54 protein-coding genes (2 of these 54 only partly in view) are annotated in these 57,010 nt (G+C 66.5%); 19 read left to right on the top strand and 35 right to left on the bottom strand.

All coding sequences use genetic code 11. The features are described 5' to 3' along the window. Together iolD and ACT86A_RS02300 are read right to left on the bottom strand one after the other, a co-directional pair. On the bottom strand, positions 1–658 hold the 5' end (the start) of the coding sequence (iolD, locus tag ACT86A_RS02305) for a 3D-(3,5/4)-trihydroxycyclohexane-1,2-dione acylhydrolase (decyclizing) (protein WP_445090270.1). The gene continues 1,184 nt to the left of window position 1, outside the view; 658 of the gene's 1,842 nt are visible here — the first part of the coding sequence; its start codon is at positions 656–658; its stop codon lies off the left edge, out of view. A gap of 327 nt (positions 659–985) precedes the next feature. Beyond that, positions 986–1,882, bottom strand: a complete 897-nt coding sequence (locus ACT86A_RS02300; protein ID WP_445090269.1) for a TIM barrel protein — start codon at positions 1,880–1,882, stop codon at positions 986–988. 344 nt (positions 1,883–2,226) lie between these two features. Here ACT86A_RS02300 and ACT86A_RS02295 point away from each other — a divergent pair, with 344 nt between their 5' ends. Beyond that, positions 2,227–3,246, top strand: a complete 1,020-nt coding sequence (locus ACT86A_RS02295; RefSeq protein WP_445090268.1) for a Gfo/Idh/MocA family protein — start codon at positions 2,227–2,229, stop codon at positions 3,244–3,246. Between the two features lie 115 nt (positions 3,247–3,361). Here ACT86A_RS02295 and ACT86A_RS02290 read toward each other — a convergent pair whose 3' ends face one another. From ACT86A_RS02290 to ACT86A_RS02260, 7 genes are all read right to left on the bottom strand, one after another. Beyond that, positions 3,362–3,640, bottom strand: a complete 279-nt coding sequence (locus ACT86A_RS02290) for a hypothetical protein (protein ID WP_445090267.1) — start codon at positions 3,638–3,640, stop codon at positions 3,362–3,364. A 31-nt stretch (positions 3,641–3,671) separates the two neighbouring features. Next, the gene (locus tag ACT86A_RS02285) at positions 3,672–3,995 is read right to left on the bottom strand and encodes a hypothetical protein (protein ID WP_445090266.1); all 324 of its coding nucleotides are present in this window, start codon (positions 3,993–3,995) and stop codon (positions 3,672–3,674) included. A gap of 131 nt (positions 3,996–4,126) precedes the next feature. After that, on the bottom strand, positions 4,127–4,447 hold the full coding sequence (locus tag ACT86A_RS02280; RefSeq protein WP_445090265.1) for a hypothetical protein: 321 nt from the start codon (positions 4,445–4,447) through the stop codon (positions 4,127–4,129). 777 nt (positions 4,448–5,224) lie between these two features. After that, complete coding sequence (locus tag ACT86A_RS02275; protein WP_445090264.1) at positions 5,225–6,055, bottom strand: protein NO VEIN domain-containing protein; 831 nt, start codon at positions 6,053–6,055, stop codon at positions 5,225–5,227. 104 nt (positions 6,056–6,159) lie between these two features. Further along, complete coding sequence (locus tag ACT86A_RS02270) at positions 6,160–8,040, bottom strand: DEAD/DEAH box helicase (protein ID WP_445090263.1); 1,881 nt, start codon at positions 8,038–8,040, stop codon at positions 6,160–6,162. Next, entirely contained in the window at positions 8,037–9,356 is a 1,320-nt protein-coding gene (locus tag ACT86A_RS02265) for a ParB N-terminal domain-containing protein (protein WP_445090262.1), read from the bottom strand. The genes ACT86A_RS02270 and ACT86A_RS02265 overlap by 4 nt, the downstream gene beginning before the upstream one ends. Before the next feature lie 2 nt (positions 9,357–9,358). Then, a complete protein-coding gene (locus ACT86A_RS02260; protein ID WP_445090261.1) occupies positions 9,359–10,195 on the bottom strand; it encodes a hypothetical protein in 837 nt (278 codons plus the stop codon). Positions 10,196–11,224: 1,029 nt separating this feature from the next. On the opposite strand from ACT86A_RS02260, the gene ACT86A_RS02255 reads away from it, so the two are divergent. Genes ACT86A_RS02255 through ACT86A_RS02245 form a run of 3 tightly spaced genes read left to right on the top strand, consistent with a single transcriptional unit; the run spans position 11,225 to position 13,871 of the window. Then, entirely contained in the window at positions 11,225–12,478 is a 1,254-nt protein-coding gene (locus tag ACT86A_RS02255; protein WP_445090260.1) for a DNA cytosine methyltransferase, read from the top strand. Further along, complete coding sequence (locus ACT86A_RS02250) at positions 12,475–13,440, top strand: DUF4928 family protein (protein WP_445090259.1); 966 nt, start codon at positions 12,475–12,477, stop codon at positions 13,438–13,440. The genes ACT86A_RS02255 and ACT86A_RS02250 overlap by 4 nt, the downstream gene beginning before the upstream one ends. Further along, a complete protein-coding gene (locus tag ACT86A_RS02245; protein WP_445090258.1) occupies positions 13,440–13,871 on the top strand; it encodes a very short patch repair endonuclease in 432 nt (143 codons plus the stop codon). Before ACT86A_RS02250 ends, ACT86A_RS02245 begins: the two co-directional genes overlap by 1 nt. 48 nt (positions 13,872–13,919) lie before the next feature. Here the strand turns inward: ACT86A_RS02245 and ACT86A_RS02240 are convergent, their stop codons facing one another. Both ACT86A_RS02240 and ACT86A_RS02235 read right to left on the bottom strand, forming a co-directional pair. Next, on the bottom strand, positions 13,920–14,090 hold the full coding sequence (locus ACT86A_RS02240) for an IS3 family transposase (protein ID WP_445090325.1): 171 nt from the start codon (positions 14,088–14,090) through the stop codon (positions 13,920–13,922). Between the two features lie 15 nt (positions 14,091–14,105). After that, positions 14,106–14,324, bottom strand: coding sequence for a winged helix-turn-helix domain-containing protein (locus ACT86A_RS02235; protein WP_445090257.1), 219 nt, complete (start codon positions 14,322–14,324; stop codon positions 14,106–14,108). Between ACT86A_RS02235 and ACT86A_RS02230 the strand changes: the two genes are divergently transcribed. Next, entirely contained in the window at positions 14,218–15,306 is a 1,089-nt protein-coding gene (locus ACT86A_RS02230) for an NsdA family TPR-like regulatory protein (RefSeq protein WP_508104358.1), read from the top strand. The two genes, ACT86A_RS02235 and ACT86A_RS02230, sit on opposite strands and share 107 nt — an antisense overlap. Here ACT86A_RS02230 and ACT86A_RS02225 read toward each other — a convergent pair. Next, on the bottom strand, positions 15,290–15,826 hold the full coding sequence (locus tag ACT86A_RS02225) for an NUDIX domain-containing protein (protein WP_445090255.1): 537 nt from the start codon (positions 15,824–15,826) through the stop codon (positions 15,290–15,292). The two genes, ACT86A_RS02230 and ACT86A_RS02225, sit on opposite strands and share 17 nt — an antisense overlap. 196 nt (positions 15,827–16,022) lie before the next feature. Here ACT86A_RS02225 and ACT86A_RS02220 point away from each other — a divergent pair, with 196 nt between their 5' ends. Further along, positions 16,023–16,985 carry an ADP-ribosylglycohydrolase family protein gene (locus tag ACT86A_RS02220; protein ID WP_445090254.1) on the top strand — a complete coding sequence of 321 codons (963 nt, stop codon included), beginning with the start codon at positions 16,023–16,025 and terminating at the stop codon, positions 16,983–16,985. 178 nt (positions 16,986–17,163) lie between these two features. Here ACT86A_RS02220 and ACT86A_RS02215 read toward each other — a convergent pair whose 3' ends face one another. Then, positions 17,164–18,666 carry a hypothetical protein gene (locus tag ACT86A_RS02215; RefSeq protein ID WP_445090253.1) on the bottom strand — a complete coding sequence of 501 codons (1,503 nt, stop codon included), beginning with the start codon at positions 18,664–18,666 and terminating at the stop codon, positions 17,164–17,166. A gap of 748 nt (positions 18,667–19,414) precedes the next feature. Between ACT86A_RS02215 and ACT86A_RS02210 the strand changes: the two genes are divergently transcribed. The 3 genes from ACT86A_RS02210 to ACT86A_RS02200 all read left to right on the top strand — a co-directional run bounded on the left by ACT86A_RS02210 (position 19,415) and on the right by ACT86A_RS02200 (position 21,328). Next, positions 19,415–20,014 carry a helix-turn-helix transcriptional regulator gene (locus ACT86A_RS02210; RefSeq protein ID WP_445090252.1) on the top strand — a complete coding sequence of 200 codons (600 nt, stop codon included), beginning with the start codon at positions 19,415–19,417 and terminating at the stop codon, positions 20,012–20,014. Then, on the top strand, positions 20,011–20,442 hold the full coding sequence (locus ACT86A_RS02205) for a hypothetical protein (RefSeq protein WP_445090251.1): 432 nt from the start codon (positions 20,011–20,013) through the stop codon (positions 20,440–20,442). The genes ACT86A_RS02210 and ACT86A_RS02205 overlap by 4 nt, the downstream gene beginning before the upstream one ends. A gap of 496 nt (positions 20,443–20,938) precedes the next feature. Beyond that, a complete protein-coding gene (locus ACT86A_RS02200) occupies positions 20,939–21,328 on the top strand; it encodes a hypothetical protein (protein ID WP_445090250.1) in 390 nt (129 codons plus the stop codon). Positions 21,329–21,397: 69 nt separating this feature from the next. On the opposite strand, the gene ilvC is transcribed toward ACT86A_RS02200, so the two are convergent. The 3 genes from ilvC to ACT86A_RS02185 form a co-directional block, all read right to left on the bottom strand. Next, positions 21,398–22,411, bottom strand: coding sequence for a ketol-acid reductoisomerase (gene ilvC, locus ACT86A_RS02195; protein WP_508104356.1), 1,014 nt, complete (start codon positions 22,409–22,411; stop codon positions 21,398–21,400). Between the two features lie 220 nt (positions 22,412–22,631). Next, positions 22,632–23,135 carry an acetolactate synthase small subunit gene (gene ilvN, locus ACT86A_RS02190; protein ID WP_445090249.1) on the bottom strand — a complete coding sequence of 168 codons (504 nt, stop codon included), beginning with the start codon at positions 23,133–23,135 and terminating at the stop codon, positions 22,632–22,634. A gap of 7 nt (positions 23,136–23,142) precedes the next feature. After that, on the bottom strand, positions 23,143–25,080 hold the full coding sequence (locus tag ACT86A_RS02185) for an acetolactate synthase large subunit (protein WP_445090248.1): 1,938 nt from the start codon (positions 25,078–25,080) through the stop codon (positions 23,143–23,145). Positions 25,081–25,459: 379 nt separating this feature from the next. Between ACT86A_RS02185 and ACT86A_RS02180 the strand changes: the two genes are divergently transcribed. After that, positions 25,460–26,062, top strand: a complete 603-nt coding sequence (locus ACT86A_RS02180) for a PH domain-containing protein (protein WP_445090247.1) — start codon at positions 25,460–25,462, stop codon at positions 26,060–26,062. Between the two features lie 198 nt (positions 26,063–26,260). After that, positions 26,261–28,102, top strand: coding sequence for a dihydroxy-acid dehydratase (gene ilvD, locus ACT86A_RS02175; protein ID WP_445090246.1), 1,842 nt, complete (start codon positions 26,261–26,263; stop codon positions 28,100–28,102). Positions 28,103–28,351: 249 nt separating this feature from the next. On the opposite strand, the gene ACT86A_RS02170 is transcribed toward ilvD, so the two are convergent. After that, entirely contained in the window at positions 28,352–29,218 is an 867-nt protein-coding gene (locus ACT86A_RS02170; protein ID WP_445090245.1) for a DoxX family protein, read from the bottom strand. A gap of 120 nt (positions 29,219–29,338) precedes the next feature. On the opposite strand from ACT86A_RS02170, the gene ACT86A_RS02165 reads away from it, so the two are divergent. Then, complete coding sequence (locus ACT86A_RS02165) at positions 29,339–30,445, top strand: PQQ-dependent sugar dehydrogenase (RefSeq protein ID WP_445090244.1); 1,107 nt, start codon at positions 29,339–29,341, stop codon at positions 30,443–30,445. A 93-nt stretch (positions 30,446–30,538) separates the two neighbouring features. Here the strand turns inward: ACT86A_RS02165 and gatB are convergent, their stop codons facing one another. The 8 genes from gatB to ACT86A_RS02125 form a co-directional block, all read right to left on the bottom strand. Then, positions 30,539–32,044 carry an Asp-tRNA(Asn)/Glu-tRNA(Gln) amidotransferase subunit GatB gene (gatB, locus tag ACT86A_RS02160; protein ID WP_445090243.1) on the bottom strand — a complete coding sequence of 502 codons (1,506 nt, stop codon included), beginning with the start codon at positions 32,042–32,044 and terminating at the stop codon, positions 30,539–30,541. 57 nt (positions 32,045–32,101) lie between these two features. After that, positions 32,102–33,478, bottom strand: coding sequence for an alpha/beta hydrolase family protein (locus tag ACT86A_RS02155; RefSeq protein ID WP_445090242.1), 1,377 nt, complete (start codon positions 33,476–33,478; stop codon positions 32,102–32,104). A 36-nt stretch (positions 33,479–33,514) separates the two neighbouring features. Then, positions 33,515–33,958, bottom strand: a complete 444-nt coding sequence (locus ACT86A_RS02150) for a hypothetical protein (protein WP_445090241.1) — start codon at positions 33,956–33,958, stop codon at positions 33,515–33,517. Between the two features lie 137 nt (positions 33,959–34,095). Continuing rightward, positions 34,096–34,368, bottom strand: a complete 273-nt coding sequence (locus tag ACT86A_RS02145; protein ID WP_445090240.1) for a type II toxin-antitoxin system Phd/YefM family antitoxin — start codon at positions 34,366–34,368, stop codon at positions 34,096–34,098. 67 nt (positions 34,369–34,435) lie between these two features. Continuing rightward, positions 34,436–35,470 (bottom strand): ATP-dependent 6-phosphofructokinase, encoded by a 1,035-nt coding sequence (locus ACT86A_RS02140; protein WP_445090239.1) that lies wholly within the window; start codon positions 35,468–35,470, stop codon positions 34,436–34,438. 82 nt (positions 35,471–35,552) lie between these two features. Beyond that, a complete protein-coding gene (locus ACT86A_RS02135) occupies positions 35,553–36,443 on the bottom strand; it encodes a hypothetical protein (protein WP_445090238.1) in 891 nt (296 codons plus the stop codon). A gap of 941 nt (positions 36,444–37,384) precedes the next feature. Next, complete coding sequence (locus ACT86A_RS02130; protein WP_445090237.1) at positions 37,385–39,805, bottom strand: serine/threonine-protein kinase; 2,421 nt, start codon at positions 39,803–39,805, stop codon at positions 37,385–37,387. A gap of 180 nt (positions 39,806–39,985) precedes the next feature. Beyond that, on the bottom strand, positions 39,986–41,815 hold the full coding sequence (locus tag ACT86A_RS02125) for a serine/threonine-protein kinase (protein WP_445090236.1): 1,830 nt from the start codon (positions 41,813–41,815) through the stop codon (positions 39,986–39,988). Between the two features lie 272 nt (positions 41,816–42,087). Between ACT86A_RS02125 and ACT86A_RS02120 the strand changes: the two genes are divergently transcribed. Beyond that, the gene (locus ACT86A_RS02120; RefSeq protein WP_445090235.1) at positions 42,088–42,978 is read left to right on the top strand and encodes a serine hydrolase; all 891 of its coding nucleotides are present in this window, start codon (positions 42,088–42,090) and stop codon (positions 42,976–42,978) included. Here ACT86A_RS02120 and ACT86A_RS02115 read toward each other — a convergent pair whose 3' ends face one another. Next, positions 42,979–43,644, bottom strand: a complete 666-nt coding sequence (locus ACT86A_RS02115) for a response regulator (RefSeq protein WP_445090234.1) — start codon at positions 43,642–43,644, stop codon at positions 42,979–42,981. Between the two features lie 130 nt (positions 43,645–43,774). Continuing rightward, positions 43,775–44,995, bottom strand: coding sequence for a sensor histidine kinase (locus ACT86A_RS02110; protein ID WP_445090233.1), 1,221 nt, complete (start codon positions 44,993–44,995; stop codon positions 43,775–43,777). A 242-nt stretch (positions 44,996–45,237) separates the two neighbouring features. Here ACT86A_RS02110 and ACT86A_RS02105 point away from each other — a divergent pair, with 242 nt between their 5' ends. From ACT86A_RS02105 to ACT86A_RS02095, 3 genes are read left to right on the top strand one after another with little or no spacing between them, the layout of a single operon-like run. After that, positions 45,238–46,032 (top strand): hypothetical protein, encoded by a 795-nt coding sequence (locus ACT86A_RS02105; protein ID WP_445090232.1) that lies wholly within the window; start codon positions 45,238–45,240, stop codon positions 46,030–46,032. Further along, on the top strand, positions 46,029–47,432 hold the full coding sequence (locus ACT86A_RS02100; RefSeq protein WP_445090231.1) for an alpha/beta-hydrolase family protein: 1,404 nt from the start codon (positions 46,029–46,031) through the stop codon (positions 47,430–47,432). Before ACT86A_RS02105 ends, ACT86A_RS02100 begins: the two co-directional genes overlap by 4 nt. A gap of 49 nt (positions 47,433–47,481) precedes the next feature. Continuing rightward, entirely contained in the window at positions 47,482–47,928 is a 447-nt protein-coding gene (locus ACT86A_RS02095; RefSeq protein WP_445090230.1) for an SRPBCC family protein, read from the top strand. Positions 47,929–48,048: 120 nt separating this feature from the next. Here the strand turns inward: ACT86A_RS02095 and gatA are convergent, their stop codons facing one another. Next, positions 48,049–49,521, bottom strand: a complete 1,473-nt coding sequence (gene gatA / locus ACT86A_RS02090; protein ID WP_445090229.1) for an Asp-tRNA(Asn)/Glu-tRNA(Gln) amidotransferase subunit GatA — start codon at positions 49,519–49,521, stop codon at positions 48,049–48,051. Beyond that, the gene (gene gatC, locus ACT86A_RS02085; RefSeq protein WP_195128219.1) at positions 49,518–49,817 is read right to left on the bottom strand and encodes an Asp-tRNA(Asn)/Glu-tRNA(Gln) amidotransferase subunit GatC; all 300 of its coding nucleotides are present in this window, start codon (positions 49,815–49,817) and stop codon (positions 49,518–49,520) included. The genes gatA and gatC overlap by 4 nt, the downstream gene beginning before the upstream one ends. Before the next feature lie 432 nt (positions 49,818–50,249). Here gatC and ACT86A_RS02080 point away from each other — a divergent pair, with 432 nt between their 5' ends. Further along, positions 50,250–50,900 carry an ACT domain-containing protein gene (locus ACT86A_RS02080; RefSeq protein WP_445090228.1) on the top strand — a complete coding sequence of 217 codons (651 nt, stop codon included), beginning with the start codon at positions 50,250–50,252 and terminating at the stop codon, positions 50,898–50,900. 165 nt (positions 50,901–51,065) lie between these two features. On the opposite strand, the gene ACT86A_RS02075 is transcribed toward ACT86A_RS02080, so the two are convergent. From ACT86A_RS02075 to ACT86A_RS02065, 3 genes are all read right to left on the bottom strand, one after another. After that, positions 51,066–51,614 (bottom strand): GNAT family N-acetyltransferase, encoded by a 549-nt coding sequence (locus ACT86A_RS02075; RefSeq protein ID WP_445090227.1) that lies wholly within the window; start codon positions 51,612–51,614, stop codon positions 51,066–51,068. A 116-nt stretch (positions 51,615–51,730) separates the two neighbouring features. Next, a complete protein-coding gene (locus ACT86A_RS02070) occupies positions 51,731–52,054 on the bottom strand; it encodes a hypothetical protein (RefSeq protein ID WP_445090226.1) in 324 nt (107 codons plus the stop codon). 20 nt (positions 52,055–52,074) lie between these two features. Then, entirely contained in the window at positions 52,075–53,310 is a 1,236-nt protein-coding gene (locus tag ACT86A_RS02065) for an AAA family ATPase (RefSeq protein ID WP_445090225.1), read from the bottom strand. Positions 53,311–53,532: 222 nt separating this feature from the next. On the opposite strand from ACT86A_RS02065, the gene ACT86A_RS02060 reads away from it, so the two are divergent. Both ACT86A_RS02060 and ACT86A_RS02055 read left to right on the top strand, forming a co-directional pair. Next, positions 53,533–54,075: a Uma2 family endonuclease gene (locus tag ACT86A_RS02060; RefSeq protein ID WP_445090224.1), complete on the top strand. Its 543-nt coding sequence runs from the start codon at positions 53,533–53,535 to the stop codon at positions 54,073–54,075. 129 nt (positions 54,076–54,204) lie between these two features. Beyond that, positions 54,205–54,558, top strand: a complete 354-nt coding sequence (locus ACT86A_RS02055) for a hypothetical protein (protein ID WP_445090223.1) — start codon at positions 54,205–54,207, stop codon at positions 54,556–54,558. Position 54,559: 1 nt separating this feature from the next. On the opposite strand, the gene ACT86A_RS02050 is transcribed toward ACT86A_RS02055, so the two are convergent. From ACT86A_RS02050 to ligA, 3 genes are all read right to left on the bottom strand, one after another. Next, positions 54,560–55,594: an S-adenosylmethionine:tRNA ribosyltransferase-isomerase gene (locus tag ACT86A_RS02050; RefSeq protein WP_445090222.1), complete on the bottom strand. Its 1,035-nt coding sequence runs from the start codon at positions 55,592–55,594 to the stop codon at positions 54,560–54,562. Next, a complete protein-coding gene (locus ACT86A_RS02045) occupies positions 55,594–56,286 on the bottom strand; it encodes an SDR family NAD(P)-dependent oxidoreductase (protein WP_445090221.1) in 693 nt (230 codons plus the stop codon). Before ACT86A_RS02045 ends, ACT86A_RS02050 begins: the two co-directional genes overlap by 1 nt. Before the next feature lie 68 nt (positions 56,287–56,354). Beyond that, positions 56,355–57,010, bottom strand: the 3' portion of a protein-coding gene (gene ligA / locus ACT86A_RS02040; RefSeq protein ID WP_445090220.1) for an NAD-dependent DNA ligase LigA. 1,459 nt of this gene lie beyond the right edge of the window; only the last 656 of its 2,115 coding nucleotides appear in the window; the start codon falls outside the window, past its right edge — the gene reads right to left on this strand; it ends in the stop codon at positions 56,355–56,357.

Raw genomic sequence — 57,010 nt, 5'->3', positions numbered from 1 at the left:
CGTCGGTGCGGGCCCGCTGATCCGGGCGAGGCCGTACCAGACGGTGCACGATCGGGGTGAAGAGCGCGTCGGGGAAGTCGTAACGCTCGGCCTGCACGTCCTGCGGGAGCGCGAGGACGACCGGCCCGGCGTCGGCCGGGTCGGTGAGCACGCGAACCGCCTGGGGCAGGGTGGATATCAGCTGTTCCGGGCGGGTGATCCGGTCGAAGTACCGGCTCACCGCACGGAAAGCGTCGTTCACCGTGACGGTGGCGTCGGTGAAGTGCTCGACCTGCTGCAGCACCGGGTCGGGCGCGCGACCGGTGAACGTGTCACCCGGAAGCAGCAGCAGCGGAAGGCGATTCGCGTGCGCGACGCCCGCGGCCGTCAGCATGTTCAGCGCACCGGGACCGATCGACGAGGTAGCGACGCCGACCTGACGCCGGTGCGTCGCCTTGGCATAGCCGACGGCCGCGAGCGCCATCCCCTCTTCGGTGTGCCCACGCCACACCGGGAGCTCGTCGCGCCGTTCGTGCAGGGCGGTACCGAGACCGAGCACGTTGCCGTGCCCGAAGATCCCGAACACCGCGGGGAACAGCGGCACCTCGCGACCGTCGAGTGTTTCCGAGCGCTGGGCGACCAGCCAGGCCACCAATGCCTGCGCCATGGTCAGTTTCATCCGATGCGTCCTTCGTGCGGGACCGGGTAGCGAGGCGAATCGGCTCGGCGGTGATCTCGGACTCCAACGCGGTGGGCTTGCTCGACCCTCGCCTCCCCAGCTGCCGAGTCATGACGGACCGGCCAGAACATCGCGCGACAGCTCTCGCCGACGTTTCCAGCACGCCACCACATGGTCCGCGTCAGCCGCTTGGTCACGAGTCCAGCTCCCTCGAATTCACGACACCACGAACTGCAAGGCTGCCAGTTCCTGGCCACAGCGGATGGCGCAAGCGCCACGTGGTCGCGCCGCACGGTGGACCGGAGACATCGTTGTCATCGCCTCCCGCTAGATTCCCGCCGCAGCCAGCGCGATATCCGCCAGATGACGCAAACTGCGTTCGGTGTCGCGGCCGGGCTGGCGCGCCGAATCGGTCGACCGCAGCGAAACGTCCTGCTCCAGCACGTACCAGCCCCGATAGCCCGCGGCCTGCATGCCGCGCACGAGCGCCGCGATGTCGATATCCCCCTCACCCAGCGGGACATACACGCCGCGGCGCACTGCCTCGCTGTACTCCAGGTTCCCGCCGCGCACCTGATCGGCCAGGGCACCCCGGACATCCTTGAGGTGAACGTGCCCGACTCGCTCGGCATGTCGCTGCGCGAACCGCACCGGATCGGTGCCGCCGATGAGCAGATGGCCGGTGTCCAGGCAAAGGTCGAGATCGGAATCGGCGAGGAACCGCTCGATTTCCGGCCGGCTCGCCACGTGGGTGCCGACATGCGGGTGCAGAACAGTGTGCAGGCCATGCACGGCGGCGGTATCGCGAATCGCGGCGGCCGTGTCGACCAGGGTGCGCCATTCGGCGTCGGTCAGTTGCGGTCGCGCGTCGTATCCCCTGAGCCCGGTTGCGGCGGCGAGCACGAGGATTTCAGCGCCGGTGGCGGCCAACAGTGTGGCCGTGTCCTGCGCCCGCGCGAGGGCGTCTCGCGCGTCGTGGTGGAGCACGAGGGCAAGGAATCCGCCGACCGCTGTCAGGCCGAAGGTACCGAGCAACCGTCGCAGTTCAGCTGGGTCGCGCGGCAGGTAGCCGGGAGGGCCGAGCTCGGTCGCGGACATGCCGAGAGCGGCCATTTCCGACAGAACGGTGCGCGGGTCGAGCACGTACCCCCAGCCGGGAACCTCGCAGACTCCCCAAGAGATCGGGGCGGCCGCGATGCGCAGCAGGTGGAGCGGTTCGGTCATCGGCGCTTCTCCGACCTACGATGTCGAAATGGCTTCGTTCTCTTGGAGCGCTCCAACTATGTAACTCGGGTCATAGCGTGTCAAGGACCTCCCCGTGCCCCGTCAAAGCGCTACTACCAGCATATATTCCAGTTCTTCCGCCGAACCGACAGCGGCCGAAGCGTTTGGAAATTCCGATCAGCCCGCACCGAACGATTCCGCGGCGGCCGAACCTGCCCGGTCCGCCGCCGAGTGGAACCTCCGCTCGTCGTCCGCACCACCCCGACCGCTCCACGCTGAATCACCGGAGCCCGCCAGCGCGCGTCACGATGCCATATACGCGATTCCATATATAAGGAGAGCCGATGTCATCCCACCGAGCCGTCACGCTGGGCCTCGCCGGAACCGGCCGCATCGGGACCTCACACGCCGCGACCCTGAAGCGGCTCCCGAACGTGGCCACCGTCCTGGTCGCCGACGCCGACGCGGACCGAGCCCGCACCGTCGCCACCGACCTCGGCGTCGAATTCGCCCCCGACCTCGACATCCTCTTCGCCGCCGACCTCGACGGCCTGATCATCGCCACCACCACCGACTCCCATCCCGAACTCATCATCCGCGCCGTCGACGCGGGCATCCCTGTCTTCTGCGAAAAGCCCGTGGCCGCCGACATCGACGGCACCCTCGCCGTCATCGACCACATCCGCAACTCGCCCGTCCCCGTCCAGATCGGCTTCCAACGCCGCTTCGACGCCGGCTACCGCGCAGCGCGCGAAGCGATCCGATCCGGCAAACTCGGCTGGTTGCATACTTTGCGCGCCACCACGCTCGACCCGGTGCCGCCCCCCGCCGAGTACATTTCCCGATCCGGCGGCATCTTCCGCGACTGCGGGGTACATGATTTCGACATCATCCGCTGGGTGACGGGGCGGGAGATCCTCGAGGTGTGTGCGATAGGGGCAAATCGGGGTGCGGCGTTCTTCGCTGAAGCGGACGACGTCGACACGGGCGCGGTGCTGCTGCGTCTGGACGATGGGGTGCTCGCGACCGTTTCGCTGACCCGCTACAACGGGGCCGGGTACGACGTGCGGCTGGAAGCGTTGGGGTCCAAAGGGAATGCGATTGTCGGGTTGGACGACCGTGCACCACTGACTTCCGTCGAACCTGAACACAGTCGGTCCCCCTATCCGCCCTATGGGAGTTTCATGGAACGGTTTCGCGCGGCGTATGCCGATGAACTGACGGCGTTCATCGAAGTCGCGACCGGTCGGCTCGACAATCCCTGCACTCCGGCCGACGCATTGGAGGCGTTCTATGTCGCGGAGGCGTGCGAACTGTCGCGCCGCGAGGGCGTCAGGGTGAAGGTCGCCGAAGTCCGGCGCTGATTCCGCCCGATAACGAAAGGCGAGGCAATCTATTCACTACAGATCTCGGCATCGCAGTCCAATTCGGCGCCATTACTTGCAGCCGCATCGATACGGTGACCCACCCCTGACCCGCTCAGAAAATAATACTCATGCACACGATCAATGATGCCAGCGATCCGACCCAGGAAAGGACCAGTCCTACACCTGCCTGACGTGCCCTACCGCCGCAAAGCGCGAGGATGATCACGAGAATCAGCTCGACCGGGAGGACAAAAACATAAAACACGTAGTAAGCGGGATACACAAGCAGCAGAACAGTGTTCACGAACATACCGATTGCGGCGGCAATAAAGGATGGCTCGCCAAGCCATTCGATGTTCTTCGCCTCCCCAGGCCCGTAGCGACTCCGCATCATGCGACTGCGATCCCCGATCTGCGATCCATTATATTCCTACGAACAGCAATATCGTGAGCAGCAATGCTGCTGCGGTAATAATCCCAACCGATGCCCCTCGCGCTATCGGCATTCGAAGCCTCCTAATGGCAACCGCGACGACGATGCCGAAGCATGCGGGTGCGACGACGGCAATCGGCGGTATCTCGTCATACCCTGGATCGACGAATCGCATGATTATCGCAAAGAACATCACCTGAACGACAAACCACAGCACAATCGCCGAAGTGGCCGCCGTCCAGTAATGACGAATTTCGGAGTCAGATGGAGCACGACCTGAATCATGCTCACCGGACGATCCATTCTCCACCATCAGGCCGTGCCTTCCGGAATCGGATAATTGGAAGCCTTGATGATCGCTTCCGCGGTATAACTGGAATTGTCCGCAACGGCCTGCCCCCGAAGACATCCCAGCCCAGCACTTCGTGTAGTGCCGCCATCGCACTACTTCCCCGCGTGAGGATCGCCGGAATTTATGTCCACGATGTCGGCGAGTCGCTTTGCGGCATCAATGTCGGTGCCGTGGAACGTATCCGCAGACCGTGCGAGCAAGCTGGAAAACTCGTCGAATCGTGCCCACAGGACATCCTTCGCCTCCTTGCTCAGTGGATCAGTTCTGCTGAGAGCCGAACCAACTGAAGAACCCTTCAACTTGTCGACAACCGAACCCGCCCCGAGATGAGGAGCGCGATCGATCTCACCGGGCAGTAAGGCCATATCACCCGCCGCCGCCCGCAAGCCATCCGGATCGACCTCGAACGACATTCGCCCTCCCCCTCATCCTGCCTGTTCCTCGGCGGAAGCGAGCCTAGCGTATCGGGTCAACGCACCTACAGCCCAGATAGTCGGCCGATCGCGTGGTCACGTTGACCGCGCTCACTGAACTTATTGATTCGATGCGCGCAGTCACCGCTATCGACTCGGGGTAGCGGTAGCTCAAGGCGCGAGCTTTCAATCGCTGTCGTAATGATCACCGCCTGGTTCGGCCTCACGATGTGCCAGCAACGTTGAGGCATGGATGCGGACACCTGTTCACCGCGCAAACCGACCGCCTATTCAACAAGTCCCCCGCGATTGGCACACGCGTGTTCGAATCGCGTTACGTCCGCCGATGTCGAGATGGCCCCGCCTGCGCGAATCGCCGAGCATCTGACGGTGACGTGTCATGACCCGGTGGTACGCGCGCGCACGGTCCTAGATCACGAGAGCGGCGATACGGAGACCTCGATCTCGCTCAGCGGCTCTGGAAGCCCCGAGCTGGACCGATGGACTGGCCACTTCGCGATGCTGAGCCCCGACGATAGCGTTGCGTTCCAAGCCGGGATGCGGGCCGAAGCTGATCGTGAGACACGATGACCGACAAGCAAGCCCGCCCGGTGTCGGCAACTGTTCGGTCAGCGCCGTGGTGATCATCACCTTCGAGAAGGTGAACCACGAAAGTTGTGTGCTCGCAGGATTTGCCGAACTAGGTTGTCGCAACCGGCACGTCTGGAGTTGCGGCCAGGGTCTTGTCAACGCAGGTCAGCGGCTGAATCGATCTGCTCACAGTCCGCTGCTCCGACTTGAGGTGTCGATTTCGAAACCTGGGATGCGGTAGAAGGGGTCGAGCTCCAGATCTGAGTCGAGCCATGCCGCCTCCGGCGGCGTGATCACTGCGGACTGCTCCCAATTGAACGCGGATGTGTCCGGTGGGACAAGGTCGCGCAGCGTGTCATGCGAGAGCTCACGAATTGAGTCCACCTGCGCCGAACTGATCTCGGTAGCTGTGAAGGCGGAGCTATTGAACACGACCTGGATCAAACGCCATCGCTTGACGAGTCGCAGGCATGTGTCGAACTCGTTGCGCGAAATGTGAAAGCTTCTACTGGTTCTCGGGCCTGCGGCTTTCACCTCGACGCATGAGACCGCGGAGCCTGGAACCTCGATGTCGTATCCATAGGAGTCGGACAGCTTGGCAACATGGATCGGTCGTTGGCCGCAGTGCCTCATCGCGGCCAAGACGAGATGTTCGGCCGCGTCGCCGATCTCTTTCGCCATAGCGGTCGAGTCATCCGCAGACACCGCTCGATGTGCCGCGATGAGGATTCGGTCCAGGTTCGGTTCAAGCCAGAGCAGAGCATTGAGATCCAGCGTGGGGATGTACTCCCTCGCGACCGCCGTCTCGCTCACCGCCAAGTGCAACCAGATCGGCGGCCGCGCCGACAGCAGTCGTATCGCGATCTCCGTCATGGCGATACCGCCGCCCGCCTGTGCCGCGAAGACGAGTCCCGGCGCGACGTGTAACTCGTCGTCGAATCGTGCGAGGCCGCAGCCGAGCAGTTCTTCCGCATAGACCTTGATGTCGACGGCCGATGCGAGGTGTGATCCGTGCATCCGAGCTGAATGCACCCAATCATCTATGTCGTGTCTAGGAGCGATTCCAGCTGTGCGGGTGAGCAAGAGAACGCTGTAAGCAGCTCCATGCCTGGGAAGCACGATCAGTCGGCCCTCAGCACCGACAGGACTGCCGAAGCATCGTCCTCGGTCACCGCGCGTTCGGCGACGTGAATGTCCGGCTCGGGCAGCGCGACCTGCACCAGACCGGGGTCGTCCATGAGTTTCGACAGCGCAATCACCTTCTCACGCAGGCGCCCGTCGACCTTTTCGTCGATCGTGCCGCGGCTGAGCAGCAGCGTGAAACGGGTGACGGTGCCTTCCTCCAGGCCGAGTCGGTGAATTCGGTCCTGGCTCTGCAGAAAGTGGCCGGCGTTGAAGGTGCGGTCGAGATATACCGCATGGTGGCACCAATAGTGCAGGCTTACGCCTTCTCCACATGCTGCGGGGTTTGCCAGAAGAACTCGGCAAGCGGGGTCATTGCGAAATCTGTCGAATTCGGCGTCGCGGGTGAGGGTTCCGGGCGGCGCGGTGTCCGCCGGCGGTACTCCGCCGTGAACCAATGCGGGCTGATGCCCATCTAGGTGGTTGGCGAGGAGCTTGAGGTTGCGGACGAAGGTCGACCATATGATCACCTTCTCGTTGTTCGCGGCTGCGGCGTCAGCGATCTCGGAGATCTTGTCGTACTTCCACGGCACCTCATGGTCTCGATATCGCTGGAGAAGCTGCGCGACCAGTTCATCACCCCGCAGCTCCAGAGGCGGGTGTTCGAAGCCGCGTTCGTCGGATTCGTCGGACCCTGCTATCAACAGCATGGGGTTAGACGCGGCTTCCAGCAGGTACATCATGATCCGGCCCAGCCGATCGAAGCGTCGGCGGTCCTCGCGATCGAGCGCAAACTCACCTCGGTATCGGCCGAGTAGAGAATCATAGATCGCCTGCTGTATCGGCCGCATCGGCTCGCATACGACTTCGAAGTCCGTGTCGGGGAGACCCAGCCGAGACTTGGGTGTTCGCACGAAGTAGCGAGAGATGGCCGCGCTCGTGGAACGGAGCACTTCGTCGTCCCGACCGTCGCGCTCCGAGTAGGCGGCTTCGGGCAGGATCTTCTGGTCCTGCCCTGGGTACAAGAACCTGATCGGAGCGATGAGGTCGAAAGCGCCCTGCGGTGCCGGAGTCCCCGTGAGGACGTCTCGGCGTCGGGCTGCGTAGGCGAGATCCAGCACGGCTCGCCCATGTACGCCTTGCTCGCCGCGCTTTATCCGGTGCGCCTCATCGAGAATGACCTGAGTAGGTCTGGCAGCCACGAACTCTCTGATCCGGTCGTAGTCGGAGGACGCTCGATTGTAGTTCGTCAAAAGAATGTCGGTGTTGTCAGGGATTAGTGATCCGAACCCCGAATGGACGACGACCGACGGCGCTTGAGTCAGACATGCGACGGAATCTTCCTTCCATGCCTGGAAGGAAGCGATCGGCCCGACAACAAGCAGCCGTTGCACCGCGCCTCGTGCGCGATTCAGCGTGAAATTCGCCAGCGCGACAGTCGTTTTCCCGGCGCCAGGCACAGAGAAGTCCGCGCCATGCGGCAGCTGCAGGATCCTCGCCAAATTCTCAAGCTGGAACGGCTTCAGCTTCCGCTTAAAGCCAACCTGGTCCAGTTCACCCTCGAGGTCGTCGGTCGAGGGTGGAACATCCTGCGAGACGGCGGTCTCTCGTGCGCGTTGATCACCCACGAGTAGGCGGAGCTGGTCGGTCAGCGCCGGGCCCAATTCGAGAGGCTCACCGAACAGGGAACGAACCTCCTGCACGGCTTTCAGCTCGGAGAAGAAGACGTCGGCACGAACCTCAGTGCGCATCACGGTGCCACCGACGACGCCTCTGGACAGCGCTTCCTGCAGCCGCGCCCATGCTCCCGGCTTCGTGTCGTGCCTGCGCTCGATGATCACAGTCGGCCGACCGCTGGGACGAAGCTCGGCAATAATCACGGGATCAACTCGATCCGCTGGACGAGCTGCCTGATGATCCTGATCCTCTCGGCGAGGGCAACTTCATCCCATTCTTCTTTAAAGGCACGAGCTCTAGGGAGTGCATCCAGAACCCGCTCAAGCTCGGCGATGGCTTTGTCTGCTCGCTCCAGCGGCGCTTTCAGGGAGTTCTGATCGCGCTTTTCCTCCTTTGCCTCGTCGGCCGCCGCAGTGATCGAGCTGCTGATGCTCTTCAGCGCGTCTTGAACAAGTAGTTGCTCGCCAGTGCTCAACGCCACAGTGGCTCCGGGTCGCTTCGTCGCTACGAAAGACAGCAGGTTGTGAAGGGACGAAGGCGGCTCTGAGTTCCCCAGAAGCTCGGACAGCGGATCGTCCTCCAGGGTCTCAGTCGCGGCGGCCTCAGCGGCTTCCAGGATCGGTTTCAGCGCGGCGTCGCCCTCGATTTCGCTGCGCACCAATGTCGCCGCATCCGAACGCTTGAGGTGGCGAAGATCGCGGTATTTCGCTCCCGTCAACACACCGAGGAAGTACACAGCTCGGACGGCTTCGGATTCCTGGGGGGACTTGTTCTTGATGTGCTTAGCGAGCTCGTCGAATACTGATTCGTTCTCCAGGAAGTCCACATGCAGCCGGGCTCCATTGGACAGCTCGACCAGTTGGTGCAGTTGCTGCAGCTTCTCGTACATGCCGCGGACATCGTTGATGGCGCGGTGCATCCGAGCTGCGACGCGATCCCAGTTCTTGTCGGCGCGGTCGTAATGCTCTTCGATCAGGAGGGCTTCGTTGACCCACGAATACTCCTGCTTGAAGTCCTTCGCGACTTGCAGCTCGGTTTCCAGGTCGACCAACTCTTCTGGCGTCGCATCCCTCGGCAGCACGAGGCAGCGAACATACTGGGCTTCGAGCACGCCGTCCTCTTGATACAGCGAACGGAGCGCTGCCGTACGACGATTGCCGTTGATCAGGATCCCGTCGGCGGTGATAATCGCCGGCTCCTGCTGTCCCCGCTCCTGAAGGTCCTCCTTGAGCTGGTCGAAACCATCCTGACTATGAAGAATCCGATATTGGGCATCCTGTGCCTCAGGGCCAAGCGGGTCTCGTGTGAACAGGTCCTCGCGCCCTGTGGCGCTGATCTCGCGCAGCTGTTCGGCCCTAGTCCGGTGGTTCAGAGTTGAGAACATAGGCCACTCGACTGGAAGTTGTACGAGAGGAAGATCGTTGTCGTCCCGCGGCCAGGCGGGCACTGTGACTCTTTTCGTCTTCTGCCTGCCTTCGAGAAGGGCGGCGCGGTCTTGATCGAGGTTGTGGTTCGTCACGGTCAACTCCTGAAAGTGGTCGCACGGCCCGGCCCGAACCGCGAAGTGATGGTCGTGCGCAGAGAACCGCCGCGACGCTGAAATCCGATGTGCCCGGTGAAGTACGGAACCTGCTCGCGGGATACTCCGAACGCGCCTAGGAGAACGTCAGGAAAGAACCTTTCTTGGCCGCCTTCCCAGTTCCATTGGCTGACGTGGTCCTGTCGATCCGGCATGATGTAGAGGCACGGTGGCGGAACCTCCACTGCGCGCGCCGCGCCGACGATCTTCGGACACCTGCGCTGGCCGTTTCCGCATAGATGATTGTGAAAAATCACTCCGGACACCGTGTCCGGATATTCGCCGAAAAACCGCTGCCGCAGTCGGTTGACCCCCTTGGCGATGTGCTCCCCGGGCTCGTAACGCATGCTGTCGCATAGCCACCATAGATAGGTCTCGCGCGCCCAGCCGGGCGCGGACCAAGAGACACTGCTGTGCATTCCGTCGGGACAGCCCTTCTGAATGACCGCGATGTCGCCGTATCCGTCGATGGTCAATCGGTAGACGGTGTCCGTACCGTACTTCGGGCTTTCCACGCGATCAATGAAGCCGCCTGCGAGCATACTTCGAAACACGCCAGCTAGGAATTCCTTTCTGTCGGCGACACTGGCGCTCATGCTGCCGCGTAAGCCCTCGATGGCGGCAGGTAGCGCGGCGCGGTACTCGCCCGTGGTCAGACCGTATCGTCCCAGCAGGTCGCTCTCGCCCCCCAGATCCTGGATGAGTTTGGAAACGCTGTCGACGATCGCCTGCGGTGGCGCGCCGGCGTGCCTGCAGGGTGCAGCCTCTTCAGCGCCCATACGCCCTCCCCACAATCGCCGACGCTGGGACCTCATAAGTCCGATTCAAGAGCTTGTCCCCAAGCCTCGCACCTTGCGCATCCTCTCTTCGTGCTGACCTCCTACATATACAGGCAGCGTCCGACATCGGACGCGTCGACTCGATTCGGCCCGGGCCGAATCCGGCGACCGACCTCGTGGCTCTGGTCATGCGCCGACGATCAGGTCGCCTGCAACTGGCATGGCCAGGAGCGGCTCCCGCCTAGGCATCGAGTCGATGCGTAGGATTCGGATATTCGGCCAACTGGTCGTCGTACGCATCGGGACACGATGGACCGAGCGCGTGCAAGCAGCTCGTCGAACGTGACGACATCCACATCGCTCACCGATCGACGGTAAAGCTCGAACGACGAGACCTTCTCGAACTTGAGCCCGTTGTCCGTCTCGAACTGACTGGTCATTCCGGGGCCGACGATCTGGCGGGGTTGAATGGTCGCCACCTCGAAGCCGGCTGGCGTGTCATCCGGCTCGAAGACGCGGTGCATGTAGGGCCCGATCGCCCATCGACCACAGCTTGTCATCACCGGCGAGCGGACTCCCGGCCACGATCGGCCGTGGCTGCACTCAACTCTCCACCAATGCAAGCTAGCCGCTTCTACGGCGTGACGCTTTGCGTCGCGCGCGGCGCGGTGTTCTCCAGCAAAGCACCGATTCTCGATCTGCCGACGTCGCGAAAGCCGTGACCCATAACACACCGCTGCCGAGCTCGAGTGTGCGTCCTGCGAATCGTCGCAGCCGAGCGAGCCAGTCAGCCAGACCGCCGCAATCTATCCTTCGTCGGCCCGTTGATAGCCGACGGTCGTCCGGTCCACGGTACGGTGTGACCCGGAATCGGATGGATAATTCCACGGTTGTAATTCGATGGAGGAGACCGTTGCGGGAGGGTTGCGGAGCCGTGCAGCAAGGTGGCGAATCGGGGGAACGCCCAGTCTCCATCGATGGACAGAGTGTAGGCGGCGCCGAGGGGTGCAGCGAGATAAGAGGGATTGGATGCCAAGCTTCTATGAGTTCTTCGCTGGCGGCGGGATGGCGCACGCAGGTCTCGGTGGTGGTTGGGAGTGCGTGTTCGCCAACGATATCGATACCAAGAAGGCGACTAGCTATACCGCCAATTGGGGCGGCGAGCATCTGAAGGTCGGCGATGTCGGGGGCCTGTCTGTCGCCGATCTGCCGCCGGGCCGCGCTGACCTGGCGTGGGCGTCGTTCCCTTGTCAGGATCTGTCGTTGGCGGGTGCGGGAGCGGGTCTGAGCGGCGCTCGGTCAGGCACGTTCCACCCGTTCTGGAAGCTGATGAAGGGATTGAATGCCGAGCAGCGCGCCCCGAAGTTGGTCGTGCTCGAGAACGTAGTCGGTGCTCTTACGGCGGGCGAGAAGGACAAGGTCACGCGCAAGAGCGATGGACGGGACTTCGTCGAACTCGGTAAGGTTCTCGCCAAGGAGCATTACCGCTTCGGCGCGATCGTGGTCGACGCCATTCACTGGGTTCCGCAGTCGCGGCCTAGGCTGTTCATCATCGGTGTCCACGATTCCGTTCGGATTCCTGCTGAGCTGATCGCCGACGAGCCTTCGGACCGATGGCACACCGCTACCTTGAGGGCGGCGTATCGGAGGTTTGCCGATCGTGCTGAGACAGCAGCTAACAGATGGATCTGGTGGAATGTGCCCGAGCCGCCTGCGAAGCGGGTGAGGTTCCAAACGCTTGAGGAGCTAGTGGAGCAAAAGGACAATCCGGAGGGCGTCGAGTGGCACTCCGAGGTCGAGACCGAGCGGATCCTTGAGCTGATGAACACGGCCAACCTGAAGAAGGTTCATGAGGAGCAGCGGAACACCGAAAATGGCGGGCGTCGGGTCGGGACGGTGTACAAGCGGATGCGTCCTGAAGGTGACTGGGTCGAAATGAACGGGGAGAAAAAGCGCAAGAACGTACAGCGTGCTGAGGTCCGGTTCGACGATATCGCTGGCTGCCTGCGGACCCCGACAGGCGGCAGTAGCCGTCAGACAATCCTGATCGTCGAGGGTGACCGCGTTCGATCCCGCCTCCTGTCGCCCTTGGAAGTCATTCGGCTGATGGGGTTGGAAGACGAATACCAACGGCCAGGGAGTTACAACGACGTATACCATTTGGCGGGCGACGGCGTGGTTGTGTACGTGGTGGATTTCCTTGCCAAAAACATCCTGGAGCCTGTGCTGGCGGGTGGGCTGGGCACTGCGGTGTCGGCGTCTCCTGTCAAACTGACTGCGTGACAGTCGATGACCTGACATCCGCCCTGGAGCGCTTCGTAGCGGAGAAGCGGTTCACGACGCGAGGCGCGCTTGCAGTCGGCATCCTCGTGACTGAGCGCGCTCGGGATGGGCTACCGATCGACCCCACCACGCTGCTGACCCCAGGCGGCGGTCAGGTCTCTGGGTTGGGCCCGACCGTGCTGAATTCGGTGCTGAGGCGCAACGGCATCGACCGGCCATTGTCGAAGATGGCTGGTCGCAGCAACCGTGCGACGCCGACGCAAATGCAAGCGTATGTTAGCTTCCTCAACGAGAGGCATGAACTGGGTCGGGTGGACCTCGACCTGGCTGAGTCGTTCTGGATCGGACGGGTACTGGAGAAGCTCGCGGCGCGGCCGATGACGCTCCAGCTCGACACGTCCCAAAGTCTGCGCACTATCGTTCGCGACATCATCTCGCAAGCAGAACAACGCGACGCGCAAGCCCCAGGCACGCGCTACGCGGGCGCGGTGCTACAGCATTTGGTCGGAGCGAAGCTGGCTTGCGCTTTGAATGACAAGATCACCATCGAGCACTACAGCTACTCGGTCGCCGATGAGCACTCCGGGCGGGCTGGCGACTTCGTCGTGCAGGACACGGCTATCCATGTCACGACCGCGCCCAGCGAGCATCTCATCGAGCGTTGCCGAGAAAACCTCAATGACGGCATGCGGCCGATCATCGTCACGACTTCATCGAAGAAGGGGGTGTCCGTCGCGGAGGGTTTGGCGTTCACCAAGGGACTGGCCGACCGCATCGACGTATTCGAGGCAGAGCAGTTCATCGCGCTCAACCTGTACGAACTCGGCGGATTCGCCGACAACAGCCGGCGTGTCGTGATTGCCGACCTGGTGAAACAGTACAACGTTATCGTCGAGAAGGTTGAAACCGATCCGGCGATGTTGATCGCGATCAAGAAGCGCGGGAGTGGCTTGCAGGACTGATGAAGGAAACGCCCGATCAGCGCAGCCGGACTATGCGCGCAGTGCGTTCGCGCGACACAGCGCCGGAGATGACGGTGCGCCGGTATCTGCACGCTGCCGGTCTGCGGTATCGCCTGCATGTAGCGAATCTGCCTGGCAAGCCGGATATGGTGTTCCCCAGCCGTCGGATCGCGCTGTTCGTCCATGGCTGTTTCTGGCATCAGCACCCGGGGTGCGAGGCTGCCGCCCGGCCGGCTTCGAACACCGACTACTGGACCCGCAAGCTTGACGGCAACGTCGCTCGCGACGCACGTCGTCGCAAGGAGCTCGAGGCTGACGACTGGAATGTTCTTGTGGTCTGGGAATGCCAGATTCGCAGCAAGGAGACGCTAGACGGGCTGGTCCACAGCATCCGGTCCAGCTCGCCGCATGTTCGAAAGCCGCAACGCTAGCGTCGATTGGCGCTGTGAACCGTCACGGGTTGGGGACCGACTTCGGTTTCAGGCCAGCGCCGGTCGGCGTGGTGTGTGTTGAGTGTAGTAGGCGGCTTCGTACTCGGCCGGGGTCAGGTAGTGCAGGCGGGCGTTGTTATACCAGTCGGCCCATTCCATGAGCGCGAATTTGAATCTCCTGTAAGTGTTGGTGGTGGCTGGCCTGGGGCTGGCCGGCAGAGTGGTGCCGGTTCTTCAGAAGTTCGTGAATTCCATGCGGCGCAGCACCTTTCCCATCCCCTGCTCGGTGAACGACACCCCGAACAGGCGGTGCCCGAGCTCCGCAACCTTGCGCAGGGTCAACAACATTCCACCCAGCTCTAACTGCTCCGGACAGAACACGATCAACGCCTCCACCAGCGCCTCGGCCTGCGACGCCGACAACGTCGTCTTCTCACCCGCCCGCCCGGACATCCGGAATCCAATCCCTCCGCCCCGCCCTCAGCGAACCTGTTACGCCAGTTACGGATCGACCCCGCCGACACCCCGAACACCCGCCGGCCTCTGCCGCGGACATCCCGTCCCGCAACGCCCCATCACTCGCTTCCGCAGCACCTCCTGCCGAGCCGGGAAGTCCCCGCATATCCATCCTGAGATCGTCACCCACAGCCGAAACATCACGCAGCACAACCGATGCGTTTCAGATCAATATGCGGAGCACATTGGTCGTCGATTGTTCTCCGCGACAGCCGAACTCACCAAACTCGCCGGCTGGGCCGCCTACGACCATGAGGAACATGGACTGGCCCAGAGATACTTGATCCAAGCCTTGCGCCTCGCCCGCGCCGCCGGAGACTCCGGCCTGGGCGCAGAGATTCTCGCGGCAATGAGCCACCAGGCCACCTACGTCGGCCGTCCCGGCGATGCCATCGATCTGGCACGCGCAGCCCAGATCTCCGCGCGCAGTGCCGGACTGGCAGCGCTGGAGTCGGAGTGCCACCTTGCCGAGGCTCATGGCCACGCCGCACGCCAGGACAGCTCGCTGAGCATCGCATCGATCACCGCAGCCGAACGCACATTCTCCAAGGCGGAATCGGCCGACCCGCCGGAGTGGCTGACCTACTTCGATGGCGCATACATGTCCGCCAAGGTCGCCCACTGCTTCCGAGAACTGGGAGACGACACACGCACCGCTCGCTTCGCCGAGCAATCACTCGACATGTCCGACGGCTACCTACGGGGACGCGCCTTCAACTTGACGCTACTCGCCTGCGCCCGCACGAGCGAAGACCCGTTGGAAGCTGTGCGCATCGGCCACCAGGCACTCGATATCGCGGCTGGCTTGTCCTCGCGGCGGAGCTACGCCTATCTGGGTGACCTGCGCCAACGACTGAGTCCCTATGCCACAATGCCGGAGATCGAGGACTTCCGGCAACAGACTACACGTCGAGACTGAACGCACGATAGATCGCGACTACGGTGGCCGCACCGACGATCTCACCACGGTCGACCATCGACGCCGCCTCCTCCAGCGGTATCCAACGAATGTCTTCGGCCTCATTGGCATCCGGCACCGTCTCGGTTAGGTCGGCACCTCGCGCGAGGTATATCTCCTGCGGCTGGTCCAAGCTGCCGATCGACGGCTGATACGTGACCAGGTGCTCCATCGACCGTGGCCGCCAGCCGGTCTCTTCCTCCACCTCCCGCGCGGCGGCAGCAGCAACGTCTTCTGCATGGTCGACATAGCCGCCGGGCAATTCCCACACCCACTTGTCGATGATGAACCGGTGGCGGTACATCAGCAGCGCTTCCCGGTCCTCGTTGAGTACCAGCGTCATCGCGCAGCGCGGCATCCGGGCCACGTACTGGGTGAACTTCACGCCGTCCGGCAGCTCGACATCGACAGTCGACAACCGGATGTGCCGATTCTCGTCTACGAGCTTTTCGCCGTGGATTTTCCACTGGGTGCGCTTCACAGCTCGACCCTACGCCCGCGCGGGCACGACGTCGTCAGGCCGGATCTCCTGTTGGCCGCTCACGCCTTCGTCTCCCCTGACCAGCACACTCGCCTCGCCTCTGCCTCGTCTCCGGTATCTGGGATGACTGGGTTCGGCGTCAGACGACACGTCATATTCGGCACCGCTACTATCGGACGCGATGCATGTTGACTTGATGCTAGATTCACTCGACGGACTGTCTGTGGGGGATGCGTTGGGTGCGGAATTCCCCATCATGCGCCGGTCGATCCCGGCTCTTCGGGCAGGCGATTTCCCTGACCGGCAGTGGGGGTGGACCGACGACACCGAAATGGCCTGCACCGTGGTTGCCGAACTCTCCGGTCACGGTGGGATCGATCAGGATCGGCTGGCCGCTGCCTTCGCGCGGCGGTTCGACCCGAGCCGTGACTACGGCTTCCTAGCGGTCGACACATTGCGCCGAATCCGGGACGGCGTGCACTGGCGGGAGGCAGCCGGAGCTGCCTACGATCGCCAGGGTTCCTGTGGCAACGGTGCGGCCATGCGGGTCGCACCGCTGGGCGCCTTTTACGCCGACGAGCCGGAAAGAGTTGCCGCCGAGGCGGTCCGGTCGGCGCAGGTGACGCATCTGCACCCGGAAGGCGTCGCCGGGGCGGTCGCGGTGGCGCTCGCGGCGGGTCAGGCCGCTCACGCCCGCCTGCTCGGGAATCGGCCCACGCCACGGGAATTCATCACCGTCGTCCTCGACCGCCTCGACGACGGTGAAACGAGCCGACTGATTCGCCGTGCGCGTACCCTGCTGGAAGCCTCGGTGGAGGAGGCCGCGAGTGAACTCGGCAATGGATCTCTGGTCACCGCGCAGAACACGGTGCCGTTCACGCTGTGGGTAGCGGCAAAACATCTGGACGACTACCCGACCGCGATCACCACATGTATTGCGGCAGATGGGGATATCGACACCACAAGCGCGATCGTCGGCGGGATCGTCGCCGCCTATACCGGCACCGGCCCTGACCCCGGTCCGCTCGTCGGAATACCGCCGACCTGGCTCGCCGCACGAGAACCTTTGCCCGGCTGGTTCCGCACGACCCGTCAATCAGGACGACGCAAGAATTCTGGGTCCGGCCGCCTTCGAAGGTGGTTATCCGGCGCGTCGTGAGAATGACCCGATCTTGCTGCATCGGCTGACGGCCGTTGCCATGGCCTGGCCAGACTCGAAAAGGCGACCCGGTCGCGATAACATCCGGCGGTAAGCCGGAGTTGGGGAGAACTCTCCGGCACGTGATGCATCAGCCAATCGCGGAGACCGAGTGCCATCAACCGCGATCGGACTGCAACTAGATTTGCAGCAGTGACCAGACGAGGAGTGCACCGACACCGATCGTGAAGAAGACGATCATCGGTATGTCGCCGGCGTCGCGGGCTTTCGTCCAGATCTTCACCACGGTCGCCTCTAGGAAGAAGGTCAGCACGAGCACCGCGAGGACACCGACCGCAGCCCACATCGCACGGGGCTGATCTGCCACGAAGCCCAGGATCCACCCGAACAACAGGGTGACCGGCAGCGCGAACAGCATCCAGGAGAAACCGAGTATGAACAGCTTCTCACCGTGCGCCTTCGGGTCGAGTTCACTGGCCTCGTCCGGCGATTCATTCGCCGCCGGTCGGACCCGCCCGATCTGGACGACGGCATGTCCGAGGCAGGCCAGCGCGCACGCGAATACCAAGGTGAAGTAGCCGTCGGCCGGATCGAGTAGCGGATTGCGCGCCCAGTGCAACGGCAACCAGCCCGCGATCACCATGAGCATGACGGCGGCGATCGAAGCCGGTCGCGCCCGTACCCTGGCACGCAGCAGACCGGCCGGGAAGAGGCGTCCTTGCCTGCCGTACAACCAGCCGATCCACACAGGCCCCACGGCACCCACGATCACGGTTGACCACCGCCACTGCGAGGGCGCCAGGAACATCCATACCAAAGCGAGCAGCCAACTGGCCACCACGATGAGGACCGCGGGCCGCGCGATCGCCATCCAGAGCGTGTCGGCCTGCGCCTGCGCGGCGGTAACCGGGTCGGGCCCCGGGTCCGGCGGTGGCGAATAGGCTTGCGCGACAAATCGTTCCGAATCCCACCAGGCAGCCGGTTCGGGTTCCCAGCCGCCCTCGAACGTCGATCCTGGACACAGCACCGGACTGTCGTCGGCGTGATAGTCGTAGTCGAGGTCGACCTCGCCGTACTCGCGCATCTGCGCCATTCGCGCGGTGATGGCGAGCCCGTGCCACGGCTCGTCACAGTAGGGGTTCGGGCACATCGGGAAAGCCGGATCGTCGTAGTCGAAGCCGACGTATCGCTCGCCGTCGCGCAGGCTCTCCTCGACAAGCAGATCGATCTCGTCGAGCAGGCGCTGCACCGATCCGGCAGGCCCAGCGGATTCGTTCAGGACGGGTTCGGCCTTCCCACCCCCGTCCGACACCATGGCGCATTCGGACGCTCCCACATCGACGCCGGCCGTTCGAGCCATCGAGTGTTCGCCGGACTCGACCGGCACGGGTCGCCGCCATGCCCGGCGAAACCACCTGGGCCGCACCGTGATCGCGTGCAGTGTGCCGCCGACCATCAGCAGGGACAAGCAGATAGCGAGCACGGTGTGGTGCGGTGGATCCGACTGCACCGACCATATTTCCAGGGCGAACGATCCCAGGTATCCGAGTGCGGCACCACCCAGCGGCCATGATCGCGCCCGGGCCGCCAAGACCGCGAACAGCGGCCACGTCAGAACTCCGAACGAGAGCAGCGGGACGAACGACACTACCCAGGTCAGACCCCTGAGCACTACTGACACCACGACTTACCCCCACTCCCCGGATACGATCCCCGACTATCGCAGAGCAGACGCGGCCACGCCAACGCGGCCAGACCCTCTACCGCCCGGCAGCGGTGCGATCAGCCACTTCTCGGTCAGCGGGGGGCAATCGGAACGTGTCCGGTGGAGAAGCACCGCAAACGGGTGGAGGTCCGGTGCCGAATCATCCGCTCGATCGGCCGCGGCTGTCTGGTCGCCGCTGGCGACGGTGTCCAGACCGGACTGCGGCTCATGGGACCGACAGATACCCAAAGGGGTCCAGGCCATTGTCGTTGCGAGACGAGCAAACCCGGCTCGACCGAGCACGATGACCGCACCTACCATGCTCGAACGCCAGTACTATCTCGAACCGGCATCTCGACACGGCTCCGCGTGAGCCCGGTCGCAACAGCTCGGCCGAGACGAAACGGACACCAGTGACGAACGAGAGCTGGGAGGAAATCCCCCTCACCAGATCCGTCAGGAGATCCACAAGACGATCTATGCGGTTGTAGCAGAGCTTGTCGGCCAGAGGGGATTTCGCATCCGGCGTCAAGGACACAAGATCGCACTCTATTGTCCGTGCGGTCCGGACGGGCGCTTCATCACCATCGGCGGAACAGTCCGTGATCCGGACACCGCAGTCGAACGCATCAAGCGTGCCGCCAAACGCTGCCCCGACCAGCATGACCTCATGCGGTGACTGTTTACAATTGACAACACCGCAGGTAGCAGGCAGAATCGGGACATGACCGCGCACGATGCAGCACGATTCGAGCTCATCTTCGTAGTCGAAGGCATCAGCGATGCGTTCGACCCGAAGATCGAGCTCGTCGAGGAGCACTTCGACTGCATCGTCGAAAGCCACAGCGACCTCACTCTTCTAACGGTGACCGCGCCCGAGCACTCCGCGTTCGCAGCGGCCGTGCTGGCTGTTCGAGTCCTGGAGTCGGCCGGGATATGTGTCGTCCGCAGCTACCCTGACCTGGTCACCAGGCAGGACATCGCCGACCGCGCCGATGTCACCCGCCAAGCAGTGGGCAACTGGGTTCGCGGCGACCGATCCGGAGATCACCCGTTCCCCATACCGGTCAGCCTCGCCGCCGGCGGTCTATGGCTGTGGCGGGACGTCAATCGGTGGCTGGCCGAGCGTGGACTAGGCCACGACTCGACAGACAAGCCGACACTCGAAACACTGGCCCAGCTCGACGCCTGGCTGTCGAGCCGCAGCCGTCCCGAGACCTCGCCGTTTGCCGAAGTGGCCTACATTGCGAGCTCGGCACAATTCGCACGGCCCGAAAAGCCGCTTGTCACAGCGCAATTCGAGCCGTGGGTGCTGGTGCAATGACCGAACACATCACCCGCCAGGTGAACACGGTTGACGAGCTCGTCGCTATCGCCGAGCTCGTAGACATCATCTTCTTCGAGGTGTCCGGAAAGCGGACCAGCGCAGATCCCCTCGAAGAGTCGGCCGCGGCCACCGACATCGAAATCGCGGTCCGGTCCCGCATCGACGGGGTGGATGTCCGCTGTCTCTGCCGGGTAACAGGCGGAGGTGGCGAGTATGTGTGCGACGCGGCTGCGCAATACGAGTTCGGGCAACCGGCAACGGTCGCAGAAGAAGTGCTGACCGCGTTCGTCCAGCGAGTGGGCATCATGACGGTGTATCCCTATCTGCGCGAATCGATTACAGCCTCGGCCACCAAGCTCCGGCTCGACCCCCCGTTGCTGCGGCTACTGCGCCCAGGCGACGTGCACGCTACGCCGAAGTCCTGACGCCCAGCTGAACGCCCCGATAGGCGCGCACGTCGTTCGGCCACTCACTCCCGACACTGCTCGAGCCGCGCCGGGTCCCGCGCGCGTTGCGCATGGAAGGATCCAGCGGAGTCCGGCGGTTCGCGGGTGCGACCGGCGGCCGAGACGGCGACAGGCGCGATCCCACTCGATGAGATATCCGACGCCCAGAATCCGACCTACCGGCGCCCAGACGGAAATCGGTCAACCGGATCGCCTGATCACGGAGGCGGGGCGACCGCGTTAGGGGATCCCCCTAACGCCGCGGTTTTATTTTGCCCGCTGAAAAGACCACACCCGTGACCTTTCGCGGCAAGTGCGCAAGAGTATAGACGTGCAGTCGCTGCCTCGTCGGTAAACGCGACCGCGAAACAGTGGCCGTAGATCCAAGATCTGTCTGCGGGGGTGAGGCCGTGGGCAGACCCCGCAACGGGGGATGGTGGGCGGAAACGCGCACCGCAGAGTGAAAGGATTTACGTTGTTCTCCACATCCAGCGCACGCCGCACGTCGGCCCGCGTGGCCGTCGCCGGTGTGATCGCCGCAATCCCGTTGACCGCGCTGGCGATGCCCGCGTCCGCTACCCCGAGCACACCCGGGGTCACTCCGGCTCGGTACAACCAATATGACAACAACCAGTGCGCCTTCGGCCCGTTCCAGGACTGGAGTTGCCACAACAACATCGTGCTCGTCGCCCGCCCCCACTACGGCGCACCACCCTATGGCCGCGGTCCTGGCTGGGGCCAGGGCGGAGGCTGGGGCCAGGGCTGGGGCGGCGGCTGGAACCAAGGCTGGGGCGGAGGCTGGGGCCAGGGCGGAGGTTGGGGCCAGGGCTTCGGCCCGGGCACGGGCTCGTTCGGCAGCAGCTAGAAAAGTCCCCGAAACGCCGGTGGCCCGCTCCGCGACCGGAGCAGGCCACCAGGCGAATCAGCCCAGGTATCAGGCGGTTTCGGTGATCGGACGGTCGACCCAGCTCATCAGGCCGCGCAGCTTGGCGCCGGTGACCTCGATCGGGTGCTCGGCGTTCCTCTTACGCAGACCCTCGAGCTCCTTGTTGCCGCCCTCGACGTTGGCGACCAGGCGCTTGACGAAGCTGCCGTCCTGGATGTCCTTCAGGATCTCCTGCATCCGCTTCTTGGTGTCGGCGTCGATGACCCGCGGGCCGGACAGGTAGCCGCCGAACTCGGCGGTGTCGGACACCGAGTAGTTCATCCGCGCGATGCCGCCCTCGTACATCAGGTCGACGATCAGCTTCAGCTCGTGCAGCACCTCGAAGTAGGCCATCTCCGGCGAGTAACCGGCCTCGACCATGACCTCGAAACCGATCTTGACCAGTTCCTCGGTGCCGCCGCAGAGCACGGCCTGCTCACCGAACAGGTCGGTCTCGGTCTCTTCCTTGAAGGTGGTCTTGATGACGCCCGCGCGGGTGCCGCCGATGCCCTTGGCGTAGGACAGCGCCAGCGCCTGGCCCTCGCCCTTCGGGTCCTGATCGATGGCGATCAGCGCCGGAACACCCTTGCCGTCCACGAACTGGCGGCGAACGAGGTGGCCGGGGCCCTTCGGCGCGACCATGCCGACGGTGACGTTGGCCGGCGCCTTGATCAGGCCGAAGTGGATGTTGAGGCCGTGGCCGAAGAACAGCGCGTTGCCGTCGGCGAGGTTCGGCTCGATGTCGTTTGTGAAGATCGACGCCTGCGCGGTATCGGGCGCCAGCAGCATGATGACGTCGGCCCAGGCCGAGACCTCGGCCGGGGTGCCGACGGTCAGGCCCGCCTCCTCGGCCTTCGGACGCGACTTGGAGCCCTCCGCCAGACCGACGCGGACCTCGACGCCGGAGTCGCGCAGGCTCAGCGAGTGCGCGTGCCCCTGGCTGCCGTAGCCGATGACGGCGACCTTGCGGCCTTGGATGATCGACAGGTCGGCGTCGTCGTCGTAGAACATCTCGACTGCCACAGTGGTTCCTTCCGGGGGGATCATCCCCGCACGGGGCGGGGAACACCGGCTCACGCCGGTGTTGCTGACTTATGTTGTTCTGGATCGGGTCGCCCCCGCGGGTGCGGGGAGGGATCATTCCCCGCACGGGGCGGGGACGCGGCACGCCAACCGTCGATCGCAGAAAGACTAGCGTGTCGCGGTCGGCCGGTATTCGGCCCCTTCCGCCGCCGCGCGAGCGTTAGCGGGTGGCGGTGATGGACTTCGGTCCACGTCCCACCGCGACGACACCGGATTGCACGATCTCGCGGATACCGTACGGTTCCAGCATCCGCAGCAGTGCGTCGAGTTTGGACCGGGTTCCGGTCGCCTCGACGGTGAGCGCGTCCGGGGACACGTCGATGACCTTGGCGCGGAACAGCCCGACGGCCTCGATCACCTGGGTCCGCACGCTGGCGTCGGCGCGGACCTTGACCAGGACCAGTTCGCGGGCCACGGAGCTGTCGGCGTCCTGCTCCACGATCTTGATGACGTTCACCAGCTTGTTGAGCTGCTTGGTGACCTGCTCGAGCGGCAATTCCTCGACGGTGACGACGATGGTCATGCGCGAGATCTCGGGCAGCTCGGTGGCACCGACCGCCAACGATTCGATATTGAAGCCGCGGCGGGAGAACAGCCCCGCGACCCGCGCCAGCACGCCCGGTTTGTCCTCGACGAGAACGCTGAGGGTGTGGGTGGTACTCATCCGTGGTTCACCTTGTCTGCTCATGCGACGTCTGCTCGTGCAACATCGCCGCGTGGATGACCGCGGGCTCGGCGGCCTGCTCGTCCTCGTCGAACAGCGGCCGGATACCGCGCGCGGCCATGATCTCGTCGTTGCTGGTGCCCGCGGCGACCATCGGCCACACCTGGGCGTCCTTGCCGACGATGAAGTCGATCACCACGGGACGGTCGTTGATCGACTGTGCCTCGCGGATGGCGGCCTCCACGTCCGCTTCGCGCTCGACCCGGATGCCGTGGCAGCCGAGGGCTTCGGCGAGCTTCACGAAGTCAGGGATGCGCAGCGAATGCGTGCGCAGATCGGTGTTGGAGTAACGCTCCTGATAGAACAGCGTCTGCCACTGGCGCACCATGCCCAGGTTGCCGTTGTTGATCAGCGCGACCTTGATCGGCACGCCCTCGATGGCGCAGGTGGCCAGCTCCTGATTGGTCATCTGGAAGCAGCCGTCACCGTCGACCGCCCACACCTCTTTATCCGGGGCGCCCATCTTGGCGCCCATGGCGGCCGGAACGGCGTAGCCCATGGTGCCGAGGCCGCCGGAGTTCAGCCAGGTGCGCGGCTTTTCGTACTTGATGAACTGGGCGGCCCACATCTGGTGCTGCCCGACGCCGGCGCAGTAGATCGCGTCCGGTCCGGCCAGGCGGCCGAGCGCTTCGATCACGAACTCCGGCGACAGCGCCCCGTCCGCGGGCGGGGTCCAACCCAGTGGGTAGGCCTTGCGGACGCCCTCGAGGTAGTCCCACCATTCGTCGATGGCCAGCGGCAGCGCATTGCCTGCGGCTGGGTCCGCCTTCAGCGTCTCGATGAGCTCGACGATCACCTCGAAGCAGTCACCGACGATCGGCACGTCGGCGTGCCGGTTCTTGCCGATCTCGGCCGGGTCGATGTCGGCGTGGATGACCTTGGCGCCGGGCGCGAAGGAATCCAGCTGACCGGTTACGCGGTCGTCGAAGCGGGCGCCGAGGGTGATCAGCAGGTCGGACTTCTGCAGCGCGGCGACCGCCCCCACGGTGCCGTGCATACCGGGCATGCCCATGTTCAGCGGGTGGCTGTCGGGGAACGCGCCGCGCGCCATCAGCGTGGTGACCACCGGTATGCCGGTCAGTTCGGCCAGTTGCAGCAGCGCGGCCGAGGCTTCGGCTTTGATGACGCCGCCGCCGACGTACAGCACCGGCGCTTTGGCTTCCAGGATCATCCTGGCGGCCTCGCGCACCTGCTTGCCGTGCGGCTTGGTGACCGGACGGTAGCCGGGCAGGCGCATCTCCGGCGGCCAGCTGAAGGTGGTCTGGTTTTGGAGCACGTCCTTGGGGATGTCGACGAGCACGGCGCCGGGGCGGCCGGACGCGGCGAGAAAGAACGCCTCCGCGAGGATGCGCGGGATGTCGGCGCCGTCGGTGATCAGGAAGTTGTGCTTGGTGATCGGCATGGTGATGCCGGAGATGTCGGCCTCCTGGAACGCGTCCGTGCCGATCAGGCCGCGGCCGACCTGACCGGTGATGGCGACGATCGGCACCGAGTCCATCTGCGCGTCGGCGATCGGGGTGACCAGGTTGGTGGCGCCGGGGCCGGAAGTGGCCATGCACACACCGACTTTGCCGGTCGCCTGCGCGTACCCGGTCGCCGCGTGACCGGCGCCCTGCTCGTGGCGGACCAGGACGTGGCGCACCTTGGTCGAGTCGAACAGAGGATCGTAAAGGGGAAGAATCGCACCACCCGGAATGCCGAATACGGTGTCGACGCCGAGTTCCTCGAGCGAACGCACGACCGACTCCGCGCCGGTGGTCCGCTCGGGCGGAACCTGGCGGCGGTTGGCCGCGGACGTCGCGTGGGCAGCGGGCGTTGCCTGCTGATTCGCCGAAGGCGCTGGCCTGCGGGCCGAGGGCCCGGGCCGTGCGGTAGGTGCGCTCACCGTCTTCGTTCCTTACTGGTTGTCGTTCCGACCCCGGATTGTGTGCTTCGAGGCGTCGAGCCGGACGAGCGTCCGGCCCCTCGCCCCACATGCGGTGTCTTGCGCTGTGCCATGCTGGACATTAGTCCGAACATAAAAAAGCCCCCGACAGCACAGGGCTGATCGAGGGTGGCGCGTCGCAACGCGAGCTGACGTATTCGACTCAGTTTGTCAGGCTCAACGCTGGACGCGCCGGCCGAGTACGAGCAACTCGTTTCGATTCACGCGCACGACGTTAAGCGGATGTGAACCGAAGAGTCAAACAGATGATCTTGTGCGTCCCATTATGTGGGACAGTGTGGTTGCTTGTGAACGTTCACCAGGATGCGAGGATGGTGGTGTGTCATCACCGCATGAGTCCGTGCCACCTTCTGAATCGTCCCATACGTCCGCCGCGTCGACCGACACGGGTACCGCCCGGAACGCCCATGTGATCCGCATCCCACGTCTCGCTTTCCTCGGCGTATTCATCCTGCTGATGTGCGTGTTCTTCCCGTTCGTCGGGTGGCCGGCCGGATTGTGGTGGCTGCTGCTGATCCCGGTCGTGGTGCTGGCGTGGGTGCTGCGGACGCAGACCGCGGTGTCGGACGCGGGCCTTGACCTGCGGACGCTGTTCGGCTCTCGTCATGTGGACTGGGCGCAGGTGAAAGGGGTGCGGATCCCGAAGCGCGGATACGTGCGCGCCGACCTGACCGACGGCACCGAGGTGAAGCTGCCCGCGGTGAGCTATGACCGGCTGCGTGATCTGGCGGCCGCCTCCGGCGGGCGGATCCCCGACCCGTTCGCCCGGCCGGACACACCGGACGAGTCTCCCGCCGATTCCGTGGACACGGCCGAATCCGAGACGAACTCGACCGCCAACGGCAACCCGCCGACCGACGGGACGGTCGAGGGCGGCGAAGACACAACCGACGAGGACACAACCGGCGAAGACAAGCGCTAGCGGACAACCATCCCGGCGACACCGGGCACGGGCGAGCATCGAATACGGCCGACACCCACGCTGACCGACACCGATCGACGTCTCGGACGGCCGCACCACCGGCGATTGGGCACAACCCACCCCGGGAGTAACGTGGTGGTCCGCTGAGCAGGCTCAACGCCGTCGCACGTCAGCCCCCGCGACCCGAGGACCATCGAAATGCCACCGCTTCGTTCACGAACCACGACCATCGGCCGTAATGCCGCAGGCGCCCGCGCACTCTGGCGGGCCACCGGCATGTCCGACACCGACTTCGGCAAGCCGATCGTCGCTATCGCGAACTCCTATACCCAGTTCGTGCCCGGGCACGTGCATCTGAAGAACGTCGGCGAGATCGTGGCCGACGCGGTGCGCGCCGCCGGTGGCGTACCGCGCGAATTCCACACCATCGCCGTCGATGACGGCATCGCCATGGGACACGGCGGCATGCTCTACTCGCTGCCCTCGCGCGAGATCATCGCCGACTCGGTCGAATACATGGTGAACGCGCACACCGCCGACGCGCTGGTCTGCATCTCCAATTGCGACAAGATCACCCCCGGCATGCTGAATGCCGCCATGCGGCTGAACATTCCGGCCGTGTTCGTTTCCGGCGGACCGATGGAGGCGGGCAAGGCCGTCGTCGTCGGCGGCGTCGCGCAGGCACCCACCGACCTGATCACCGCCATCGCCGCGAGCGCGAATCAGGCCGTGTCGGAAGACGGTTTGGCCGAGGTCGAGCGGTCCGCGTGCCCGACCTGCGGCTCATGCTCGGGCATGTTCACCGCCAACTCGATGAACTGCCTCACCGAGGCGCTGGGTCTCGCGTTGCCCGGCAACGGCTCCACCCTCGCGACACACGCCGCGCGCCGGGCCCTGTTCGAGAAGGCGGGCACGGTGGTGGTGGATATCGCCAACCGGTGGTACCGCGAGGACGACGCGTCCGTGCTGCCGCGCAACGTCGCGGGCGCCAAGGCCTTCCGCAACGCGATGGCATTGGATGTCGCGATGGGCGGCTCGACCAACACGGTGCTGCACACGCTGGCGGCGGCGCAGGAGGGCGAGATCGACTTCGATCTGCACACCATCGAGGAAATCAGCCGCCGGGTGCCCACGCTGTCGAAGGTGTCGCCCAACTCCGACTACCACATGGAGGACGTGCACCGCGCCGGCGGCATCCCCGCCATCCTGGGCGAGCTGCGCCGTGCCGGACTGCTGGAGACCGACGTCACCACGGTGCACAGCGCGACGATCGACGAATGGCTCGACACCTGGGACATCCGCTCCGGCAAGGCATCCCGCGAGGCCGTCGAACTGTTCCACGCGGCGCCGGGTGGTGTGCGCACCACCGAGCCGTTTTCCACCGACAACCGCTGGTCATCGCTGGACACCGACGCCGCGGGTGGCTGCATCCGGGATCTGGAGCACGCCTACACCGTCGAGGGCGGTCTGGTGGTGCTGCGCGGCAACATCGCGCTCGACGGCGCCGTGCTGAAGACCGCGGGCATCGACGAGGAGCTGTTCTCCTTCCAGGGCCCCGCGGTGGTGGTCGAGTCACAGGAGGAGGCCGTGTCGGTCATCCTGGGCAAGAAGATCAAGCCGGGCGACGTCATCGTGGTCCGCTACGAGGGCCCCGCCGGCGGCCCCGGCATGCAGGAGATGCTGCATCCCACCGCCTTCCTGAAGGGTTCGGGGCTCGGCAAGCAGTGCGCCCTGATCACCGACGGCCGATTCTCCGGTGGCACTTCCGGCCTGTCGATCGGGCACATCTCCCCCGAAGCCGCCAGCGGCGGCGCCATCGGCCTGATCGAGAACGGCGACCAGATCCGCATCGATGTGGCCACGCGCACGCTCGAGGTCCTCGTCGACGACGCCGTCCTCGCCGAGCGCCGCGCGAAAATGGAGGCCTCCGAGCGTCCCTGGCGGCCGGTCGACCGTGATCGTCCGGTCACGACGGCGCTGCGTGCTTACGCCGCGCTGGCGACGTCGGCCGACAAGGGCGCCGTCCGCCAGGTACCGTAGCGTTCCCGCCTCTCCGGGTCTTCAGGCCGTACTGGTCGGGTGGCGCGGATTTGCGTTCAGGTCCTGCGTCGAGTGCCGGTCATATTCTGGGCGTTCCCGACGGGTTACCCATGATCTTGCGAGATCAGTAGTTGCGTGGCCCGGCGGCGGTGGCAGCGCTCAGGTCATGCCCGAACACCATCCGTCGTGCAGACGGACGAGGCCCCTCCATCGAGTCGGCGGATGAAGGGGCCTTTCGGGCTTTCGGGATCAGTCGAAGGGGCCGATGCCCGTGAACGGATTGCCGCCGTGCAGATACCAGTAAGCGCCGGCCGCGGCGGCGATAGCGAGCAGAAGGACGGTGAAGGAGCCCAGGTGGGGGCGGGTGGCCCAGCCTCGCTTGATGTCGAAGGAGTAGCGGCCCGGGCCGGTCAGGATGATGACGACGGCCGTGCCCGCGAGAATGCTCTCCAGTTCGACGGCGCCGGGGCCTGCCTTGTACTGGAACCCCGGGGCCATCCCCTGTTTCCAGGCCCAGGCATCGAGGATGACCGCGAGCACCGCGCCCGCCGCCAGCGGGGTGGCCAGACCGAGGATCAGCAGCGCGCCGCCGCCGACTTCACCGGCGGTGACCAGCATGGTGGACAGCGTCGGATGGTCCCAGCCGCCCTGCTCCATCATCTCGCGGGTGCCGTCCAGGCCGGGGCCGTGGAACCAGCCGGTCAGCTTCTGTAACCCGTGATAGAGGAACGTGCCGCCCACCACCAATCGCAGCAGGAACAAGCCGAGATCGAGAGTGCCGCGGCGGTTTTCGGCGGTGCGGCGGCGCAGTCTGCGCGTGTCGCTCGGCGGAGCCGCCGCGGGCGGGATGCTCGCGTAATCGTAGGTGGGCACGGCCTTGGTCTCCGCTGTGGTCGGGACTTCCGGGTCGAGACCGAGTTCGTCGTCGGTGCGGGGAACGTCTTTGCCCAATTGCGGACGCCCGGACGCATCCACCCGGGCGAATTGTTCGGTGGGCGAATCGAACGGGCTGGTCACGCCACGACCGATGGACGACGTCGCCGACTGCTCGGCCCTGGACGGCGCGGGATCCTCGGCTTGCGGAGGTGTGGGCGTGTCTGTCGACTTGTCGGTCACGGCCACTACCCTAAGCCGCGCCGCACTACCGTGGGCGAGTAAGAGGCACGGCGTGTCAGTGTGTGCGCAACACCCACCCGGAGCGGGCGCGCGCGGCGGTATTTCCGTAACGTCTGAGCTATGAGTTTGGTTGTCGTTGGCCGCCTCGCGGCGAGCTTGGCGCTCGGTGCCGCGCTGCTGGCCGGTTGCGCCCGGTTCGACGATTCGGCGTCCAGTCCGTTCACCCCGGAGCCGACCCTGCACGGAGCCAACATCGACCCGAAGAAGCCGAGCCAGCCGCCCACCTCGACCACCCGGCCGAGCGGGCCGTGCATCGACCCCGACCCCGCGGTGGTGGCCACCTGCCTGGATACCACCGGCGGGCTGGTCACGCTCGGTGACGGCGCGCTGGTCGCCGAGCGCCGGACCGGACGCATCCTCAAGGTGGCTCCGGAGCAGCCGCCGGTCGAGATCGCGCGGCTGGACGTGGACGGCTCCACCGATGGCGGCCTGAGTGATATCGCACTGTCCCCGACCTACCGCGAAGACGGCCTGATGTACGCCTACATCACCACGTCCAGCGACAACCGGGTGGTCCGGATCGCCGAGGGCGGCACGCAGAAGGACATCCTCACCGGAATCCCGAAGGGCCCCAGCGGAAACCACGGCGCGATCGACTTCGCCGCGCCGGATCAGATGCTCGTGTTGACCGGCGACGCGGGCAACCCCGCGGCGGCGGCCTCCGCCGGCTCACTCGCCGGCAAATTGCTGCGGGTGAACTCGCTGGTGCCGGGCCGCACCTCGCCGCCGGAAATCGCCGTTTCGGGCATCGGGACCGCGGGGGACGTGTGCCGCGACAGCAAGGACAGCATCTGGATCACCGACCGCACCGCCACCGAGGACCGGTTGCAGCGCGTCGGCGGTGACGGCGTGGTCACGACCGCCTGGACCTGGCCCGACCGTCCCGGCGTCGCCGGTTGCGCCGCGGCCGTCGACGGTGTCGCGATCTCGCTGACCCGCGCGAAGGCGCTGGCCATCACGGCGGCCGACCCGAACACCCATGCGGTCACTGCGGCGCCAACGCTGGTAGCGCAGGATAAATACGGTCAGCTCAGCGGCGCGGCGGCCGGCGCCGACGGCACCATCTGGGTGACCACGGTGAACAAGACCGACGGACAGCCCGGCCCATTCGACGACCGCGTAGTGCGCATCCCACCGCCGCAGGCCGGCGGCGGCGGACCGGACTGACCACGACAGCCGGGGGCCGATTCCGTGTCATCGGCCCCCGCCTAGCCGCGCCGGGTTCGCTGCGAATCAAACGCTGCGAATCAAACACAGCGATCATGCACAGGCGGCGAGCACCAGTTCGCGCACCCGCGCCGCGTCGGCTTGGCCGCGCGTGGCCTTCATGACGTCGCCGACGATCTTGCCCGCGGCCTGGACCTTGCCGGAGCGGATCTTTTCGGCGATGTCAGGGTTGGCGGCCAGCGCCTTCGCCACCTCCGCCTGCAGGGCGCTGTCGTCACTGACCATGCCGAGGCCCTTGGCCTCGACGATCTGCGCCGGGTCGCCCTCACCGTCCAGCACGTAGTCGACGACCTGCTTGGCGACCTTGTTGTTGATGGTCTTCGCGTCGACCAGCTTGATCACTTCGGCGACTTGCCCGGGAGTGATCGGCAGTTCGTCCAGCGAGACCTCGCGTTCCTTGGCCTTTTCGGTGAGGTAGGCGACCCACCAGGAACGCGCTTCGTTGGCCGGGGCACCCGCGTCGACGGTGGCGATGATCAGGTCGAGGGCGCCCGCGTTGACCAGGTCGCGCATCACTTCGTGGGACAGGCCCCATTCGGACTGGATCCGCGCACGGCGCAACCAGGGGTACTCGGGGATGGTGCCGCGCAACTGCTCGACCCACTCGGCGGCGGGCGCGACCGGCTCCAGATCGGGCTCGGGGAAGTAGCGGTAGTCCTCAGCGGTCTCCTTGCGGCGGCCCGGTGAGGTGGTGCCATCGGTTTCGTGGAAGTGGCGGGTCTCCTGCACGATCGTGCCGCCGCCTGCCAGCACCGCGGCCTGCCTGCGCATCTCGAAACGTACGGCGACCTCGACGCTGCGCAGCGAGTTGACGTTCTTGGTCTCCGTGCGCGTGCCGAATTCGCTTGCCCCGATGGGCATCAGCGAGACGTTCGCGTCGCAGCGCAGCGAACCCTGCTCCATCTTCACGTCCGAGACGTCGAGCGATTTCAGCAGATCACGCAGCGCCGTCACGTACGCCCGCGCGACCTCCGGCGCGCGCTCCCCCGCGCCGGTGATCGGCTTGGTGACGATCTCGATCAGCGGAACGCCCGCCCGGTTGTAGTCCAGCAGCGAATGACTCGCGCCGTGGATACGGCCGGTCGCGCCGCCGACGTGCACCGACTTTCCGGTGTCCTCCTCCATGTGCGCGCGCTCGATCTCGACCCGGAAGGTGCTGCCGTCATCGAGCAGCACCTCCAGGTGACCATTCGTGGCGATCGGCTCGTCGTACTGGCTGATCTGGTAGTTCTTCGGCTGGTCGGGGTAGAAGTAGTTCTTGCGCGCGAACCGGCCCCACGGCGTGATCGCGCAGTTCAGCGCCAGCCCGATCCGGATCGCCGACTCGACGGCTTGCTGATTGACCACCGGAAGCGAGCCGGGCAGACCGAGACACACCGGGCACACCTGGGTGTTCGGCTGTGCGCCGAACTCGGTCGGGCAACCGCAGAACATCTTCGTCGCGGTGGACAGCTCGACGTGGACCTCCATGCCGAGCACCGGCTCGAACCGAGCGAGGACATCGGAGTAATCCATCAGGTCGACCGTGGGTGCGCTCATGGCCATAAGTCTAAGTAAGCGTTCCGGTCGCAGCGCAGCGGCTCTCGCGGCGCGGTGCTACTTCGCCGGAACCCGCTGCCGCAGCCAGCCCGTGGCGTAATCGAGCACCTCGGGTGCGATGGTCGTGTGAATGGAGCCGTACTCGCTGGGGCGGCCCGTCTCGGTGGGCTGCATCAGATGGTTGAGCCCCGGGAAGACGTGGACGGTCGCGTCCGGGTCAGCGGCGAGGTGATCGCGCATCGGCTGCTCGTTCTGGGCGGCGGGCACCTGGAGGTCCTTGTCACCGAAGAACGCCAGCACCGGGATGCGCAGGGCCGCGAGGGCCGGGGCGGGGTCGTAGCCGACCAGGGCGGCCAGATAGGGCGAGATCTGGGCGGCCGCCTGCTCATCCGGCACCCGCCGATCGGCGGGCAGCGCCTGGTTCTGGCGGCGCGCCAGGTCCTTGGCACCCGCCAGGTCGCCCGCTTTCAGCAGCGCCGCCAGCTCGCTGACCTCCCGCACCTGGGTGTTCACCTGGTCCGGCGGCGCGCCGTCGGCGGTCGCGATCAGGCGGGTCTGTTCGACGAGTACGTCCGAACCCGGGACACCTGGTCCGGCCATCAGGATGGCGAACGCGACGCCGCTGTCCGGGTGCGCGGCCACCAACGGCGCGAGGTATCCGCCCTCGCTGTGGCCGAAGAGCCCGACGCGGGCCGGATCGATCTCGGGGTGGGCGCGCAGGAACCGGACGCCCGCCGCGGCGTCTCCGGCCAGGTCGGTGTAGTTCGCGTCGTCCAGCTTGCCGGTGGTCCTGCCGACGCCGCGATCGTCGGTGCGCAGCACGGCATAGCCCGCGCGGGTGAAGGTGTCGGCCAGCAGCAGGAAGGGCTTGTGCCGCAGGAGTTCTTCGTTGCGGTCCTGCGGGCCGCTTCCGCTGATCAGCAGAATGGCGGGGAACGGGCCCGCACCCTGCGGTTCGGTCAGCGTGCCCGCGATGGTGATGTCGCCGTTGCGATAGGTGACCTCCTCGGACCTATACGGGAATGGCGGCTGCGGCTCCTGCGGACGCGCCAGCGGCTCGATTCTGCCTCGGCTCAGCGCCAGCCCGAAGCTGTGGCCCCCCTGTGTGAAATCGCCGGTGATCTGGTCGGATCCGGCCTCGTACCGGCCGCGGAACGCCGGGTCACCCGGGATGTCCGGAATCGCGAACGACACCCCGTTGCGATCGGAGCTGACGTCCTTCAACTGCACGCCGGTGACGCCCTGCGTCGGGATGTCGACGGTGGCCGTCCCGTCATCGTGGAAACTCACCCCGACCTGCAGCGGCTGACCGGGCACCGCGACGGCGCCATGCCAGTCGCCGGTGGTCGGCTCGGGCGGATTCGACTCCGAGCACGCGACCACCAGCGCGGCGATCACGAATAGGGTCAACGCGATCAGTCGCCCACTGCGCATGCGATTCACAGTACCGACGATCCGAACCACCCAGCACTATTCGCCGCGCGCGTACCGCACCGCCCCGGCGACCGCAGCCATGTCGATATCCAGGGCCGGGTCACGTTCCTGCGCCTCACGAAACTCCAGCAGTGCGTCATCGACGGTCGACTGCCTGGCGAGGCGCACGAGCTCGCGGCGAAGGTACTCGACCAGCGGGAGTCCCGCCGAGCGAGCACGGCGGCCCAAGACGCCGAGCACCTCGATGGGCAGGTCATAGCGCTCGACGAGTGCCACGGCGTCCCCATCGATCTCCGGTTCCACGTCGCGTCCCTCGGATTCCAGGAAAGCCACGACCGTGTCATCGGCGGTGCGCCGTCCGACCAGCGCGATCAGTTCTCGACGGATGTGGTCCGACAGCGGGAGCCGGGCCGCGCGGGCCCGGCGGCGCAGCACGTCGAGCGTGGCGAAAGGCAGATCGTTCACAAGGAGCTCAGCCATACCCGCCAGACTAACCGGACGCTCGTCAGGACACGCTGAAGCAGTTGTGATCGCTTGTGTGCCAAGGTGACCGGCGCTGGCAATGGCGGTGAGTTTCGGCACGACCGGGATCCGACCGTGCATCACATCGGAACCTATCAGCACGCATCGGACGAGAATGCCTCGATCCGGTCTTCGCCGAAGACTGCGTCCACCTGTGCACGTTCCGCAGCACTGGAGTCTGAGCGGGCGAACAGAGCGAGCCGTCGCTTCAGCTCGGCGGTGGTGATCCCTCGCGTGGGCGTCAACGGTCGCAGCTCACCCACCGGATGACCGTTACGTGTGATGATGAAGTCTTCGCCCGCTTCAAGCGCATCCAGGACACCGGAACTTTCGTCGCACAGTTCAGCTTGGCTGATGATCCTGGTCACGATTCAATGATCGCATCGCATGCCAGCCGAGGCTATGCACGTCTTGGGCGCTCGGACAGCATCGACGCTATCCGAAGAACGCCTCTGCCTCGCGATAGCGGTCCGCGGGCACGCGCTTGAGCTGCTTGGTGGCTTCCGAGAGCGGGACGAGGTCGATGGTGGTGCCGTGCAGTGCCACCATATGACCGAACCGCCCCGCGTGTACTGCCTCGGCGGCGTGCAGGCCGAAACGGGTGGCCAGTACCCGGTCGTAGGGGGTGGGGCTGCCGCCGCGCTGGACGTGGCCGAGGACCGTGGTGCGGACTTCCTTGCCGATACGTCCTTCGATCTCCACACCGAGCTGCTGGGCGACGCCGGTGAAACGCTCGTGACCGAACTCGTCGATACCGCCCTCGCGCAACGTGAAGCCGGAATCCGGCGCCGGATGCGAGCCCTCGGCGACAACACAGATGAAATGCTTGTCGCCGCGCTGGAACCGGCGCTTGATCATGGTGCACACCTCGTCCACCTGGAACGGGACCTCCGGCACCAGAGTCAGGTGCGCACCGGCCGCCATGCCCGCATGGATCGCGATCCAGCCCGCGTGGCGGCCCATCACCTCGACGAGCATGACGCGCTGATGCGACTCGGCGGTGGTGTGCAGTCGGTCGATCGCCTCGCTGGCGATACTCAACGCGGTGTCGTGACCGAAAGTGACGTCGGTGCAATCGATGTCGTTGTCGATGGTCTTGGGGACGCCGACCACCGGGACACCCTCGTCGGACAGCCAGCTCGCGGCGGTGAGCGTGCCCTCGCCGCCGATCGGGATGAGCGCGTCGATGCCGTTGTCGTCCAGGGTCTGTTTGATCCGGCCGAGACCGGCGCGCAAAACGTCCGGGTTGGTGCGCGCGGTGCCGAGAATGGTGCCGCCCTTGGTGAGAATGCGGTCGGTGCGGTCGTCGTTCTGGATCTGGATCTTCCGGTCTTCCAACAGGCCGCGCCAGCCGTCCTCGAAGCCGACGATCGCGTCGCCGTAGCGGCCGTTCGCGGTCCGAACGATGGCCCGGATGACCGCGTTCAGCCCTGGGCAGTCTCCGCCTCCGGTCAAGACTCCGATGCGCATGGCCGCTATCTTGCCCCCCAATTCCGATCCCGGCAGCCCCGACCCTGTGAACGATGAGTAACAGTGACCCGGCCGGATACCCTCACGCCGCCCGGCAGCGACCACCGGGCAACTCGTCCAGATGCTGGGAGACCACCGTAGCCAAACGGTCGAGGACGTTCATGCCGTCACTGAACGTCCCCGAGGCGGGCCGCACCGCCATTGCGATGGCGATCTGGCCCGAAGGAACGGTGATCAGGCCGAACTGGCGCACGAGGTAGGCACCCGAAGGGTCCGGGCCCCACCCGCCCTTGAATTCGGCTCCGCTGAATTCACCGAGACCCCAGCGCTGACTCGAAACGACCTGTTCCATCAGTGTGGTCACCCGTCCGGACTGGGCCAGGCAGGGCAGCCGCGAGGCGAACTGCACCTGATCGACCAGCGACCACTCGGCTTGGCCGAAGGACGAGAGCTCGGCACGGGCACGAGTGGCGGGCACGACGGTCTTGGTGTCACCGCCTTCGCGCAGCACCGCCTGCACGGCCTGCGCCGCATCCTGCGCGCTGCCGAGCGATTGCCACAGTGCGTCGGCCGCGGCGTTGTCGGAGGCGGTGATCGCCGCCGCCGCGGCATAGTTCGAGTTGCCCGGATTGCGTCGCAGCGCGGCGATGGTCAGCGGCACTTTCATCGTCGACCAGGCCGGACCGCTGGTCCAGTCGCCGAAGGTGACCGGTTGATTGCCGCCGACCGGCATGATCGCCATCCCGAGCTGTCCGCGCGCACCTGCCGCCAGCTCGGCGTAACCCGCGGCCAACGTGCCGGGGACGATGATGGAGAGGCCTTTTTGTTCCGTTCGCGCAGCCGCCTCGGCGCTGGTCGGCTCACTCGCCGCCGCGTCTTGCGCACGGTCGGTCCCGCACGCGGCGACAGTACAGACAACAAGTGCCGCGCAGGCCAAGGCTTTTCGAGCTTTGCGGAACTGATCAATAAACATTCTTCGGCACATTCTCATTGCGAATTCCCCCCGGGTTTCGGTGTCTGTACTGCGTCTGGACACCGTACTGGGCAGGCGCACCGAATGCCCACTTCGAAGACCGGGCGGATGTCCTGAGCAATGACATACCGGCAGTTGCGATCCCGCCGCGAGGCATCGCCGAACCCGCTCTGGGCCCGCTGGACCGGACGACCGGCACTCGCCTGCGCGAACACGATCGGTTGATCCTTGTCTCCCAGCCACATGACGATGGCATGGTCAACAAGCATGGACACCTCCACCTACCCGTCCGGCATCGGCGGACGGCCGGGATCTGCACCGGCGGCCGGATACTGCCGACCGCCGACCTCACCCGAGAACTGCTTCTCGTTGTCCCAGAGAACGTACTAGATGAAGTGATCACACCCCACCCCTCCGAATGCACCGGAGGGAAGCCGGAAAACTACAGCGACCATTTAGCAAATATTCTCTACCCTGGTCAATATCAATAGCTTTGAAGCATTAACACAGTGTTCACTGGACGCCTCGGGCCTATCTGCTCGCTGATACCTTTCAGCCAGCATGTGCCACAGGTTCGCTACGGATGCGCGCCAACTCACTACTGATGCCAACATCGGCTCTTGGCACAACTTCGAACTCGAGAGACGGGAACCGACCGATGCCTTACCGAGCCGACGATCACCAAATTCGAGGTCGCCATCGAGAAGATCCAGACCGTCCACGCTGCCCGGCCACCGCGATGAATATCGTCAGCGATCTGTCCGTGAACAGCCGGCCACGTCATCGAAGTCGGCAAGTTCGTTCCGGCGCAAGACCCTCGACATCCGAACGGCGACGACTTCGTGGTTCCAGCGCGTGCGGGGACCTTCCACGACAGGCGGTCACCGAGGTGGCGCAGGCGTCGCCGACCGGTGTGGGCGTCGCACGCCGACCGCGCGGGGTCAGTAGATGTACACCACCGCGTTCTCTCCCCCACTGCATGTGACGAGTTGATTGTCGGACCGGCAATTCATTGTGTACGTCCGGCCCGTGACCGGACTCGTCGCGGCCACCGTGCGCGACCCGTCACGGGTGCTGTTCTGGACTGTGCCGAGTTCGGCATAGGCTCGGCGCACTTCTTCGGCGAACGCGCAACTGGTTACAGCGCTACCCGTCGCTGACTGGGTGAACGTCCCGGCGACCGCTTGCCCTTGGCCGCACGGCTTGGCGCCCGCGGGCAGCGTGACCGGCGTCGACTTGGCTGAGGTGGACGAGGTGGACGCGGTGGACGGAGCCGACGGGTTGCTCGTAGGGCCGGTCATGGGGTCGGCCTCCGAAGTCGGCGCATCGGCGTGCTGTCCGGCGGCGGTCGTCTCGACACCACTGGAGCCGAGCGCCTGCCAGGCGATCGCGCCGCCGACGGTCACCACGACGATGGCGAGCACGGCGATCATGATGGGCAGCGCGATGGAGCGTGTGGGGCGCGACGACGAGTAAGCGTCGTCATAATCACCGGCACCATAGTCGCCAGCACCATAGTCGCCGCCGTTGCGATGCTGATTCTCCCCCCGCGGCAGGTAATCGGCGTTCGCCGAATAGTCCGCATGCGGCGAGTAGTCGGTATGCACCGGATACTCACCCTGCGCCACGTAATCGCCCTGCCCGTGACCATCGCTCGCCCGCTGGTCATCGGTATGCCGCGGATAGCCGGCATCCGACAGGTAGTCGCTACGCGGCGGATAGCCGGCATCCGTCGAAAAATCGCCGGGCGGCGGATAGTCGGCACGCGACGGGTAGTCGGCATCCGACAGGTAGTCGGCACGCGGCGGATAGTCGGCATGCGGCGGATAGTCGGCATGCGGCGGATAGTCCCCCTGTGGGGAATAGTCGGTGGGGGTCACGCTACCGCTCAGGCGTACTCCGTCCAGGGACAGATATCGGGTCGGCGAAGCCGCGTCCGCCTTGGGGGGATCGTCGGCTACGTCTTGCGGGTGGGGTGCGCCGGTCAGGAGTCCGAGATCCGGATATTGCCTGGTCTCGGAATGGCTCTCGACGCCAGGATGCGGCGGGGCCTCGGCGAACGCGGAAAAGGCCGGTGTCTGCGGATACACCTGCGGGGATGGTTCGGAGTACGCCTGCACCGTGGTGGTTTCGGCGTACGCGGACTCGGGGTGCGCCTGCATGCCTGGCGACGGGGACTCCCAGGCCGGGTGCTCCGCAAATGCTTGCGCGGCCCCGGCCGACTCCAGATACGCCTCCGTCTCCGGGTACAGGTGTGCGTCCGGGAACGGACGCATCGGCGGCAGCGCGCCCTCGGGCGGGTGCGGCGCGCGGGACGGCACCGGCTGCGGCCGTTCGTCCGCTGACGGAAGCGGCGTGAACTGGATCTCCGTTGGCCGCACGACCGTCGGCGCGCTGGGATGGATCACCGCGGGGACCGACAGCTCACCAGTCGATTCCGGCGAGAGCGCCGCGCCGATCCCGGTCGGCTCGCCGGATTGCTGCGCTCGGGCGGGTGCACGCACCACGAGCATCGGCCCGGTGGGCGGCGCTTGGGCGAGAGCGGCCCGGGCGGCGACAGCCAGCGCGGTCGCGGTCGGGAAGCGGTCGTCCGGGTCCTTGGCCATGCCGCGGTCGATCACCTCGTCCAGTGCCGGCGGAATGCCGCGCGCCTGCGCGCTCGGCCGCGGCGGCGGATCGGAAAGATGCGACTTGATCAGTACATTCATGCTGGCCGCCGGGAACGGGGTTGCTCCGGTCAGACATTCGTGCAGCACACATGCCAGCGAGTACACGTCGGCGCGCCCGGTCACCGGCCCGACGTCGAAACGCTCCGGGGCCATGTAGATATACGAGCCGATCGCCATGCCGACCAGGGTCACCGCGCTGTCACCCTCGGTGTGCGCGATCCCGAAATCCGCGAGATAGGCGAAATCCGCGTCCGTGACCAGGATGTTCGCCGGCTTCACATCGCGATGCACCAAGTTGGCCGCGTGCGCGGCGTCCAGCGCGGAGGCGATCTGTTCGATGATGCCCACCGCGCGAGCCGGACTCAACGGTCCTCGGCCGCGCAGGAGGGTACGCAGATCCACGCCCTGGACCAGGCCCATGTCGATGAACAGCACGCCATCGATCACGCCCCAGTCATGGATGGGGATGACATGCGGGTGGGCCAGCCGGGCGGCCGCCTGCGACTCGCGCCGGAAACGCACCTGATACATCGGGTCTTTGGCGAGTTCTTCCGACAGCAACTTGACCGCGACCAACCGGTCCTTCAGCGTGTCGTACGCCGCATAGACCTCCCCCATTCCGCCTTTGCCCAGCAACGTCCGGAGTTCGTACGGCCCGAACCGCGTTCCGGTTCTCGGCCCAGATTCCTGCACCCCGCCATCCTCCGCATCCCGGGCAGGGATCGCACACCGAGATCACGCGGTCCGCGACCGGAGCCTGCCCGTCAAAGAGTGAATTCTCCGAGTGTCACCACCCCGTGGTCAAACGACCACGATAGCGCGGCGCGATCCCGGACGTCGAGTTCGCCGAGCTATGTCCGACCTGGCTGTGGACTACAGCGGCAGGTCGGCGAACCAGTTCTTGAATTCGGCGGCGGGCATACCTGATCCGGACGAATACGGACGACCGTCGGTGAGCGACACCGTGGCGAACAGGAGATAGCTCGATCGGGCCGGATCGTTCTGGAAATCGACGACCAGGAACCCCGCCGGGAATCCGCTCGAGGAGCTCTGCCACCGGTGGGTCGAATAGGACTTACCGTGGTTGCGCTCGGTCGCGGCGGTGTTGGACGGCAAGTCGCGCAGCGCTGCCTGGGCGTCCCGCGGCGATTGGAAAGCGATGACGATGTAGTCGGGCTCATTGATCGGCGAACCCCAGCAGTCCCAGACCGTCGACCAGTTCGGGAAGTCGGGCACGCCGGGAGCGCTTGACACCTTAACGCTCGGGCGGGCGGTTTTGAAGAAGCAGTACTTGTCGCGATATCCCGGCCCGGAGCCGATGCCGTACTTCGTATCGACACCGCGCGGCAGCAGGTTCGGGAAGGCCGTGGCGGCGTCGGTCGCTGCCGCGGGTGCCTTGGTGCCGAGGTCGAGCGGAGACGCGGAATTCGAGAGCCCGACCTTCGCCGCGACGATACCGATGCCGATGACCACCGCTATGACGACCAGCAGGATCGTCACGATCAGACCGCTATGGGAGCGCCGTTCGGGCCGATACCGTGGCGGCTGATGTGGTGAGTAGCCGACCGGAGGCGGAGGACTCGGTGCAATAGCCGGTGCCGCAGGGTAACTGGGTGGTGCCGCCGGATAGCTCGGTTGCGGCGGCGCCGCGGCATGACTCGAAGCCACTGCCGGGGGTTCCGACATCGGAAGCTGTTGTCCGGCAATCAGGTTCGGCGCGTACCGCGGCCCAGAGTAGCCCTGTGCGGATACCGCGGGTACGTAGGTGGGTGGACCTGCCTCCGGCCCGAGATATATCGGGTTCGACGGCTGCGCGATAAGGGTGGGAGCGGGCCGCGACTGGTATTGCGGCGCCACGATCGTCGGAGCGGGCGCGGTCAGTGCTTGCCGTGCGGCCGTGGCGAACTCGATGCAGGACACGTACCGGTCATCGGGCCGCTTCGCCATCGCCTTCGCGATCACCGCGTCGAGTCCGGCCGGAAGTCCGGCGCGCCTGGCCGCGACCGAGGGCGGCGGCAGCTGTAGATGACCGCGGATGATCTCGGCCGGCGCGGGGGCGTCGAACGCAGCGACGCCGGTCAGCAACCAGTAGAGCGCGCATGCCAGCGAGTACTGATCGGAGCGGTGATCGAGGTGCGCGCCGGTCATCTGCTCCGGCGAGGCGTAGGCGAGGGTGGCGGTGAACATGCCCGTCTGCGTCAAGTGGGTGGAATCCTCCCGCAGCCGGGCGATTCCGAAGTCGGTGAGAAAGACGCGTTCCCCGTGCCCGCCGACCGAACGGGCCAGCATGATGTTCGCCGGCTTCACATCCCGGTGCAGCACGCCCATCCCGTGTGCGTAATCCAATGCGGCGGCGACGCCTTCGATGATCTGCACGGCCCGTTCCGGCGGCAGGTCCCGCGGATTCACCGTCGCCGCGTCCACGCCGTCGACGTACTGCATGGAGATCCACAGTTGCTCGTCCTCGGTGCCGCGGTCGTACACCGCGACGATGTTCGGGTGGTCCAGCTGCGCGGCCAGATCCGCCTCCCGCTCGAACCGTGCCCTGACCTCGGCGTCGGCGAACAGCTCACGGTTGAGCAACTTGAGCGCTGTCTGCCGTGGCAGTCTCGGGTGCCGGGCCAGGTATACCGATCCCATGCCACCTTGGCCGAGCAGCTTCTCGATGGTGAAACCGGCGAACACCGCACCGCTGTCGAGCAACACGCCCCCTTCAGGTGTCCACAGCCGGACGTGGAAGTCCGCCTCGCTCCATACAGATCCTGGAGCCTACCGGGTGTCGCCCTGGCCACGGAGTTTCGAATTCTGGCGGGAAAATCGGCAAACTATCTTCCGAGATATCGTTTTCGCCGACGCCGTCGCGTGTCGGGGTGACGATGTCTCCCGCCCGGTCACCTGCCGGACGGGCCCGATCAGCTATTTTGCACCGCCGATGAACAGCGAGCACGCGACGTGGTGGTGGGGAGGAATCGGTGGTGAGGTCGACCGGATCTGGTTCGGTGCTGCGTGCCGCGGCGATGGTGGTGCTGGTCACGCTGACCTCGTGCGCCCTGTTCCCCGGGGATCAGCCGGCCGCCGAGACTCCACCTGTCGTCGTCGACTCCGCCGGGACGTGGCGGCCGAACCTCGGGGTCTCGGTGCCGGACGCAGTGGCCGCCGACTTCACCCAGCTGCAGGCGCGGCTGGCCGGCCACGTCGGCATGGCGATCATGCCCGTCGGCGGCGGCCGGATGACCGTCTACGGCGACTGGGTCAGCGGCATCGCATGGTCGACCATCAAGGTGCCGCTGGCGATCGCGGCGCTGCGGCACGACCCGCAGGAAGGAACCGTCCACGAGGTGGAAGCCGCGATCACCTGGTCGGACAACGACGCCGCCGAGGCGCTGTGGCAGTCACTCGGCGACGGGCTGGAAGCCGCGAAGGCGGTGCAGGACGTGCTCGACGAAGCCGGTGACGCCACGACCGGTGTCGCGGGTCCGCGCACCACGCTGGATTACACCTCCTTCGGCGGCACCGAATGGACGCTGGCCAACCAGGCCCGCTTCGCGTCCCGGCTACCGTGCCTGCCCGAAACGTTCCACGTCACCGAGTTGATGACGGAGATCACACCCGAGCAGTCGTGGGGTCTCGGTGTACTGCAGGGCACGGCGTTCAAGGGCGGCTGGGGACCGGACGACGAGACCGGCGTCTACACCGTCCGCCAGTTCGGTCTGGTACCGGTACGGTCCGGCATGATCGCGGTCGCGCTCGCGGCGCAGGCCGATTCCGGCACGTTCGACGACGCCACCGCCATGCTGAGCCGGATGGCGCGACTGCTCGGACGGCACCTGGACCAGATGCGCGGCGGGTCCTGCCCACCGCTGTGATCAGCCCGCCGTGACGACGCCGGTCTCGTAGGCCAAGACGACGGCTTGGGCGCGGTCGCGCAGGTTCAGCTTCGAGAACACCTTGGACACATGGGTTTTCACGGTCTGTTCGGCGACGAACAGGGCCTCGGCGATCTCGGAATTCGACAGGCCCTTGGCGATCAGCTCCAGCACCTCCCGCTCACGCGGAGTCAGCGCGGTCAGCTGCGGCGCCGGCTTCGCCCGCGTGGCGCTGCGGCGGCGCGTGACATCGGCGATGAGCCTGCGGGTGATGGTCGGCGCGAGCAGTGCCTGACCGTCGGCGACCACCCGCACCGCACGCACCAGTTCGTCGGCCGGCGCGTCCTTCAGCAGGAATCCGCTGGCACCCGAGCTGAGGGCCTCGTAAACGTAGTCGTCGATGTCGAAGGTGGTGAGCATCAGCACACGCACCGGCGGATCGAATCCGGCGGCCAGAATGGCGCGCGCGGCGTCCAGTCCGTTCATCTCCGGCATACGCACATCCATCAGCACGACGTCCGGGCGCAACCGCCTGGCCTCGGCCACCGCGATCTTTCCGTCCGCCGCCTCGCCCACGACGCTGATGTCCGGCTGGGCCGCGAGCAACGCTCCGAACCCCTGCCGGACCATGGCCTGATCGTCGACGATCAACACGGTAATTGGCACCCGCCCACCCTAATTGCCCGTCGCGCACACGCGCTGTCGCTTAATTCGCATCCTGCTCTGCCCGAGACCGTCGCACCCCGGGCACGCGCCGTGCTCGATCGCGTACCAGCACACGTTCGCATTCGAACGCTCACCCTTCCGATGCCACATCCTCCGGTGGGGTGGGTGCGCCCGTGTTCGCGAGCGCGAGCGGAAGACGGGCCTCGACGTCGAAGCCGCCGTCGTCGCGGGGACCGGCCGCGACCTCGCCGCCGACCGCCATCGCCCTTGCCCGCATGCCCGCGATGCCGTGGCCGCCATTGCCTGCCGGACGGGCCGCGGTGGTGCCCGGCTCATTGCCGACTCTGAGCACCAAATCCGCCCCGTGCACGATACGCACGTGGACCGATGCGCCAGGGGCGTGCCGTGAGGCGTTGGACAGCGACTCCTGGGCGATGCGATAGAGGGCGAGACCCGTGGTCTCGGCAATCGTGTCCAAGGCGCCCTCGACCGTCCAGGTGAGGTCGACCCCCGCGCGCTGCGCGCCCTCGAACAGACCGAGCACGTCGGCAGCCTTCGGCTGCGGTGCGTGCTCGGGCAGCAGGCCGTCGCTGCGCAGGACGCCGAGCATGCCGCGGATCTCGTTGAGCGCCTCGCGCGCCGTTGCGCCGATCGACTCGAACTCGGCGCGAGCCGCCGGCGTGACACCCTCGATCCGGTAGGGCGCGGTCTGCGCCTGCACCACCACCAGAGACATGTGGTGGGCGACCACATCGTGCAGGTCGCGGGCGATGCGGGCCTTCTCCTCCAGGATCGCCCGGCGCGCCCGCTCGACCTCGTTCGCTTCCTCCTGGCGCACCAACTGCCGCCGCGACAGCACCAGCCAGCGGATGAGCAGGCCGAACAGCACCAGCGCCGCGAGTGCGATCGGCCAACCCCACGCGGCGTTCCCGAACGCCTCCCCTTCGCCGGGCATGGTCGTCGCGAACAATAGCGCCGTGGCGGCCCAGGCGACCGCGATGATCTGCCCCTGCGCGCGCAGCGCCACCCCGAACAGCAGCACCAGCAGGCACAATACGTGCACGACCTGGAACGGCAGATCGTTGTTCGGCTGATGGGGAATCGCCAAGGCGATCAGCAGCGCCGAGCCCGCCGAGATGGCCCAGCCCAGCGCCGGATTGATTCGCACGAGCAACACCGGGAATGCGGCCAGCGCCGCGATGAACGGCTGTGCGGCGGCGGGCACCACGTGGGTCACATGCAAGGTCGGCCAGGCCACCGAGTACCAGATCAGCGCGACCACTATCGTGCCGAGGTCGATCCAGGTGCGCCCGTCCGGTCGCCGCGCCCAGCCACGGCTTTGCCGGTTCATACCGTGCCCCCTTTCGGCATCAGCGCGCCCTGCGCCGTCACGCTCCGCTGCCGCCTCCGGGTCAGATCGCTCATGCCTATGACATTAGAAACCGCCGCCTGGCCACGGCCTCATACGCAGGGGGGATTTCTGACCCGGTACCCCGGTGCGAGACGGTGTGACAGGCTCCCCCGACGGCACGGTTCGAGAAACCCTCCCGGGCGGGAGGCGTCCGCACGAACCGGGTCCCTAGCGTCGTCGCCATGAGCACACCGACCAGCGCCGGACCCGGGACACGGCACGCATTCGCTTCGGGAGCCCGAACCCGTTCCCCCGCAACCATTTCCGCCGCCGATCGGCCGCGACGCTACGCGGCGCTGACCGCGACGGCGTTGACCACCGTGGCGGCGACGGTGTTCCTCGCACCCGCTCCGCACGCTGCCGCGGCGACCACCCCGGTCGAGAGCCCGCAGGCGAGCGCCGCGGTCGCGGAACTGACCTCGGGCGACCCCGGCGCGCTCGGCACCATCCCGCCGGATTTCGCCACGTCCTTCGGCTACCGTCCGAGCGCTATGGACGGTCTCCTGGTCAATCCGCGCGGCGACTGTTCCTCGCCGGTAACCCTGCCCGCCGAGTTCGATACCGCGTGCAAAGCCCACGACCTGGGCTACGACCTGCTGCGCTACGCCGATCAGCGGGGCGAGCCACTGGGACCGTGGGCGCGTCAAGCCCTGGACGCGACGCTGGACCGGCAGATGCACCGGGCCTGCGCGACCCGCATCGATCCGTTCTCCCGGGCCCGCTGTGACGCGATGGCGTCGATCGCGCACACCGCCGTCGAATTGAACTCCCGTCGCCAGGACTACGGCGCACCGGTGGTCGAGCCCCTGCTCACAGCCGCGGATCCCGATTCGACGGGGAACTGGACGCTGCTCGGAGTGCTCGGCGCCGCTCTCACCGGGCTCGGCGCCGCTCTCACCGTGCGCGACCGGCGGCGTGCGGTCGCGTTCGCTGTCGGCTCGACGAATGCCACTGGCAGGTCAGGAATTCGGAGATGACCGACTCCGCTCTCGCGACGGCCCACGACCGTCGCCGCTGGACCGCCGGACTGCACCAGGCGGTGCGCCTCGTCCTGCCGCCGCGGATCGGCACGACACTCGGCATCGGGATCGGTGCCCTGGCATCATTGGCGCCCGGACTGCTCCCCCGTACGCCCAGCGTCCAAGCCGTGCTGACCGGGCTGCTCACGGCGAGCGCGCTGGGCGTCGCGGGCGTCCTGCGCGTCGTCGCGCGACGGTCGGGTATCGACATCGACCAGCACCTGCGCCGAGTGCGGCTGCCGCTACTGATCGCGATATCGGCGCTGGTCATGGGTGCCGCCGCGAACGCGGACCACTGGCAGAACCGACTGCGCGCGGCGATGGGAACACCGCCGATCACAGCGGACTACTGGTTGCGGTGGGCCCTGGGCGCGGGGCTGATCGTCGGGCTGTTCGCCGGCGCCGCCCGCTCGATCGCCTGGACCCTGCGCAGACTGGGCTGGGCGCGGGGCGCTTCGCTGACCGCGGTCGGCGCGATCGTGCTGTATCTCGCCGGCGTGCCGGCTGCCGTCGGTTGGCGGAATTCGGTGTACGCGGGCGCCGACGCAGCGCTGGATCCCGCTCTGGTGCAGCCGCTCTCGCATACCGAATCGGGCAGCACGGCTTCGGCGGTGAGCTGGTCGTCGCTGGGCGCCGAGGGACGCAAGTTCGTCAGCGGCGCGCCGGTGCGCGCAGTGCGGGTCTATGTCGGGCTGGCCTCGGCGCCGGATCTGGACAGCCGCGTCGCGCTCGCGATCCGGGAATTGGAGCGTTCCGGCGGCTTCACACGCTCACATCTCGTTGTCACGGTGCCGACCGGGTCGGGATGGATCGACGCGAACGCCGTCGCGGGATTCGACCAGCGCTTCGACGGCGACGTGGCGCTGGTCGGTCTGCAGTACTCCTACCTGCCGAGCTGGGCGACGTTCGTGTTCGGCCGCGACGCCGCGGTGACCGCCGCGCGTCATCTGTTCACCGCCGTGGAGAACCACCTCCAGCGTCTGACGCACAAGCCGAAACTGTATGTATACGGTCAGAGCCTCGGCGCGCTCGGCGGTAACGCCGTGTTCGCCGATGACACCGAGCAGGACCGCCGAACCTGCGCGGCGCTGTGGGCCGGTCCCCCGGCCAACCGCGTTCACCGCGCCGGCGCCACCGTGCTGGCCAACACCTCCGATCCGGTGATCCATTGGTCGCTGACACTGCTGTGGCGCGCGCCCGACCTCACCGGCGCCCGGGTCGACGCTCCGGTTCCACAGTGGCTTCCGCTGATCAGCTTCGCGCAGACCACCGCCGACCTGCTCGGCGCACTCGACGCCGCGCCCGGTCACGGCCACCGTTACGGGTCCGACCAGGGCACCGCGATGGGTCGCTGCTGACCGCTGGGCGACGCAATCGGCCAGCAGTAGAACATGTTCTAATTTCTCCATGGCCTTCGTCATCGACCTTGCCGTCGACATCGACGCCCCCGCCGAACTGGTGTGGCAGGTGATCACCGACTTCTCCCGCTACCGGGAATGGAATCCCTTCGTCTCGCAGTGCCGCAGCTCATTGGTTCCCGGCGAGCCGATCGACATGCTGGTCCACATCCGCGGCTCCCGCCCACGCAAACAGCGCGAATGGATCCGCTCGCACACACCCGGCCGCGAATTCGGCTACACGATGACGCCGATTCCGTCGCGCCCACTGCACAGCCTGCGATCACATACCGTGACACCGCTCCCGGACAACCGCACCCGCTACGAGTCGCACTTCGAACTCGGCGGATGGCTCCATCCCCTGGTCGTCGCGCTGCTCGGCAAGAATCTGCGACGCGGTTTCGCGGACATGACCGAAGGCATCCGCAAACAATCCGAGTCGCTGCGAACTTCGTGATCCGCACGCAGCGGGATGCATGCACGCGGATACCCGTGCTTCGCCGCGCCTCGCGGAGCCGTTCAGCTCGTCGCCATCCCTACGGAGCGGGGAACCGGACGGCACCGCGAGGCCGGCGCGTCAGACGATGGGACCTCGCGCGGCTTCGTAGGCGGCGCCCACCCGGTAGAGGCGGTCGTCGGCGAGAGCGGGGGCCATGATCTGGAGACCGACGGGCATACCGTCGTCCTGGCTCAGGCCCGACGGGACCGACATGGCCGGGTGCCCGGCCAGGTTGGTGGGCAGGGTGCACAGGTCCGACAGGTACATGGCCAGCGGGTCATCGACCTTCTCGCCCAGCTTCCACGGGGTGAACGGGCTCGTCGGCGAGACGAGCACGTCGACCTGCTCGTACGCGTTGTCGAAGTCGCGGGCGATGAGCGTGCGCACCTTGAGCGCCTGGCCGTAGTAGGCGTCGTAATACCCCGCCGACAGCGCGTAGGTCCCGATCATGATGCGCCGCTTGACTTCCGGGCCGAATCCGGCCGCACGCGTGGCCGCCATCACCTGCTCGGCGCTGTGTTGCCCGTCGTCGGCGACGCGCAGGCCGTAGCGCATGGCGTCGAATCGCGCCAGGTTCGACGACACCTCCGACGGCATCACCAGGTAGTAGGACGCCAGCCCGTATTCGAAGTGCGGACACGACACCTCGATCACCTCGGCGCCGAGATCTTTCAGCACCGCCACCGCGGCATCGAACGAGGCGAGCACACCCGGCTGATAGCTGTCGGAGTGCAACTCCTTCACCACACCGACTTTCACCCCACGCAGGTCGCCGAGCGCCCCCGCGCGGGCGGCCGCGACCACCGGCGGCACCGGCACATCGCGGGACGTGGAATCGCGCGGATCGTAGCCGGCGATCACCTCGTGCAGCAGCGCGGTGTCCAGCACCGTCCGGCCACAAGGACCGCCCTGGTCCAGCGACGACGCACAGGCGACCAGACCGAAGCGCGACACCGTCCCGTAGGTCGGCTTGGTGCCGACGGTCGCGGTGACAGCGGCGGGCTGGCGGATCGACCCGCCGGTGTCGGTGCCGATGGCCAGCGGCGCCTGGTTCGAGGCCAGCGCGGCCGCGGAACCGCCACCCGAGCCACCCGGGATGCGCGTGGTGTCCCACGGGTTGCGGGTCGGGCCGTAGGCAGAGTTCTCGGTGGAAGAGCCCATCGCGAACTCATCCATGTTGGTCTTGCCCAGGATCGGAATTCCGGCGGCGCGCAGTTTCGCGGTGACCGTCGCGTCATAGGGCGACACCCAACCCTCGAGAATCTTCGATGCGCAGGTGGTCGGCATGTCCGTGGTGGTGAATACGTCCTTGAGCGCCAACGGAACTCCCGCCAGCGGCGAGGCGGGCGCGGCGCCCGAACCGATCGCGGCGTCCACCTCGGCCGCGGCCGCCAGCGCCTGCTCCGCCGCGACGTGCAGGAAGGCGTGATACTCACCGTCGACCGCGGCGATCCGATCCAGATGCGCCTGGGTCACCTCCACCGAGGACAGCGCGCCGCTGTGGATCTTGTCGGCCAGCTCGGCCGCCGTGAGCGTCGTCAGGTCGGTCATTCGCCCTCTCCCAGGATCTGCGGCACCATGAACCGCTGCTCGTCCACCGCGGGCGCGCCGGACAGCGCCTCATGCGGCGTCAGCCCGGGCACCACCTCGTCGGGACGGGTCACGTTGGTCGCCGGATTCGGTGACGCGGTGGCCGGGACGTCGGCAGCGGCGACCTCGGAGATGGTCCGCACGTGGCTCAGGATCGAATCCAGCTGTCCGGCGAACTGATCCAGCTCGGCATCGGACAGGGCGAGCCGGGACAGCCGGGCGAGGTGTGCGACCTCGTCGCGGGAGATGGCGGGCACCGCGGGACCCCTTTCGGCTTCGGTTTCAACAGTTCACACCGCTCCGCTCACAACAGACGGCGTTGTGTACAGGACACGCTGTTGCGTGTCATGTACACACAACCCCACAGCTTAGGCGCAGCCGGACGCGGTCCCCGCGCCGCCCGCGCCGAGCCGAGCGAAGGCAAGACAGCCGCGTGGTCACCAACCACGATCTTCTATCGGCACCCGATTCTCTGGTCGACCGCGCGATCCCGCCTCAGCAGCACCTGACAAGCGGGCCGTGTCGCGACACCGATTCCCGAAAGCCCGACACGCCGCTGCCGCGCGAATTTGCCCAGTGGCGTACGTCACTGGCCGAGCTTCGACTCGATAACCGGGCGATCGGGGTGTAAATATTGCGTTGCCCGGGTATCCGTTCAGAACCTCGGCCGCCCAAGGAAAGGAACGCACGTGTCGTACTTGCTCCGCGTGCAACTTCCGGATCGACCGGGAAGCCTCGGCGCACTCGCCCTCGCACTGGGCTCCGTCGGCGCGGACATCCTGTCGCTGGATGTGGTGGAGCGCGGCGCCGGCTACGCCGTCGACGATCTCGTCGTCGAAGTGCCCGCCGGCGCACTGCCCGACACCTTGATCACCGCCGCGGAATCGATCGCCGACGTCCACGTGGACTCGATCCGACCCTATTCCGGCGTCCTCGACACCCACCGCGAACTCGAACTCATCGATCATGTCGCCGCCGCGCGGGACGATCGGCTGCAGATACTGGTCGATGGTGTGCCACGAGTGCTGCGCGTCGGCTGGAGCACGATCATAGACATCGGCCCGCAGGGCGCCTACCGATTGGTCGGAAGCCCGAGCGCGCCGCAGACGCAGGCGGGTTCGGCACCGTGGATGCCGTTGGAGAAGCCCACCGTGCTCGATCCCGAGGCCGACTGGGTGCCGCAGATCTGGCGCGATATGGACACCAAACTGGCTGCCGCACCGCTCGGCAACACCGGCAAGGTGCTGCTGCTCGGTCGGCCGGGCGGCCCCGACTTCCGCCCGTCCGAGGTGGCCCGGCTCGGCTACCTCGCGGGGATCGTCGCGACCGTCCTCGGGTAGTGCGCGGGGCCACCGCTCGCCGGATCGGGCCACCGCACTTCGTAGTCGCCGCGGCTTGCCGCGCGAACTTCGAGAAGTAGTCCGCGTCCGGCGGGACGGTCTCCGCAACGGAGGCAGATAAGCGGAGGCAGGTACCTCGGCCCGAACGCCCAGCACGCTCCGCGATCAGCGGATGGCGGCGGATCGGTCCGCGAATTCTCGACCATCCGGGTCGAGCGATAGCCGCAAGACGTGCAGCGGGTCGCCGAAGCTGGTCTGCCAGTCGCGGCTGGGAACGGGAAGGAAGCCGAGGCGGTCGTAGATCCGGCGGGCCTCGACCATCGCGGGCATCGTCGTCAGGGCCACGGCGGCGAATCCTTCGGCACGAGCGGAGTCGATCACGGTGCGCACCAACGCCGTTCCGGCGCCGAGACCACGCGCCGCCTTCGCCACGACGAGCATGCGCAACTCCAGCTCACCCGGCAGCGCGGTCTCCGCGTAGGTGCTACCGGGACGGGCGAGGGTCAGGGAGCCGATTATCCGATCGGCGTGCGTGGCTACGAGGATCCGGGCCGAGGCCGCGCGACGGGCCGGATCGGCCAACTCGTCCACATACGGGCTGCTCGCGCGGATATAACCCTCACCGACGTAGACCTCCACCGTCAGCTCGCCGACCGTGGCGTACTCCTGCGGCCGCGCCTCCCGGACGACGACGCCGGTGTCTCGCACATCCATACCCGGCATGATGCCACCGGCCGTAACAGGAACTACGCCAGGTCCCGCTGGTCCCCCGACCCACATCTGGCGCGGCCATCGAGCCGTTCCGGTATCCGGCAATGTCCACCCCACGCTCAGCCGGGCCGAGAGATCTGCCACCGTTCGGGTTTGCCCGCCGGATAGACCACGGTGAGCAGATCGCCGATCTCCGGCCAGGAACTGGTATCCGAGGTGAAGCGGCCGTAGACGACCGTGCCGGGCACCGACGGGCCCGTCAGTTCGCCAGTGATGGTCACATACTGTTCGCCGGGAACGTCGGGCCGTGGACTCACCCCGGTGATGTAGAGCGTCCCCTGCTCCGGGTTCGTCGGCCGGGCACCCGTGCGCCCGCGCAGGGCGAAGACGATCAGTGACGCCAGCACCGCGGTCAGGATTACCAGCGAGGCGATCTCCAGCATGGCCCCATGCTAGGTGCGTGCTACACCGGCGCGAGCTCACTGGTGCCGTGACCGGTGCGGCGGACCTGCCAGACCGAGCTGCGGGTATGTAGCGAGCGCCCGTTGCCGCGGTCGATGAGCGCCCGGTTGTCAGTGGTGCAGATCAGCTGCGCGCCATGGGAATTGGTCTGCGGATTCTGGAACAGCTGGATCAGCCGGTCGATCTCCGCGGCGGGCAGCCGCGCGCCGATGTCGTCGACGGCGAGGACGCGGCCCGCGTCCAGCGCGTCGAGCATGGCCGGTAACACCCGCAGCAGCGACAGCGTCGCCGACGATTCGTCGCCGATCTCGAACGAGTTGGGGACGCCGTCGTGGACCAGGCGCAGGCCCACGCCGCGCCGGGCCACCATGCGCGCGTACAGGGCGTCGCGCGCGGCACGCAGGTTGGTCAGCTCACGGTCGAGCAGGACGCCGGTGCCGCGCAATAGCTGGTCGGCGTAGCCCGGCGAGGTCGCGCACAGCTCGACCTGTTTGCCCAGCGCGGCGATGTCGGCGTCCAGTTCGCGCAGATAGTCGGCGTACATCGGGTCGTTCTCGGCGATCAGCAGATCGGCGATGCCGAGTTCGGCGGTCCGCAGCAGCGTCAGTAGCCGGGCCGCGTTCTCCGGCGACCGGGACAGGTGGCTGCCCAGCCGGTGGGCGACGCCATCCGGGTCGGCGGGACCGTGCTGCACCTCGAGCATGGATTCGAACCATCGGTAGGCGGGCACGAGCGCGTCGGAGTACATCTGCCCGGCGAGGCTGAGCAGCAGGGCGTTCGGACGGACCAACGGCACCAGCGCGGCGATGCCGTAACGCGCCGCGTCGAACATCGGGCCGATCTTGATCTGTTCGCCGCTGCGCTCGAACACGATTCGCTTACGCGAGCGCGGGTGAGTGTGCAACCACTCCGCGCTCACGTCGGCATTGTCCAGCCGGAACCCGTAGGTGTACGGCACGCCCTCGGCGACGAACGCGGCTACGAATTCCGAAGGCCGATCAGGGAATCCGAGATGGGGCGCCCGCACAGGGCCCGCGTACGGGTCCCATCCGGTGACCGAGTGCAAGACCGCGTCCCGCATCTGCGCGAGCGCGTCGATCAGGTTCGTCTTACCCGCCGCGGCGCCGCCGTGAACGGCGGTCACCGGCACGGCCACCGGCCCGCTTCCTTTGGTGAGCCGTAACTCCTGCTCGTCGGCCAGCGATCTGTGATTGGTCACCTGAAAACTGCGCAGCATGCCGCCATACTTCCGGCTGCGCCCCGATGCGGCGACACCAGGCCGGTGGCCCCCGCGATCCGTGGGCGATTTTCGATCGCGCGCAGGACGCGCGCCCGCAACCACGCACACCGATCCGCCCACCCGCGAACCGCACCTGGGCGCGGAGCGCGGATCATGCAACCTGGCAGAACAAGTCTGCGACCGATGACCAGGCGCTCGGCGGCACGGTACTCTGATCGCATGACCGGGGCCTCGATCGCCTACCGCTGGACGCGCAGCGAGTTCCTGCGCGCGTGGGAGGCGGGCGCGTTCGACCATCGCGTCGAACTCATCGAGGGGGAGGTATGGCCGGTGGTGATCGGTTCTTGGCACGGCCGAGCGGTGTTCCGCATCGCGCGGAAGCTTCCGACCGACGGTGTCGAGGTGACCAGCGAGACATTACCCACCGCCCAGTCGTTGCCGGACCCTGATTGCTGGGTTCTGCGCGCCGAGGCAGATCAGATCGATTCGATCGGTTCGAAAATCGCCGTGTGGGACCCGTCCGACGTTCTCCTGGTCATCGAAATCTCCGACGAGACGGTGATGCAAGACCTCAGCGTCAAGGCGAAACTGTATGGGCGCGCCGGATACTCGGCTTACTGGGTAGTCACCAAGACAGTCATCTACGAGCACACCGAACCGACCGACACCGGGTACCGGACGCGCAAGGAGTACCGGCCCGGCGACCGCATCCCGGTGCACTATGCGGGCACCGAGCTCGCCGTAGACGAGCTGCTGGCCTGACAGTAGCGCCCTCCGGTAGCGCGCACCTACCCCGGGACAAACGCGGTGATACCGGGTTAGCATGCCTGCACGCCGCGGTCGGAGTGCTGCGGCGTACTGCCGAAGATGTTCGATGGGATGAGGGTCACGATGGAACCGACGGTTCGCCGTCTTGTGGTTGGAAGCTCGGTCGCTGCCGCGCTCACGCTGGGCTCGTTGGTGGTCGCGGCACCGGACGCGATCGCCGCCCAGTGCCCGGATGGCACCGCACGCGTGTTTCTGGCCAACAGTACGAACACCTGTCAGGGCGCAGGGACGGTCAGCTACGACCCGCCCGGCGTGGTGTCGAAGGTGTGCTCGAGCGCGACCGCCGACGTGTCCGCCGAGGCCACATTCAAGGATCGCCGCGGGAAGCTGATCACCCAGAAGCTCGACTTGAGCAGCGGCCGCTGCGGACGGTTCGAGATCGCGGGCCAGCTGGGTACCACCGTGACGGTGAGCTGAGCTACGTACCTGCGCCGAACAGCAAAGCGCTGTCGCCGAACTCGTGCCACAGATAACCGGCATCCACCGCAACGGCGTAGACCGCGGCGACTTTTTGCTCGCCCGCGACGGCGACCAAAAGATCCAGGTGTGACGCGCCGGGTGCGTGCCATCCGGTGATCAGTCCGTCGACGACCCGAGCCGTTCGGTCGGCCCCGAGCACGAGATCGGTCCAGCCGTCGGCCGCGTGCACCTGACCGGAGGGATCGGCCGCGGTCTCCAGCGCGCGCGTCACCGTTGTGCCGACCGCGACAACGCGTCCACCAGCGGCTTTGGTGGTGTTCACCAGCCTCGCCGTGGCGGTGGGGACGACGAACCTTTCCGGGCTCGGCGGCTCCCCCGACTCCGCGGAGGAAACTCCCGTGTGCAGGGTGATCGGCGTGAAGGCGATGCCCGAGGCGATCAGATCCAGCACCAGTCGCTCAGTGAAAGGCCGTGCCGCACTGGGCATTTCCGCGCTGCCCGGGACCCGGCCGAACACCGTCGCGTAATAGGACGCCGACCACCGGTGCGGCACATAGGAATACGTGATCGGCCGCCCGTACGCGGCCAGCAATCGCGGCACGTCGGTGCTGATGTCGGCGACCCAAAGCCGTTGCGCACCCGGCAACCACGGTCCGCGCAGAATTGCCGCGGCGCCCGGCACGTGCAGCGCGGTTCCGGGCGTAAGTCGCTGCGCCGGATAGGGAGTGCGCTGCGTAGTGCGCACTTCCACTACCCAGCGGCCGTCGTCCAACCAGGTGGAGAAGTGCAACACGACCGGCTCGCCGTCCAGCGTGGCGTCGACTGCCGCGCACATGGTCGCCGAATTGTTGACCACTACCAGATCGCCCGGGCGCAGCTGATCCGGCAGCTCGCGGAACCTGGCGTGGGCCAGCTCGGCGCCGGCGACGAGGAGCCGGACCTCGTCCCGTGCCAGGCCGCGCGCCTCGGGCGGGGCGGCGGCGGCGCGCTCCCGGGGCGCGACGATGGACAGCCGATCGGTCTGCGTCGTCATCACACCCGCCCGACCGTGAAGTCCGCCGCGGTGTAACGCCCGCTCTTGGGTTTCTCCGCCAGCAGTCGCAGCAGGGCGGGCACCACCGTCTCCGGTTGTGGCCGATCCGAGATGTCGACGCCGGGGAACGCCGCCTGATGCATCTCGGTGCGCATATCGCCAGGGTCGAACGCGTAGATCGATAGCTCCGGACGCTCGGCACCGAGAACCGCGGTGAGTTGATCGAGCGCGGCCTTCGATGATCCGTATCCGCCCCACTCGGGATACGGTTCCACCGCGGCGTCGGAGCTGATGTTCACCACGGTGCCGCCCGGACCGAGCAGGGGCAACGTGAACTGCAGGATTGCCAGCGGCGCAACGACATTCGTGCCGAGCACCTGCTCGAACTCATCGATCGGATAGTCCGCGAGACGTGCCAGGGGACTCGGCCCGAGCCTGCTGGCATTGTTCACCACCAGACCGAGTTCGCCCGCGCCGCGTGCCGTGTCGGCCAGCCGCGCCCGGTGGGCCGGGTCGGTGACATCGCCGGGAATCGCGACGAACGCCGGTCCCAGCTCGGCGGCCACCGCCGCCAGCCGGTCCGCGCGCCGCGCGGTCCCGAGCACCTGCCACCCCTGCCCGATCAGCGCCCGCGCGAGCGCCGAGCCGAATCCGGCCGAGGCGCCGGTGATCAGAGCGGTCGAACTGAACATGAGGACCTCCTGGTAGTCGCCTACCGCTCGATCCTCATACCTCAACGTATCTTCAGGTCAAGCGCCGATCACTCCTCGGCCGCAGCATCTTCGGCGGCCGTCTCCGGCGCCACCGCCTCCGGTCCGCTCTCCAGCAGCCGCCGGAACCCGTCCTCGTCCAGGATCGGCACCCCGAGTTCCTCCGCCTTGGCGGCCTTGGACCCCGGCGCATCGCCGACCACCACGAAGGCGGTCTTCTTCGACACCGAGGCCGCGGCCTTGCCGCCGCGCAGCAGAATCGCCTCCTTCGCGCCGTCGCGGGTGAACCCCTGCAGCGAACCGGTCACCACAATGGACAGACCCGTGAGTGTGCGTTCGATGGACTCGTCGCGCTCATCCGCCATCCGCACGCCCGCGGCGCGCCACTTCGCCACCACCGCGCGATGCCAGTCGACAGTGAACCATTCCGACACGGCGGCCGCGATGGTCGGGCCGACGCCGTCCGCGGCGGCCAGCTCCTCGACCGATGCCTCCTGGATGCGATCCAGGCCGCCGAACTCGGCGGCCAGCGCGCGCGCCGCGGTCGGGCCGACATGCCGGATGGACAGGCCGACCAGAACCCGCCACAGCGGCCGGTCCTTGGCGGCGGTCAGGTTTTCCAGCAGGCGTTTGCCGTTCGCGGACAGGCTGCCGTCCTTGTTGGCATACAGCGAGGTGCGCAGCAGCGCCGCTGCATCGAGATCGA

It is taken from the genome of Nocardia glycosmidis, from assembly GCF_052545115.1.
Note: the sequence above shows the minus strand (reverse complement) of the source record. Positions and strands in the feature narration are given on the sequence as shown.

Excerpts from the sequence above, each read along its gene's own strand:
- ACT86A_RS02100 (WP_445090231.1), top strand. The coding sequence starts at position 46,029 with ATGACCGACTCCGCTCTCGCGACGGCCCACGACCGTCGCCGCTGGACC.
- ACT86A_RS02245 (WP_445090258.1), top strand. The coding sequence starts at position 13,440 with ATGAAGGAAACGCCCGATCAGCGCAGCCGGACTATGCGCGCAGTGCGT.
- ACT86A_RS02055 (WP_445090223.1), top strand. The coding sequence starts at position 54,205 with ATGGAACCGACGGTTCGCCGTCTTGTGGTTGGAAGCTCGGTCGCTGCC.
- ACT86A_RS02110 (WP_445090233.1), bottom strand. The coding sequence starts at position 44,995 with ATGAACCGGCAAAGCCGTGGCTGGGCGCGGCGACCGGACGGGCGCACC.
- ACT86A_RS02220 (WP_445090254.1), top strand. The coding sequence starts at position 16,023 with ATGCTAGATTCACTCGACGGACTGTCTGTGGGGGATGCGTTGGGTGCG.
- ACT86A_RS02050 (WP_445090222.1), bottom strand. The coding sequence starts at position 55,594 with ATGACGACGCAGACCGATCGGCTGTCCATCGTCGCGCCCCGGGAGCGC.
- ACT86A_RS02060 (WP_445090224.1), top strand. The coding sequence starts at position 53,533 with ATGACCGGGGCCTCGATCGCCTACCGCTGGACGCGCAGCGAGTTCCTG.
- ACT86A_RS02150 (WP_445090241.1), bottom strand. The coding sequence starts at position 33,958 with ATGGCTGAGCTCCTTGTGAACGATCTGCCTTTCGCCACGCTCGACGTG.
- ACT86A_RS02070 (WP_445090226.1), bottom strand. The coding sequence starts at position 52,054 with ATGCTGGAGATCGCCTCGCTGGTAATCCTGACCGCGGTGCTGGCGTCA.
- gatB (WP_445090243.1), bottom strand. The coding sequence starts at position 32,044 with ATGAGCGCACCCACGGTCGACCTGATGGATTACTCCGATGTCCTCGCT.
- ACT86A_RS02135 (WP_445090238.1), bottom strand. The coding sequence starts at position 36,443 with ATGTTTATTGATCAGTTCCGCAAAGCTCGAAAAGCCTTGGCCTGCGCG.
- ACT86A_RS02235 (WP_445090257.1), bottom strand. The coding sequence starts at position 14,324 with ATGTCCGGGCGGGCGGGTGAGAAGACGACGTTGTCGGCGTCGCAGGCC.
- ACT86A_RS02260 (WP_445090261.1), bottom strand. The coding sequence starts at position 10,195 with ATGGGCGCTGAAGAGGCTGCACCCTGCAGGCACGCCGGCGCGCCACCG.
- ACT86A_RS02210 (WP_445090252.1), top strand. The coding sequence starts at position 19,415 with ATGACCGCGCACGATGCAGCACGATTCGAGCTCATCTTCGTAGTCGAA.
- ACT86A_RS02165 (WP_445090244.1), top strand. The coding sequence starts at position 29,339 with ATGAGTTTGGTTGTCGTTGGCCGCCTCGCGGCGAGCTTGGCGCTCGGT.
- ilvD (WP_445090246.1), top strand. The coding sequence starts at position 26,261 with ATGCCACCGCTTCGTTCACGAACCACGACCATCGGCCGTAATGCCGCA.
- ACT86A_RS02275 (WP_445090264.1), bottom strand. The coding sequence starts at position 6,055 with ATGCACGGATCACACCTCGCATCGGCCGTCGACATCAAGGTCTATGCG.
- ACT86A_RS02290 (WP_445090267.1), bottom strand. The coding sequence starts at position 3,640 with ATGCGGAGTCGCTACGGGCCTGGGGAGGCGAAGAACATCGAATGGCTT.
- ACT86A_RS02065 (WP_445090225.1), bottom strand. The coding sequence starts at position 53,310 with ATGCTGCGCAGTTTTCAGGTGACCAATCACAGATCGCTGGCCGACGAG.
- ACT86A_RS02155 (WP_445090242.1), bottom strand. The coding sequence starts at position 33,478 with ATGCGCAGTGGGCGACTGATCGCGTTGACCCTATTCGTGATCGCCGCG.
- ACT86A_RS02205 (WP_445090251.1), top strand. The coding sequence starts at position 20,011 with ATGACCGAACACATCACCCGCCAGGTGAACACGGTTGACGAGCTCGTC.
- ACT86A_RS02300 (WP_445090269.1), bottom strand. The coding sequence starts at position 1,882 with ATGACCGAACCGCTCCACCTGCTGCGCATCGCGGCCGCCCCGATCTCT.
- ACT86A_RS02280 (WP_445090265.1), bottom strand. The coding sequence starts at position 4,447 with ATGTCGTTCGAGGTCGATCCGGATGGCTTGCGGGCGGCGGCGGGTGAT.
- ilvN (WP_445090249.1), bottom strand. The coding sequence starts at position 23,135 with ATGAGTACCACCCACACCCTCAGCGTTCTCGTCGAGGACAAACCGGGC.
- ACT86A_RS02075 (WP_445090227.1), bottom strand. The coding sequence starts at position 51,614 with ATGGATGTGCGAGACACCGGCGTCGTCGTCCGGGAGGCGCGGCCGCAG.
- ACT86A_RS02105 (WP_445090232.1), top strand. The coding sequence starts at position 45,238 with ATGAGCACACCGACCAGCGCCGGACCCGGGACACGGCACGCATTCGCT.
- gatA (WP_445090229.1), bottom strand. The coding sequence starts at position 49,521 with ATGACCGACCTGACGACGCTCACGGCGGCCGAGCTGGCCGACAAGATC.
- ACT86A_RS02095 (WP_445090230.1), top strand. The coding sequence starts at position 47,482 with ATGGCCTTCGTCATCGACCTTGCCGTCGACATCGACGCCCCCGCCGAA.
- ACT86A_RS02255 (WP_445090260.1), top strand. The coding sequence starts at position 11,225 with ATGCCAAGCTTCTATGAGTTCTTCGCTGGCGGCGGGATGGCGCACGCA.
- ACT86A_RS02285 (WP_445090266.1), bottom strand. The coding sequence starts at position 3,995 with ATGGTGGAGAATGGATCGTCCGGTGAGCATGATTCAGGTCGTGCTCCA.
- ACT86A_RS02045 (WP_445090221.1), bottom strand. The coding sequence starts at position 56,286 with ATGTTCAGTTCGACCGCTCTGATCACCGGCGCCTCGGCCGGATTCGGC.
- ACT86A_RS02140 (WP_445090239.1), bottom strand. The coding sequence starts at position 35,470 with ATGCGCATCGGAGTCTTGACCGGAGGCGGAGACTGCCCAGGGCTGAAC.
- ACT86A_RS02295 (WP_445090268.1), top strand. The coding sequence starts at position 2,227 with ATGTCATCCCACCGAGCCGTCACGCTGGGCCTCGCCGGAACCGGCCGC.